This is a genomic window from Mycobacterium heidelbergense (assembly GCF_050205645.1).
Classification (GTDB): Bacteria; Actinomycetota; Actinomycetes; order Mycobacteriales; family Mycobacteriaceae; genus Mycobacterium; species Mycobacterium heidelbergense_A.
Genome location: NZ_JBNMQT010000028.1, coordinates 1 through 57,671, shown reverse-complemented (window position 1 = coordinate 57,671; position 57,671 = coordinate 1). Strand labels below are relative to the sequence as shown.

General features: G+C 67.8%; 49 protein-coding genes and 3 riboswitches (1 of these 52 running past the window's edge). Of the genes, 34 read left to right on the top strand and 15 right to left on the bottom strand.

The window, feature by feature from the left end; translation table 11 throughout:
• From ACQI5H_RS22565 to ACQI5H_RS22505, 13 genes are all read left to right on the top strand, one after another.
• Nucleotides 1–144: part of a WXG100 family type VII secretion target coding region (locus ACQI5H_RS22565; protein ID WP_427081515.1), annotated on the top strand (this coding region is incomplete at its 5' end). Its footprint begins 16 nt before the window's first position; the window shows 144 of its 160 annotated nt.
• An 88-nt stretch (nt 145–232) separates the two neighbouring features.
• The gene (locus tag ACQI5H_RS22560) at nt 233–1,141 is read left to right on the top strand and encodes an ESX secretion-associated protein EspG (RefSeq protein ID WP_427081512.1); all 909 of its coding nucleotides are present in this window, start codon (nt 233–235) and stop codon (nt 1,139–1,141) included.
• Nucleotides 1,142–1,410: 269 nt separating this feature from the next.
• Nucleotides 1,411–2,931 (top strand): type VII secretion integral membrane protein EccD, encoded by a 1,521-nt coding sequence (gene eccD / locus ACQI5H_RS22555; protein ID WP_427081511.1) that lies wholly within the window; start codon nt 1,411–1,413, stop codon nt 2,929–2,931.
• Entirely contained in the window at nt 2,909–4,762 is a 1,854-nt protein-coding gene (locus ACQI5H_RS22550) for a type VII secretion-associated serine protease mycosin (protein WP_427081510.1), read from the top strand. Before eccD ends, ACQI5H_RS22550 begins: the two co-directional genes overlap by 23 nt.
• Nucleotides 4,763–4,781: 19 nt before the next feature.
• Nucleotides 4,782–5,987 carry a type VII secretion protein EccE gene (gene eccE / locus ACQI5H_RS22545; protein ID WP_427081509.1) on the top strand — a complete coding sequence of 402 codons (1,206 nt, stop codon included), beginning with the start codon at nt 4,782–4,784 and terminating at the stop codon, nt 5,985–5,987.
• Complete coding sequence (gene eccA / locus ACQI5H_RS22540) at nt 5,984–7,816, top strand: type VII secretion AAA-ATPase EccA (protein ID WP_427081508.1); 1,833 nt, start codon at nt 5,984–5,986, stop codon at nt 7,814–7,816. The genes eccE and eccA overlap by 4 nt, the downstream gene beginning before the upstream one ends.
• Nucleotides 7,817–7,893: 77 nt before the next feature.
• A riboswitch (M-box (ykoK) riboswitch) is annotated at nt 7,894–8,065 on the top strand.
• Nucleotides 8,066–8,663: 598 nt separating this feature from the next.
• Nucleotides 8,664–9,842 carry a PPE family protein, SVP subgroup gene (locus tag ACQI5H_RS22535; RefSeq protein WP_427081507.1) on the top strand — a complete coding sequence of 393 codons (1,179 nt, stop codon included), beginning with the start codon at nt 8,664–8,666 and terminating at the stop codon, nt 9,840–9,842.
• A gap of 87 nt (nt 9,843–9,929) precedes the next feature.
• On the top strand, nt 9,930–11,120 hold the full coding sequence (locus ACQI5H_RS22530) for a PPE family protein (protein WP_427081506.1): 1,191 nt from the start codon (nt 9,930–9,932) through the stop codon (nt 11,118–11,120).
• Between the two features lie 1,005 nt (nt 11,121–12,125).
• The gene (locus ACQI5H_RS22525) at nt 12,126–13,400 is read left to right on the top strand and encodes a PPE family protein (protein ID WP_427081505.1); all 1,275 of its coding nucleotides are present in this window, start codon (nt 12,126–12,128) and stop codon (nt 13,398–13,400) included.
• A 70-nt stretch (nt 13,401–13,470) separates the two neighbouring features.
• Entirely contained in the window at nt 13,471–14,859 is a 1,389-nt protein-coding gene (locus ACQI5H_RS22520) for a PPE family protein (RefSeq protein ID WP_427081504.1), read from the top strand.
• A 30-nt stretch (nt 14,860–14,889) separates the two neighbouring features.
• Complete coding sequence (locus ACQI5H_RS22515) at nt 14,890–15,213, top strand: DUF732 domain-containing protein (protein ID WP_427081503.1); 324 nt, start codon at nt 14,890–14,892, stop codon at nt 15,211–15,213.
• A gap of 16 nt (nt 15,214–15,229) precedes the next feature.
• Entirely contained in the window at nt 15,230–15,556 is a 327-nt protein-coding gene (locus ACQI5H_RS22510) for a DUF732 domain-containing protein (RefSeq protein ID WP_427081502.1), read from the top strand.
• Nucleotides 15,557–15,635: 79 nt separating this feature from the next.
• On the top strand, nt 15,636–16,346 hold the full coding sequence (locus tag ACQI5H_RS22505) for an MgtC/SapB family protein (RefSeq protein ID WP_427081501.1): 711 nt from the start codon (nt 15,636–15,638) through the stop codon (nt 16,344–16,346).
• A gap of 10 nt (nt 16,347–16,356) precedes the next feature.
• Here the strand turns inward: ACQI5H_RS22505 and ACQI5H_RS22500 are convergent, their stop codons facing one another.
• The gene (locus tag ACQI5H_RS22500; protein WP_427081500.1) at nt 16,357–17,553 is read right to left on the bottom strand and encodes an NAD(P)/FAD-dependent oxidoreductase; all 1,197 of its coding nucleotides are present in this window, start codon (nt 17,551–17,553) and stop codon (nt 16,357–16,359) included.
• Nucleotides 17,554–17,615: 62 nt separating this feature from the next.
• Between ACQI5H_RS22500 and ACQI5H_RS22495 the strand changes: the two genes are divergently transcribed.
• The gene (locus ACQI5H_RS22495) at nt 17,616–18,560 is read left to right on the top strand and encodes a sterol desaturase family protein (protein WP_427081499.1); all 945 of its coding nucleotides are present in this window, start codon (nt 17,616–17,618) and stop codon (nt 18,558–18,560) included.
• Nucleotides 18,561–18,661: 101 nt separating this feature from the next.
• Nucleotides 18,662–19,336 (top strand): hypothetical protein, encoded by a 675-nt coding sequence (locus ACQI5H_RS22490; RefSeq protein ID WP_427081514.1) that lies wholly within the window; start codon nt 18,662–18,664, stop codon nt 19,334–19,336.
• On the opposite strand, the gene ACQI5H_RS22485 is transcribed toward ACQI5H_RS22490, so the two are convergent.
• The gene (locus ACQI5H_RS22485) at nt 19,333–19,779 is read right to left on the bottom strand and encodes a nitroreductase/quinone reductase family protein (protein WP_427081498.1); all 447 of its coding nucleotides are present in this window, start codon (nt 19,777–19,779) and stop codon (nt 19,333–19,335) included. The two genes, ACQI5H_RS22490 and ACQI5H_RS22485, sit on opposite strands and share 4 nt — an antisense overlap.
• Nucleotides 19,780–19,903: 124 nt before the next feature.
• On the opposite strand from ACQI5H_RS22485, the gene ACQI5H_RS22480 reads away from it, so the two are divergent.
• The 3 genes from ACQI5H_RS22480 (at nt 19,904) to ACQI5H_RS22470 (ending at nt 22,653) form a co-directional block, all read left to right on the top strand.
• On the top strand, nt 19,904–20,587 hold the full coding sequence (locus ACQI5H_RS22480) for a TetR/AcrR family transcriptional regulator (protein ID WP_427081497.1): 684 nt from the start codon (nt 19,904–19,906) through the stop codon (nt 20,585–20,587).
• Nucleotides 20,588–20,704: 117 nt separating this feature from the next.
• Nucleotides 20,705–21,205, top strand: coding sequence for a VOC family protein (locus tag ACQI5H_RS22475; protein ID WP_427081496.1), 501 nt, complete (start codon nt 20,705–20,707; stop codon nt 21,203–21,205).
• The gene (locus ACQI5H_RS22470) at nt 21,202–22,653 is read left to right on the top strand and encodes an FAD-binding protein (RefSeq protein WP_427081495.1); all 1,452 of its coding nucleotides are present in this window, start codon (nt 21,202–21,204) and stop codon (nt 22,651–22,653) included. The genes ACQI5H_RS22475 and ACQI5H_RS22470 overlap by 4 nt, the downstream gene beginning before the upstream one ends.
• A gap of 75 nt (nt 22,654–22,728) precedes the next feature.
• Here the strand turns inward: ACQI5H_RS22470 and ACQI5H_RS22465 are convergent, their stop codons facing one another.
• Nucleotides 22,729–24,648 (bottom strand): ABC transporter ATP-binding protein/permease, encoded by a 1,920-nt coding sequence (locus tag ACQI5H_RS22465; protein WP_427081494.1) that lies wholly within the window; start codon nt 24,646–24,648, stop codon nt 22,729–22,731.
• 95 nt (nt 24,649–24,743) lie between these two features.
• Between ACQI5H_RS22465 and ACQI5H_RS22460 the strand changes: the two genes are divergently transcribed.
• The 12 genes from ACQI5H_RS22460 to gcvP all read left to right on the top strand — a co-directional run bounded on the left by ACQI5H_RS22460 (nt 24,744) and on the right by gcvP (nt 38,120).
• A complete protein-coding gene (locus tag ACQI5H_RS22460; RefSeq protein ID WP_427081493.1) occupies nt 24,744–26,381 on the top strand; it encodes an acetolactate synthase in 1,638 nt (545 codons plus the stop codon).
• 25 nt (nt 26,382–26,406) lie between these two features.
• Nucleotides 26,407–28,752, top strand: a complete 2,346-nt coding sequence (secA2, locus tag ACQI5H_RS22455) for an accessory Sec system translocase SecA2 (protein WP_427081492.1) — start codon at nt 26,407–26,409, stop codon at nt 28,750–28,752.
• Between the two features lie 127 nt (nt 28,753–28,879).
• Nucleotides 28,880–29,479: a CDP-alcohol phosphatidyltransferase family protein gene (locus tag ACQI5H_RS22450; protein ID WP_076123161.1), complete on the top strand. Its 600-nt coding sequence runs from the start codon at nt 28,880–28,882 to the stop codon at nt 29,477–29,479.
• Nucleotides 29,472–30,395 carry a DUF881 domain-containing protein gene (locus tag ACQI5H_RS22445; protein ID WP_427081491.1) on the top strand — a complete coding sequence of 308 codons (924 nt, stop codon included), beginning with the start codon at nt 29,472–29,474 and terminating at the stop codon, nt 30,393–30,395. The genes ACQI5H_RS22450 and ACQI5H_RS22445 overlap by 8 nt, the downstream gene beginning before the upstream one ends.
• A 16-nt stretch (nt 30,396–30,411) precedes the next feature.
• On the top strand, nt 30,412–30,744 hold the full coding sequence (locus tag ACQI5H_RS22440) for a small basic family protein (protein WP_076058102.1): 333 nt from the start codon (nt 30,412–30,414) through the stop codon (nt 30,742–30,744).
• Nucleotides 30,745–30,874: 130 nt separating this feature from the next.
• Nucleotides 30,875–31,639, top strand: a complete 765-nt coding sequence (locus tag ACQI5H_RS22435; RefSeq protein WP_427081513.1) for a DUF881 domain-containing protein — start codon at nt 30,875–30,877, stop codon at nt 31,637–31,639.
• A 25-nt stretch (nt 31,640–31,664) separates the two neighbouring features.
• Nucleotides 31,665–32,063: a glycine cleavage system protein GcvH gene (gene gcvH / locus ACQI5H_RS22430; protein ID WP_427081490.1), complete on the top strand. Its 399-nt coding sequence runs from the start codon at nt 31,665–31,667 to the stop codon at nt 32,061–32,063.
• Nucleotides 32,064–32,258: 195 nt separating this feature from the next.
• Complete coding sequence (gene garA / locus ACQI5H_RS22425; RefSeq protein WP_369805035.1) at nt 32,259–32,735, top strand: glycogen accumulation regulator GarA; 477 nt, start codon at nt 32,259–32,261, stop codon at nt 32,733–32,735.
• Entirely contained in the window at nt 32,735–33,490 is a 756-nt protein-coding gene (locus ACQI5H_RS22420; protein WP_427081489.1) for a MerR family transcriptional regulator, read from the top strand. The genes garA and ACQI5H_RS22420 overlap by 1 nt, the downstream gene beginning before the upstream one ends.
• A 59-nt stretch (nt 33,491–33,549) precedes the next feature.
• Entirely contained in the window at nt 33,550–34,044 is a 495-nt protein-coding gene (locus ACQI5H_RS22415; protein ID WP_036469133.1) for a bifunctional nuclease family protein, read from the top strand.
• A gap of 312 nt (nt 34,045–34,356) precedes the next feature.
• The gene (locus ACQI5H_RS22410; RefSeq protein ID WP_427081488.1) at nt 34,357–34,983 is read left to right on the top strand and encodes a MerR family transcriptional regulator; all 627 of its coding nucleotides are present in this window, start codon (nt 34,357–34,359) and stop codon (nt 34,981–34,983) included.
• 52 nt (nt 34,984–35,035) lie between these two features.
• A riboswitch (glycine riboswitch) is annotated at nt 35,036–35,133 on the top strand.
• A riboswitch (glycine riboswitch) is annotated at nt 35,134–35,251 on the top strand. It begins immediately after the preceding riboswitch.
• A 34-nt stretch (nt 35,252–35,285) separates the two neighbouring features.
• Complete coding sequence (gene gcvP / locus ACQI5H_RS22405) at nt 35,286–38,120, top strand: aminomethyl-transferring glycine dehydrogenase (RefSeq protein WP_427081487.1); 2,835 nt, start codon at nt 35,286–35,288, stop codon at nt 38,118–38,120.
• On the opposite strand, the gene ACQI5H_RS22400 is transcribed toward gcvP, so the two are convergent.
• The 9 genes from ACQI5H_RS22400 to ACQI5H_RS22360 all read right to left on the bottom strand — a co-directional run bounded on the left by ACQI5H_RS22400 (nt 38,117) and on the right by ACQI5H_RS22360 (nt 50,773).
• Nucleotides 38,117–38,977 (bottom strand): haloalkane dehalogenase, encoded by an 861-nt coding sequence (locus ACQI5H_RS22400; protein WP_427081486.1) that lies wholly within the window; start codon nt 38,975–38,977, stop codon nt 38,117–38,119. The genes gcvP and ACQI5H_RS22400 overlap by 4 nt on opposite strands.
• Nucleotides 38,978–39,051: 74 nt before the next feature.
• Nucleotides 39,052–41,184, bottom strand: a complete 2,133-nt coding sequence (locus ACQI5H_RS22395) for a substrate-binding domain-containing protein (protein ID WP_427081485.1) — start codon at nt 41,182–41,184, stop codon at nt 39,052–39,054.
• Nucleotides 41,185–41,234: 50 nt separating this feature from the next.
• Complete coding sequence (locus ACQI5H_RS22390; protein ID WP_427081484.1) at nt 41,235–43,436, bottom strand: malate synthase G; 2,202 nt, start codon at nt 43,434–43,436, stop codon at nt 41,235–41,237.
• Nucleotides 43,437–43,725: 289 nt separating this feature from the next.
• Nucleotides 43,726–44,769 (bottom strand): hemolysin family protein, encoded by a 1,044-nt coding sequence (locus ACQI5H_RS22385; protein ID WP_427081483.1) that lies wholly within the window; start codon nt 44,767–44,769, stop codon nt 43,726–43,728.
• A complete protein-coding gene (locus ACQI5H_RS22380) occupies nt 44,769–46,136 on the bottom strand; it encodes a hemolysin family protein (RefSeq protein ID WP_427081482.1) in 1,368 nt (455 codons plus the stop codon). Before ACQI5H_RS22380 ends, ACQI5H_RS22385 begins: the two co-directional genes overlap by 1 nt.
• 211 nt (nt 46,137–46,347) lie before the next feature.
• The gene (locus ACQI5H_RS22375) at nt 46,348–47,784 is read right to left on the bottom strand and encodes a GuaB1 family IMP dehydrogenase-related protein (RefSeq protein WP_427081481.1); all 1,437 of its coding nucleotides are present in this window, start codon (nt 47,782–47,784) and stop codon (nt 46,348–46,350) included.
• A gap of 53 nt (nt 47,785–47,837) precedes the next feature.
• The gene (gene gndA, locus ACQI5H_RS22370) at nt 47,838–49,307 is read right to left on the bottom strand and encodes an NADP-dependent phosphogluconate dehydrogenase (protein WP_427081480.1); all 1,470 of its coding nucleotides are present in this window, start codon (nt 49,305–49,307) and stop codon (nt 47,838–47,840) included.
• A gap of 84 nt (nt 49,308–49,391) precedes the next feature.
• A complete protein-coding gene (locus ACQI5H_RS22365) occupies nt 49,392–50,342 on the bottom strand; it encodes a M48 family metalloprotease (protein WP_427081479.1) in 951 nt (316 codons plus the stop codon).
• Between the two features lie 14 nt (nt 50,343–50,356).
• Nucleotides 50,357–50,773: a BlaI/MecI/CopY family transcriptional regulator gene (locus ACQI5H_RS22360; protein WP_427081478.1), complete on the bottom strand. Its 417-nt coding sequence runs from the start codon at nt 50,771–50,773 to the stop codon at nt 50,357–50,359.
• A 330-nt stretch (nt 50,774–51,103) separates the two neighbouring features.
• Between ACQI5H_RS22360 and ACQI5H_RS22355 the strand changes: the two genes are divergently transcribed.
• Entirely contained in the window at nt 51,104–51,526 is a 423-nt protein-coding gene (locus ACQI5H_RS22355; RefSeq protein WP_427081477.1) for a PaaI family thioesterase, read from the top strand.
• Nucleotides 51,527–51,565: 39 nt separating this feature from the next.
• On the opposite strand, the gene ACQI5H_RS22350 is transcribed toward ACQI5H_RS22355, so the two are convergent.
• From ACQI5H_RS22350 to ACQI5H_RS22340, 3 genes are all read right to left on the bottom strand, one after another.
• Nucleotides 51,566–52,957 carry an NAD(P)/FAD-dependent oxidoreductase gene (locus tag ACQI5H_RS22350; protein ID WP_427081476.1) on the bottom strand — a complete coding sequence of 464 codons (1,392 nt, stop codon included), beginning with the start codon at nt 52,955–52,957 and terminating at the stop codon, nt 51,566–51,568.
• A gap of 176 nt (nt 52,958–53,133) precedes the next feature.
• Nucleotides 53,134–54,051, bottom strand: coding sequence for an LLM class F420-dependent oxidoreductase (locus ACQI5H_RS22345; protein WP_427081475.1), 918 nt, complete (start codon nt 54,049–54,051; stop codon nt 53,134–53,136).
• A 53-nt stretch (nt 54,052–54,104) separates the two neighbouring features.
• The gene (locus ACQI5H_RS22340; RefSeq protein ID WP_427081474.1) at nt 54,105–54,782 is read right to left on the bottom strand and encodes an SDR family oxidoreductase; all 678 of its coding nucleotides are present in this window, start codon (nt 54,780–54,782) and stop codon (nt 54,105–54,107) included.
• A gap of 192 nt (nt 54,783–54,974) precedes the next feature.
• Between ACQI5H_RS22340 and modA the strand changes: the two genes are divergently transcribed.
• The 3 genes from modA to ACQI5H_RS22325 form a co-directional block, all read left to right on the top strand.
• Nucleotides 54,975–55,754, top strand: coding sequence for a molybdate ABC transporter substrate-binding protein (gene modA, locus ACQI5H_RS22335; protein WP_427081473.1), 780 nt, complete (start codon nt 54,975–54,977; stop codon nt 55,752–55,754).
• 9 nt (nt 55,755–55,763) lie between these two features.
• Nucleotides 55,764–56,570, top strand: coding sequence for an ABC transporter permease (locus ACQI5H_RS22330; RefSeq protein WP_427081472.1), 807 nt, complete (start codon nt 55,764–55,766; stop codon nt 56,568–56,570).
• Nucleotides 56,571–56,576: 6 nt separating this feature from the next.
• Nucleotides 56,577–57,671, top strand: a 1,095-nt coding sequence (locus ACQI5H_RS22325; protein WP_427081471.1) for a sulfate/molybdate ABC transporter ATP-binding protein, incomplete at its 3' end; no start/stop codon positions are given.

The following is a 57,671-nucleotide window of genomic DNA, read 5'->3' as shown; positions in this document are numbered from 1 at the left end:
GTGGCCTGCCAGGAGTTCATCACCCAGTTGGGTCGGAACTTCCAGGTGATTTACGAGCAGGCCAACGCCCACGGCCAAAAGGTGCAGACCGCCGGCAACAACATGGCCAGCACCGACAGCGCCGTTGGGTCCAGCTGGGCCTAACACCCAACTTCAGGCGCGGCAGCACACCACATATCGGTGTGCTGCCGCGTCCTGCGGTTATCCGAGCAGGTCGACTTTCGAGGTATTGATGGACTCACAGAGCACGCGCACCGACATCACCGTCAACGTCGACGGCTTCTGGATGCTCCAGGCGCTGCTGGACATTCGGCATGTCGCGCCGGAACTGCGGTGCCGGCCGTACGTCTCCACCGACTCGAGCGACTGGCTCAACGAACACCCCGGCATGGCGGTGATGCGCGAGCAGGGCATCGTCGTCGGCGAACTGAACGAGGTACAGGAGCAGGTGGCCGCTCGGATGCGGGTGCTCGCCGCGCCCGACCTCGAGATCATCGCCCTGCTCTCGCGGGGCAAGCTGCTCTACGGCGTCGTCGACGACGAGAACCAGGCGCCCGGGTCCCGCGACATCCCCGACAATGAGTTCCGCGTGGTGCTCGCCCGGCGCGGTCAGCACTGGGTATCGGCGGTTCGGGTGGGCAACGACATCACGGTCGACGACGTCGCCGTCGCGGACAGCGCCTCGATCGCGTCACTCGTCCTGGACGGCCTCGAGTCGATTCATCATGCGGAGCCCGCGGCGATCAACGCGGTCAACGTGCCGCTGGAGGAGATGCTGGAAGTCACGAAGTCGTGGCAGGAGTCCGGCTTCAACGTGTTCTCCGGCGGAGATCTCCGGCGAATGGGCATCAGCGCCGCCACCGTGGCCGCGTTAGGGCAGGCGCTGTCGGACCCGGCGGCCGAGGTCGCCGTCTATGCGCGCCAGTACCGGGACGACGCCAAGGGCCCGAGCGCCTCGGTGCTGTCGCTCAAAGACGGTTCGGGCGGCCGGATCGCGCTTTATCAACAGGCCCGAACCGCGGGTTCGGGGGAGGCGTGGTTGGCCATCTGCCCAGCGACCCCGCAATTGGTGCAGGTCGGTATAAAAACCGTCCTGGATACGTTGCCTTACGGCGAGTGGAAAACCCACCGCAGGGTGTGAACCCGCTTGCGAAACATAGTGTTTACCAACGGCTTTGCCCAGAACGTGCGGCCGAGAGGCAAACACGGCATACTTCTCTAGAATCATTAACGATGATTCGCCAGCAAACCCACAACAACTAATATCGCGAGGGCGAGACAGATGAAATCCGAATTGTTCGGGCTGCACATCCTCCGACGCCACGGCGCCATGGTGAGCAGGTCGGCAGCTGCCCCCGCGCGGCTAGATGCACGGGTCAACTCATTCACCACGCAAGGGGGTGCGCAGCGATGACTGCGGTAACTGCGGTAGTTGAAGCACCACAGCCCGACATCGAGGGAATCTCGCAGCCTCGGGCCGTCGTGGTCGGCATCATGGCCGGCGAGGGCGTCCAGATCGGCGTCCTGCTCGATGCCAATGCCCCCGTCTCGGTGATGACCGACCCGCTGCTGAAGGTAGTCAACAGCCGGTTGCGCGAGCTCGGCGAGACACCGTTAGAAGCCAAGGGCCGCGGCAAATGGGCGCTGTGCCTGGTCGACGGCACACCGCTGCGGGCCACGCAATCGCTCACCGAGCAAGACATCTATGACGGCGACCGGCTCTGGATCCGGTTCATCGTTGACACCGAGAAGCGATCGCAAGTCGTCGAACACATCTCCACCGCCGTTTCGCAGAACCTCAGCAAGAGGTTCGCCGCGATCGACCCCGTCATCGCCGTTCAGGTCGGCGCCTCGATGGTGGCCACCGGCGTGATCGCCGCGACGGCGCTGCTGGGCTGGTGGCGCTTCCACCACAACTCGTGGCTGACCACCATCTACTCCGCAGTGATCGCCCTGGTCGTGCTGGGCGTGTCGATGATGCTGCTGGCACGGGCCCAAACCGACGCGGATCGGCGCGTCGGCGACATCATGCTGTTGAGTGGCCTGGCGCCGCTGGCAGTCGCCGCGGCAGCAGCACCGCCCGGCGGGGTGGGTTCCCCGCATGCGGTACTGGGCTTCGGAGTGCTGACCATCGAGACCATGTTGGCCCTGCGTTTCACCGGCCGGCGGCTCGGCACCTACACCGCGATCATCACCATCAGCGCGGTGGCGGCGATTGCCGCCCTGGCGCGGATGGTCGCGAATAGCAGTGCGGTGACGCTGCTCAGCTGCGTGGTGCTGGTCTGCGTGCTGGCCTACCATGCCGCCCCGGCGATGTCCCGCCGGCTGGCCGGCATTCGGCTGCCGGTATTCCCGTCGGCCACCAGCCGCTGGGTGTTCGAGGCTCGACCCGACCTGCCCACCACCGTGGTGCGTTCCGACGGTGGCCCCCCGGTGTTGGAAGGGCCCGCGTCGGTGCGCGACGTGCTGCTGCAGGCGGAACGGGCCCGGTCGTTCCTGACCGGGCTGCTGATCGGGCTGGGCGTGCTGATGGTGGTTTCGCTGGCCGCGCTGGCCGATCCGCACACCGGTCAACGGTGGCTCCCGCTGCTGCTCGCCGGCTTCAGCGCCGGGTTCCTGATGCTGCGCGGGCGTTCCTACGTCGACCGCTGGCAGGCGATCACCTTGGCCGTGACGTCCGTGCTGATCGTCGGCACGGTGGTAGTGCGCTACGCGCTGGTGCTGCACTCGCCGCTTTCGGTGGCGATCTGCACCGGGATCCTGGTTCTGCTGCCGGCGGCGGGCCTGACGGCCGCGGCGGTTGTGCCCAACACGATCTACAGCCCGCTGTTCCGCAAGTTCGTGGAATGGATCGAATACCTCTGCCTGATGCCGATCTTCCCGTTGGCATTGTGGCTGATGAATGTCTATGCGGCGATTCGGTACCGCTAGCACCAGGGTGTGGCGTGGTCGCGCGTCGCGCGCGACCGTCGCCGCCCTCCTGCTCACGTCGGGCGCGTTAGCCGGCTTGCCGCCGGCGTACGCGATCTCGCCGCCGACGGTCGATCCCGCCGCGGTTCCGCCCGACGGTCCGCCCGGACCGCCCGCGCCGATGAAGCAGAATTCGTACTGCACCGAGGTCGGGGTGCTGCCGGGCACCGATTTTCGGTTGCAGCCGAAGTACATGGACATGCTGAACTTGCAGGAGGCCTGGCAGTTCGGCCGCGGGGCGGGGATCAAAGTCGCCGTCATCGACACGGGCGTGACCCCACACCCCCGGTTCCAGCATCTGATCCCCGGCGGCGACTACGTCATGGGCGGCGACGGATTGTCGGACTGCGACGCCCACGGGACGATCGTGGCGTCGATGATCGGCGCGGCCCCCGCCAGCGGCGCAACACCGCCGCCCGCGGGACCGCGTAAGCCAGTCACCATTCCGACCACCGAACCGCCCCCGAAAGCGCCGCCGCCGCAGACGGTCACGTTGTCGCCGCTGCCGCAGACGGTGACGATGGTTCCCCCGCCGCCGCAATCGGAGGCTCCGCCCGCGGCGCCGGGGCCCTTCGGGATACCGGGATTCCCAGGAGCGCCACAGCCGGCGGCACCGCCGGCACCGGCTCAGGGGGGCCCGGCGCCGGGAGCCGGTCAGGCCCCGTCCGGCAATCGTGGCGGTTCGGGCACGGTGACCATCCCCAGCTACTCCGGCGGCAAGCACATCGTCGGCGTCGACAACCCCGTCGACCCGCGTCCACTCGACCCGCCGAAGCCGCCACCGCCGCCCCCGCCACCCGCGGGAGGGGCGCCCGACGCCTTCAGCGGAGTCGCCCCCGAAGTCGACATCATTGCGATCCGCCAGTCCAGCCAGGCGTTCGGTCTCAAGGATGCCTACACCGGTGACGAGGATCCGCAGACCCGCGCGAAGGTGGACAACGTCGAGACGATGGCACGGGCGATCGTGCATGCCGCCAACTTGGGCGCCCAGATCATCAACATCTCCGATGTGACCTGCATGAGCGCGCGCAACATCATCGACCAGCGCTCGCTGGGTGCGGCGGTCCGGTACGCGGCGGTCGACAAGAACGCCGTCATCGTCGCCGCGGCCGGGGACAGCAGCAAGAAAGACTGCAAGCAAAACCCGATCTTCGATCCGTTGCAGCCCAAGGATCCCCGCAACTGGAACGCGGTCACCACCGTCGTCACGCCGTCGTGGTTCAGCGACTACGTGCTGACCGTAGGAGCGGTGGACCCGGACGGTCGGCCGCTGACCCAAGGCGGTCAGGGCCAGGGCGCGTCGAGCATCGCCGGACCGTGGGTGGGCATCGCCGCACCCGGTACCGACGTCATCGGGCTCTCGCCCCGCGACGACGGCCTGATCAACGCGATCGACGGCCCGGACAACACACTGCTGGTTCCGGCCGGCACCAGCTTCTCGGCGGCGATCGTGTCCGGGGTGGCCGCGCTCGTGCGCGCCAAGTTCCCGCAGCTCTCGGCGTACCAGGTCATCAACCGGTTGACCCGCACCGCCAGGGCGCCCGCACGCGGCGTGGATAACCAGATCGGCTACGGCGTGGTCGACCCGGTGGCGGCGCTGACCTGGGATGTGCCCGAAGGCCCGGCAAAGCCGCCGCAGCAATTGTCGGCGCCGCTGACGGTGCCTAAGCCGGCCCCGCGCCGCGATATGGTGCCAGTGTGGGTGGCCGCCGGCGGACTGACCGGGGCATTACTCATCGGCGGCGCGGTATTCGGTGTCGCGACGATGATGAAGCGACGGAAGCAGCAATGAGGGCGGAGCGACGATAGTAATGAATCCTCAACGCAGATTCGGGTTGTCGTTGTCGTGGCTGCGCGTCACCGCGGTGTTCTTGGTCGACGTCGTGATCTTGCTGGTGGCCAGCCACTGCCCAGACTCCTGGCAGGGCGAGCACCGCATCGCCTTTTGGGTCGGGGTCGGCCTGGCGGTGATCGTCACGTTGCTCTCGCTGGTCACCCACCACGGCCTCACACTCACCTCCGGGTTGGCCACGTGGTTGTGGGATTGGTCCGCCGATCCGGGCACCGCGCTGGCCGCCGGCTGCACGCCCGCCGTCGATTACCAACGTAAATACGGGCGCGACACGGTCGGGGTACGCGAGTACGCGGGCCGTCTGGTTTCGGTGATCGCGGTCGACGGCGGTGAGGACGACGCTCCCGGGCGCCACCGCCACCATCGCACGACGGCGTCGGCCCCCACCCTGCTGGTGCAGGCGGTCGCTGAGGGGCTGCACCAGTTCGACATCCACCTCGACGGCATCGACGTCGTGTCGGTGAAGATACGCCGCGGCGGCAACGCCGCCGAGCTGTCGAAGCTCGACGACTGGGGGCCCGAAGAGTGGGAGGTGGTGGGCGACCAGCCCGCCTCGTACGTGCGCCGCACCTGGCTGGTTCTGCGGATGAACCCCCAGCGCAACGTCGCCGCCGTCGCGGCCCGCGATTCGTTGGCGTCGACGTTGGTCGCGGCCACCGAACGCCTCGCCCAAGACCTCGATGGCCACGGCTGCGCGGCCCGGCCGCTGACGGCCGACGAGCTCGCCGAGGTCGACAAGGCCGTACTGGCCGATCTCGAACCGACCTGGAGCCGCCCCGGCTGGCGCTACCTCAAGCATTTCAACGGGTTTGCGACGAGTTTTTGGTTGACGCCGTCGGACATCACCACGGACACGGTCGACGACCTGTGGCAGCCCGACACCGAGGCGACCGTGGTGACCATCCGGCTCACCACGTCGGGCGGCCGGCCGCTGGTCTCCGCCTGGGTGCGCTACCACAGCGACAAGCGGACCCCCAAGGGGTTGCCGCACGGACTCAACCGGCTCACCGGCCGCCAACTGGCCGCGGTGCGCGCCAGCCTGCCTGCCCCGACCACTCGGCCCTTACTGGTGGTGCCCACCCGGGACCTGCTGGAAGGCGATGAGTTGGTGCTGCCGGTGGCTCAGGTGCGGGACAACGCTGCGGCCTTGCCTGCAGCGCAATGAGTCGTCCGCAGTCAACCCCCGAGGACGCCCGTAACGCGATGGTCGCCGGCCTGTTGGCGTCCGGCATCTCGGTCAATGGGCTGCAGCCCAGCCACAACCCGCAGGTGGCATCGCAGATGTTCGCCATGGCGTCCACCATCGATCCCGACATGTGCGACGCATGGCTGGCCCGGGTGCTCGCCGGTGACCAGAGCCTCGAGGTGCTCCGCGGCGCGTGGGCATCGATCAGGACGTTCGGGTGGGAGATCCGGCGCCTCGGGGTGACCGAATTGCAGTTCCGGCCCGAGGTATCCGACGGGTTGTTCCTGCGGCTGGCGGTCACCAGCGGGGAGTCGCTCGCCTGCGCGTACGCCGCGGCGCTCGCCGAGGCGAAACACTACGAAGAAGCCGCGAAACTGCTCGACGGCGTCGAGCCGAGGCATCCATTCGACGAAGAGCTGATCAACTACGTGCGCGGCGTGCTGTATTTCCGCACCGGACGATGGCCGGACGTCCTCCTGCAGTTCCCGGAGGGGAAGGTCTGGCGCAACCCCGAGCTCAAAGCCGCGGGTGCGGCGATGGCCACCACGGCCCTGGCGTCGCTCGGGGTGTTCGAGGAGGCCGTCCGTCGCGCCCAGGCGGCCATCGAGGCGGACCGGGTGCCGGGCGCGGCCAACGTCGCGCTCTACACCCAAGGCATGTGCCTGCGCCACCTCGGTCGCGAGGAGGAGGCCGCCGAGCTGTTACGCCGGGTGTATTCGCGCGATCCCAAATTCACCCCGGCCCGGGAAGCGTTGGACAACAACGATTATCGGCTGATATTGACCGACCCGCAGACGATCGAGGCCCGCACGGACCCGTGGGACCCGGACAGCGCACCGACCCGCGCGCAGACGGAGGCCGCCCGCCACGCCGAGGAAGCCGCCAAATATCTGGCCGAAGGCGACGCCGAGCTCAACGCGATGCTCGGCATGGAAAAAGCCAAACGCGAAATCAAGCTCATCAAGTCGACGACCAAGGTGAACCTGGCCCGAGCCAAGATGGGGCTGCCCGTGCCGGTGACATCGCGCCACACCTTGTTGCTCGGGCCGCCGGGAACCGGCAAGACATCGGTGGCGCGGGCGTTCACCAAGCAACTGTGCGGCCTCACCGTGCTGCGCAAGCCGCTCGTGGTGGAGACCAGCCGCACCAAGCTGTTGGGCCGCTACATGGCCGACGCGGAGAAGAACACCGAGGAGATGCTCGAGGGCGCATTGGGCGGGGCGGTCTTCTTCGACGAGATGCACACCCTGCACGAGCGCGGCTATCACCAGGGCGACCCCTACGGCAATGCGATCATCAATACGCTGCTGCTGTACATGGAGAATCATCGCGACGAGCTCGTCGTCTTCGGTGCGGGCTACGCCAAGGCGATGGACAAGATGCTCGAGGTGAATCAGGGTCTGCGGCGGCGCTTTTCGACGGTGATCGAGTTCTTCAGCTACACCCCGGACGAACTTGTCGCGCTGACCCAACTGATGGGGCGGGAAAACGAGGACGTCATCACCGACGAATCGGCCCAGGCGTTGCTGCCGTCGTACACGAAGTTCTATCTCGACGAGAGCTACTCGGAGGACGGGGATCTGATCCGCGGTATCGATACGCTCGGCAACGCCGGTTTCGTGCGCAATGTGGTGGAAAAGGCCCGCGACCACCGGAGCTTCCGCCTGGACGACGAGGACCTCGACGCCGTACTGTCCAGCGACACAACCGAATTCAGCGAGCGCGACCTGCTGCGGTTCAAGGAGCTCACCAGCGACGACCTGGCCGAGGGTCTGAGCGCGGCGGTGGCCGAGAAGAAGTCGACCTAGCGCGCCTCGTCGCGGCAGCGCAAATCGGCCGGCAGCTAAGTTGACTCACCCCGGTCCGAATGCCACCATGGCTTTCGTATGCACCTCGCTAGGTGAGGCGTCTACATGGATATAGGCCACTGACCTCGAACGTCGAGAGACGCCCAGGGTCAGGACAGCTCTTCCCGGCTTAAGGGTTGAGCCCAAGTGGCTTCCGGTTCGGTCCGGATACGCCGTGTGGTGCCAAAGCTCTGACGAGAGGGGTGCGGTGCCCGGGTGGTTTTCTCGGGCGCTCCTCCCCAACGTGCGATGCAGGTGGCACCCCCGTGTGTCCTGGCCGTGAGGAGGTGGGCGCGAAATGAGTCCCGACGATATTCCGTATTCCAGAACGACGACCGTTTCGTTACGACCGACCCCGGCCTCGTTTCCTCGGTCCTGATCATGCCTGGCCCGGCAAATCCGGGCCGGTCGTCGGACCCGTAATGAAAACGGTTATCATTTCGGTGTGAGTGTCTTGCTTGGGCCGCCGCGGCGGTGCGCAACGGCGCCAGCAATCCACCAGCAACCAACGGGTCGCGTGACGCGAGGAGGGGCCGATGTCGTTTGCAATTAGGGGTCCGGGAGCGGTGACGACAGCTGCCGGTCACCTGAATGGTGTTGGATTCGCCTTGACCGCAACACAATTCACGCCAGACGCCGGCCCATTTCGCAGCAGTGAGCGTCCAAGTGACGGCAGTGCCCGGCATGACGTGCCGGATGCGGGACCTGGTGGTGCGCTTAGATCTCCGTTAACTTAGGCTTGCCTTATCCGGGGGGCAGGCTTCCCAACCCCAACGCGATCGCAACAAGTCAGAGAGGGGCGCGAACGATGACGCTTGATTTTGCGATGCTTTCTCCGGAGGTCAACTCGGCTCGGATGTATTCGGGGACGGGTTCGGCCTCGATGCTGGCGGCTGCGTCGGCGTGGAAGGGCCTGGCCGCGGAGCTACGATCCACGGCGCTGTCGTATGGTGCGGTGCTTTCGGCGCTGACCGACGAGGAATGGCATGGCCCGGCATCGGCGATGATGGCGTCCGCGGCCGCACCCTACGTGGAGTGGATGAACACCACCGCGGTGCAGGCCGAGGAGACCGCCACCCAGGCTGAGGCCGCCGCGGCGGCCTACGAGACCGCTTTCGCGGCCACGGTTCCCCCAGCAGAGATCGCGGCCAACCGCGCCCAGCTGGCGTCGCTGGTCTCGACCAACTTCTTGGGCCTCAACACCCCCGCGATCGCGGCCACCGAGGCCCAATACGGGGAGATGTGGGGCCAAGACGCCGCAGCGATGTACGGCTATGCCGGATCATCAGCCGCGGCGAGCAGGCTAACCGAGTTCGACGCGCCCCAACCGATCGTCAACCCCGCCGCAACGACGTCTCAGTCGGCGGCGGTGACCCAGGCCGCGGCCACCTCGGCGGGCACGGGGCAAAGCACGCTGTCAAAGCTGATGACGTCGGTCCCGGGCACGCTGCAGAGCATGGCCTCCCCGGCGGCCTCGACGGCGGCCGACCCAGCCAGCCTGGACGATCTCCTGAATTCGTCGATCTGGAACAACTTTGGACCGAACGCGAATATCTGGAACACCATCTTCTCGTCCGGGTTCTATATGCCGGGCAACTACCTCGGCACCGCCTCCAACTTCATGACCCAAGGCGCGGGCGACGCGGCCGCCGGCGCGGCCGGCGCCGCGGCGGACGGAGCGGCAGCCGCCGGCCTGGCGCAGGCGGTCGCCCCGGCGGGCGGCCTCGGGGCCGTCGGCAACACAGTGTCGGCGGGGCTGGGGGCGGCACCCCAGGTCGGAGGGCTGACGGTACCGGCGAGCTGGACGGGGGCCGCGCCCCAGCTGTCTTCCGCAATCAATGCCACACCGATGGTGGCGCCACCCCCAGCGGTGGCAGCAGGCATGCCCGGCATGCCGCTGGGCGGCGGCCGGGGCTTCGGCCGCCACATGCCCCCGCAGTACGGCTTCAAACCTTCGTTCGTCACACGCCCGCCCTCTGCGGGATAACGCCTGCGCTTCACCTCGCCCTCTGTGCGCACCAGCGCCCACGGGGCCACCTGACACCGGCTAGCAAAAAGGGGAGGAGGCTGACGAATGACCGCGCCAATGGATTTCGCCATGCTTCCTCCCGAAATCAACTCGGGTCGCATGTATTCGGGGGTCGGCGCAGGCCCGCTGTTGGCCGCGGCTTCGGCCTGGTATGGACTGGCCGCGGAGTTGCGGGCCACCGCGCAAGGCTACGACTCGGTGCTTTCGGAGTTGACCGGCCAGGCGTGGTACGGCCCGGCGTCGGCGTCGATGGCGGCCGCGGCCGCGCCGTATGTGGCATGGATGAGCACCACCGCGGCGCAGGCGGAGGAAACCGCCACCCAGGCCGAGGCAGCCGTCGCGGCCTACGAGGCCGCGTTTGCCGCCACGGTGCCGCCGCCTGTCATCGCCGCCAACCGCAGCCTGCTCGCGGCGCTGATCGCCACCAACTTTTTCGGCCAGAACACCCCCGCGATCGCGGCCACCGAGGCTCAGTACCTCGAAATGTGGGCCCAGGACGCCGCGGCCATGTACGGCTATGCGGGCGCCTCGGCCGTCGCCAGCCAGCTGACCCCGTTCGACCCGCCCACGGAGACCACCGATTCCGCCGCGTTGCCGGCGCAGTCGGCGGCGGTGGGCCAGGCCGCGGCCACCTCGGCGGGCACCGGGCAAAGCACGGTTTCACAGCTGATGTCCGCGGTGCCCGGCAGTTTGCAAAGTCTGGCCGCGCCGGCCGCTCCGACGGCGTCGGCCCCTGCCAGCCTGGACGATCTCCTGAATTCCGCGATCTGGAACAACTTTGGACCCAACGCCAATATCTGGAACACCATCTTCGCGTCCGGCTTCTACATGCCGGCCAGATATCTCGGCGTTGCCTCCGACTTCATGTCGATGGATCAAGCCGCCGGAAGTGCTGCCGACGCAGCGGAAGGCGCGGCCAGCGCAACAACTGCCGGCGCGCTGGGGAGCCCGCCGGGCGGCGTGTCGCTGGTCAACTCGGTCACCGCCTCCATGGGCAGGGGAGGTCTCGTCGGCCCACTGTCAGTGCCACAAGGCTGGGCCACGCCCGCGCCGGTGCAAAGTCCGCTTGCCTCGACGCTCGTCAGCGCCCCGGGGGATGCGCCCGCCCCACCCGTCTCGGCCAGCACGCCCTCAGTACCGGTGGGGGGACATATGGGTGCCCGGGGCGAGGGCCGCGCAATGCCTCAATACGGCTTCCGCGTCGCCTTCGTGGCGCGCCCGCCGGCCGCGGGATAGTAGATCGCCCCGCACCATCTCACAAGCGCCACGTCATTCACGTGAGCGTTCGGCAACGGTATAGGCGGGCTGCCGGGCAAGGCCGTCGAGTTGAATCACCCCATTTAGCACTGCGAACGGCGGCTTTCGACCTCACAGGCAACCGGCAGCAGCTAATCAGCGCTGTGGCAGCGAGCCAGGTTTACCCTTAGTGAAATTCAGGGGAGGGTGGCATGACGATTAACCATCAATTCGGCGCTGCCGATGCGCGGCGCCGCCACGGGGCCGACGCCGCAGCGCTGCAAGCTGGGCATCACCGGGCCAGGCCGCGGCTTCCAGGTGGTACATAAGCCGGAGAATCTGTACGTAGAATTTGCGCACATCCGGCAGACATACATTCATCATCGATGCTCATGTTTCAGTCAACACATGTGCGATCGATGTGCAATTGCAATGCGCTTTGCATTCCATCGCGATAAGGCGCTTCCACCGATATCATCGCTGCCCGTGATGCAATAGGGCAATGTAAAGTTTGCGAACAAAGAAGTAATTATTGACGTTAACCGCAGTTAACGCGATCACCGACGACACTGAAATGTGATCGGCGACACCAAATAGCAGACCCCTTGCGCGTGCACCGGGCCGGCTGGCTGACGCGCAAATAGTGGTGTTGACTAGGGGTTTCGGCGCCGAACCGCGTTAACTGTGAAACAGAGTTCTCACATCCGCACCAGGGAAACGTGACATTAATGTTTTACATTCTGATTACTCGTCGGGAACGCATTGTGAATACGTTTCGATCAGCATGATTCCTAGCCCAGGCGGGCACGGGCAGAGCGGCCCGATGCATCCTGTGAAATTCACAACTAAGAGAGGATGGGAGTCCGGCTGTCTCCGACGAGCGCAAATCAAACTCATGCACTCTGCGGCGAAATCAATGGATTCCATTAGAGCCACAGCGCGTTTGCTGGCTCGACGCTTAATGGCGCCTACCATGGCGGCCGAATAGGGGACCGGAGGTAATAGATGTTGGATTTCGGGGCGCTGCCGCCGGAGGTCAACTCCGGCCGGATGTACGTCGGGGCGGGGGCGGGGCCGTTGCTGGCCGCCGCCGCGGCGTGGGATGAGCTGGCCGCCGAGCTGCAGTCCACCGCGGCGTCGTACGGGTCGACCATCGAAGGCCTGACCGTCGGGCCGTGGACGGGCCCCTCCTCGATTGCGATGGCGGCGGCCGCGGCGCCCTACGTGGCGTGGATGAATGCCACCGGTGTGCAGGCCGAGCAGGCGGCCACGCAGGCCAAGCTGGCCGCGGGCGCCTACGAGACTGCGTTCGCGGCCACGGTGCCGCCGCCGGTGATCGCGGCCAACCGCGCCCTGCTCGCCGCGCTGATCGCCACGAACTTCTTGGGCCAAAACACCCCCGCCATCGCCGCGACCGAGGCGCACTACATGGAGATGTGGGCGCAGGATGCCGCCGCCATGTATGCCTATGCGGGTGCGTCGGCAACGGCATCGCAGCTGACCCCGTTCATCCAGCCGCCGAAAACCACCAATGACGCGGGCGGAGCAACGCAAGCGGCCGCGGTTGCGCAGTCCAGCACCGTGTCCGGCTCGAACACGGCGTCGCAGCTGTCCCAATTGGTCACCGCGACACCGAGTGCGCTGCAGAGCCTGGCAACGGGCAACGCGACGACCAACGCGACGTCGACCGCGGCCGCGACGGGAGTCGGTTTGCCGGCGGTGCCGCAGAGCCTGACGGACTGGAACACCATCTGGTCGACCCTGACCGGGCCGTACTCGCTGCAGGGGTTGACCGCCATACCCGGCGGTCCGTTCCTCTCGTTCGGGCAGGCGTACGCGTGGGGCCAAAACGGGCAGGGAGCCGCCGCCTACTTGTCGGGCCCGAAAGCCATCAACGGGGCGTTGGCGCCGCTGACCGGTGGCGCCAACGCCGTCAAGCCCATGCTGAGCTCCGCCGTCGGCCAGGTCTCGGGGTCGATGGGTAAAGCGCCCCTGGTGGGAAGCATGTCGGTGCCGCAGGGCTGGACCGAAGCCGCCCCGGCGATCCGGACGCTCGCCTCGGTGTTGCCGGCAAACCTCGCGGCCGCTCCGGAGGCCGCACTCGCCGGCGAAGGTGGAGCCTTCAGCCAGATGGCCCTGTCGAGCCTGGCGGGACGAGCCCTGGCCGCCAGCGCCACGTACTCCGGCGGTGGGGCGGCGGCCAAGGCGCTGGGCGGCGTCGTCGCCGAGGCCGACCCCGCCGCGGCCACCATCATCGTGATCCCGGCGCTCGAGGACTGACCGCGATGACGACGTCGAGCCGCCCAGCACGGTCCACCCGCGTGCGCGTCACCGGAGAAGGGGTTTAGCCATGTTTTACGGAGCCTTTCCGCCGGAGTTCAACTCGGGCCGGATGTATGCCGGCCCGGGAGCCGAGTCGCTGCTGGCCGCCGCGGTGGCCTGGGATGACCTGGCCACCGAACTGCAGTCCACCGCGGCCTCCTACTCGTCGGTGGTCTCCAGCCTGACCGGCGGGCCCTGGATAGGGCCGTCGTCGCTGTCCATGGCGGCCGCGGCCGCTCCCTATATCGCCTGGATGCAAGGCACCGCGGCCCAGGCCCACGAAGCCGCCTCCCAGGCGACCGCGGCCGCCAGCGCCTACGAGACGGCGTTCGCCGCACACGTGCCCCCGCCGGTGATCGCGGAAAACCGTGCCCTGCTCGCACAGCTGGTGGCGACCAACGTCTTCGGTCAGAACACCGCGTCGATCGCGGCCACCGAGACCGAGTACTCCGAGATGTGGGCTCAGGACGCCCTGGCGATGGACAGCTACTTCAGCTCGTCGGCCGCAGCATCCCGGTTGACACCGTTTACCGAGCCGCCACAGACCACCAGCACGTCGGGTACGGCGATGCAGGCGGCTGCGGTGACCGCGGCCGCCGCATCCCCGGCGGGCAATGCGGCGTCAACCGCCAGCTCGGCCAGCTCGTTCATTACGAACAACCCCATACTGTCGTTTCTCGCGGGGCTCGCCACCAACTACAACTCCACGGTGGCAGGCCTGCTCAACACCGTCCCAAACGGCAGTGCCTGGTACACAGCCCTATACAACGCCATCAAGGTTCCGCTCGGCTTCACCACGGGGTTCAACGACATCGGGCTGCTGATCAACTTTCCGCTGTCGCAGTGGTTGAAGTTCGCCCCACCCGCGGCCTATGGCGCGCTGCCGAAGGACGCGCTGGGCGCCGGGCTCGGAGCGTTGGGCTTCGGCCGGGGCACGCTCTACAGTGCGGTGTCGGCGAGCATGGGAAATGCCGGCACGTTGGTCGGAAAGCTGTCGATTCCGCCGAGCTGGGCCACGGCCACCCCGGCGATCAGGACGGTCGCCGCCGCCCTGTCGGCCGCCGGGCCGGATGCCGTGCCTGCGGCCTCCCTGGGCGAGGGTCTGCTCAGCTCGATGTCGATGGCGGGAATGCTCGGCAGTGCCATGGGCGCCGGGGGTCCCACCGTAGTGAACGCCGGCGTCCGCGGTCGTCTCGCCAAGATCAAAGACCTCAAGGACAAGCAATCGCCCGAGCAGCTCAAGCGTCTGGTCGCGCAGATATCGGAAAAGCCCGAAAGCGTGCAGCACCACAACGTCGATCAAGAAGGCCTGGACGCCCTGCTCGAGCAGCTCTCGAAGAAACCCGGCATCCACGCGGTGCACCTATCCAAGGGCGGCAAAGCCAAGGTCGTGCCGTCGGAAGCCCAATTGGGCTAGCGCGCAACATAATTGGAAAGTTGGTGAGTCATGAGAACCCTACTGACATTGCTCGGCGTTTCCGCGATGATCGGCTTCGCCGCGCCGGCCCATGCCAATCCTCCTCCGGTTCCCGACGGGGACGACGCGGGCTTCATCTCCGCGCTGCACCAGGCCGGCTTCAGCTTTTCCAGCCCGGACGCGGCCGTTGGCGCCGGCCGAGCGGTGTGTTCGTGCTTGAACAACGGCGAGTCGGGCCTGGAGCTGGTGCACGACGTGAAGATGCACAACCCGGGGATGGACATGGAGATGGCATCCAATTTCGCCTTGCTCTCCGCCAAGTACTACTGCCCCCATCAGCTATCCAAGGCCTGACCACCGGCGCGAAGTCATGAGACTGCTCCTCGCACTGCTGGGCGTCCCGACCGCGATCGCGCTTGCGGCCCCTGCCTTCGGCGATCCGGGCGGGGTCGACGACGTCTCCTTCTTGGCGACGGTGCGTGGCGCGGGCATCAACTACACCAGCCCGGATCAAGCGATCGCATCCGCCAAAGCGGCCTGCGGGTGGATCGGTACCGGCAAATCCGGCCCGGAGCTGGTCGGCGACCTGCAGCGAAGCAATCCCGCATTGACCACCACCCACGCGTCGGTGTTCCTGGCGATCGCGGCGAAGTATTACTGCCCCCAACAATTGAGTGCCGGGGACGTGGCGCGGTAGTCGGGCCACACGGGCACTAGTTGCCACCTGCCGTTCACCTGGATGTGGCTAGATGTGGTGAGGCAGGAAGGAGTGCGGCATGCAGACGCTGAGCGTCGCCGATTTCGCGCTCCGGCTGGCGGTCGGGGTGGGCTGCGGCGCCCTCATCGGACTGGAACGGCAATGGCGGGCACGCTTGGCCGGCCTGCGCACCAACGCGCTTGTCGCCGGCGGCGCAACGTTGTTCGTGCTGTACGCGGTCGCCACCGAAGACAGCAGCCCCACCCGGGTCGCGTCATATGTGGTGTCGGGCATCGGCTTTCTCGGCGGAGGGGTGATCCTGCGCGAGGGTTTCAACGTCAGGGGCCTCAACACCGCCGCCACCCTGTGGTGCTCCGCGGCGGTCGGTGTACTGGCCGCCTCCGGTCATCTGGCCTTCACGGCGATCGGCACCGCGACCGTCGTCGGCATCCACCTGTTTGGGCGCCCGCTCGGCCGGCTGATCGACCACGACAACAGCGTCGAGGAGGACGAAAGCCTGCAGCCCTATCTGGTGCAGGTGGTCTGCCGACCCAAATCAGAGAAGTACGCGCGCGCCCAGATCGTGCAACACGCCAGCAGCCACGACATCACGCTGCGTGGCATCCACACCGGGCACGCCGACGACGACGAAATCACCTTGAGCGCACACCTACTCATGGACGGCCATACGCCGACCAGGCTCGAGCGGCTGGTGGCCGAACTGTCGCTGCAACCCGGGGTTCGCGCGGTGCAGTGGTACGCCGGCGACAAAGCCCAGCAATCGGAATAGCGCCGCGCGACTACGGTCGCGCCTGCAACTCCGGCGCGGCCGCGGCCAGCAGGTCGGCACGGGTTCGGGTCAGCGGGGGATAGATTCGCCGGGTATTGATGGTCCGCTTGGTGGCCTTGGCCTGCGCGCCATTGGAGACCACCATGCGATTCCATCCCTCGGTGTAGACCGCGCCGGCCGGTCCGAGATCGAGAACCGTTACGTACCACGGGATCCGAAGGGGAAGCATGGGCTCACCGAATAGGTCGCTGATCACGTTGAAGCCGGCGTAGCGTCCCATCGGCCGGCCGTGCTGACACGACATCACCGACAAGTGCTCGTCGTCCATCCGGGCCGCCGCCACATCACCCGCCGCGAACACGGACGGCACCCCGATCACGCGCAGATAGTCGTCGACGGGCACCCGGCCCAGGCGATCCCGGGCCACGCCGAGCTGCTCGGTCAGCGGGCTCGCCCGCATGCCCGCGCACCACACCACCGTGGCCGCGTCGAGCCGCTCACCCGTCGACAGCGAAACGCCATCCTTGTCCACCGTCGCGACCCTGACCCCGGTCCTGGTCTCGATGCCGTTGTCCGACAAGGCCTTTTCGATCACCGGCAGTGCCGACGAACCCATATCGGAGCCGACGGCATTGTGGTCGATCAGCATTACCCGAGGCGTGACCGAACCCTCGGAGAACAACGCGCGCAGCCGCTTTGGCAGCTCGCAGGCCGTCTCGATGCCGGTCAGCCCGGCCCCGACCACGACGACGGTCGCGGCCGCGGCAGTGTGCGGATCGTCGGCAAGGCCGCGCAGGTGGCGCTGCAGCGCGAGGGCGTCGTCATGGGTGTCGACGTCGAAACCGAACTCCCGCAGCCCGGGTATGGCGGGTTTGACCAGCTGACTGCCCGACGCCAACACCAGCCGGTCGTAGCCGTACCTCATGCCACGGGATGTGGTGACGACGCGGGCTGCCGTGTCGATCGCCGTTACCTCGGCGGTGACGTGCGTGACTCCCGCGGGGTCGAGCAGGTCGGCGAGCGGGATGCGGCAGGCGCTCAGATCGGCCTCGTAGTTGCGGACCCGGATGTCGTGAAACGGTTTGGCGCTCAGCACGGTGATGTCGACGGTGCCCGCTGGGACGGCGAGCTCGTCGAGTCGCCGGGCCGCGCCGAGCCCCGCCCATAGCCCCGCGAACCCCGAGCCGATGACGATCACTGCGGTCACGCGCTCACCGTCTCCTCCATCCGGCCCGGTCGCGTCCGCGCCGATGGTCGTAATCTATCGGTGTGCACGCCTTGACCGGGTTCTGGTTCGCGCTGCCCTCGCAGATGCGGGATCCGGTGCTGTTCGCCATCCCCTTCTTTTTGTTGCTGTTGATTCTCGAGTGGACGGCGGCCCGCAAGCTGGAGGCCCTCGAGGCGGCCGGCGCCGAGACACCACGACCGGCGTCCGGCGCGTACCTGACGCGCGACTCGATGGCGAGCATCTCGATGGGGCTGGTGTCGATAGCGACCACCGCAGCCTGGAAGACCCTGGCCCTGTTCGGCTATGCGGCGATCTACGCCTATGTCGCACCGTGGCACCTGTCGGTGAGCGAGTGGTACACGTGGGTGATCGCGATCCTCGGCGTGGACCTGCTGTACTACGCGTATCACCGCATCGCGCACCGGGTCCGGCTGATCTGGGCCACCCATCAGGCCCACCACTCCAGCGAGTACTTCAACTTCGCCACCGCGCTGCGCCAGAAGTGGAACAACAGTGGGGAGGTCCTGATGTGGATTCCGTTGCCGCTGTTGGGACTTCCCCCATGGATGGTGTTCTTCAGTTGGTCGCTGAACCTGATCTACCAGTTCTGGGTGCACACCGAGCGGATCGACAAACTTCCGCGGCCGTTCGAATTCGTCTTCAACACGCCGTCGCACCACCGGGTGCACCACGGCATGGACAAGGTGTATCTCGACAAGAACTACGGCGGCATCTTCATCATCTGGGACCGGTTGTTCGGTAGCTTCCAGGCGGAGACGTTTCGCCCGCACTACGGCCTGACCAAGCAGGTGGACACGTTCAACATCTGGAACCTGCAGATCCGCGAATACGTCGCAATAGCCCGCGATTGGCGATCGGCGAGCCGCCTGCGCGATCGCCTGGGCTACGTCTTCGGCCCGCCGGGCTGGGCACCCCGCGCCGCAGGTCAAACCGACGGCGCGGCGCCGCTCGCCACGTCACGGTAACGTCAAGACCAGGTCACGCGAAAGACTCAACGTCGGCGAGATGTGCGCCGTAATCTCAACCCGTGGCCGGCGCGTGCGCCGGCCCCGACGGAACGGAGTCCATGGTGCGCTGCCTGGCAATTCGCGCTTTTGTCGCCTCCGTCACCGTCGCGGCGCTGGTGCCCGGGCTGCGGGCCGCGACCGCCGCCGCGGACCCCATCGTGGTCTTCCCCGGCATGGAGATCCACCAGGACAGCCACCTCTGCACCCTGGGTTACGTCGACCCGGGCCTGAAGATCGCGTTCACCGCGGGGCACTGCCGCGGCGGGGGAGTCGTCACCGACAAGGACCGCCACGTCATCGGGCACCTGGCGACGTTCCGGGACAACACACCCAGCGGCTCGACGGTGGCCACCGACCAGGTGATCAACGACTACGAGGCGATCGTCCTCGACAACGTGCCGGCGAACAACATCCTGCCGGGCGGGCGCGCGCTGGTCTCGACCCCGGGTCTGACCGTCCAGCCGGGGCAGGCGGTCTGCCATTTCGGTGTCGCCACCGGCGAGACCTGCGGGACGGTGGAAGCCGTCAACAACGGGTGGTTCACCATGTCCCACGGCGTCCAGAGCCACCAGGGCGATTCGGGTGGTCCGGTCTACCTCGCCCCCGACGGGGGGCCCGGGCAGATCGTCGGGATCTTCAACAGCATGTGGGGGGACTTCCCGGCGGCGGTGTCGTGGCGGTCCACCTCCGAACAGGTCCGCGAGGACCTCGGGATGCGCACTAGCGCGAGTTAGCCGCCCGCGGCGAGCACGAAGACCGGGATAGACGGCGCGGCGGCACGCAGCTCCTCATCGCTGGATTCCGGCGTCAGCCCGGCGACATACCCCTTGACCTGCCAGTACCACCGGGCCAAATAGCGTTGCACCACTTCGGGTTTGGCCGTGTCGCTCAGCTCGGTGGCGATTAGTCGTTTCCTGCGCCAGCGCGGTCCGACCTCGACGACGCCCGCGGCGCGCACGTTGCGTGCCCACTGGGTGTTGCCGCGTGGCGAGACGAGATAGTCCACGCCGTCGACGGTCAGCAGATTGATCACCACTGCGCGCTGTTTTCCGCTCTTGCGGCCACGCACACGCAGGGCCCGGGTCCCCGCGATGCTGATCCCCAGCTCGGCGAGCCAGCGGATGGCCGCGTTTGCGGCCCGCGCGGCCCGGTTCGGTTCTTCGTATCGGGTGGGCATCGTGCGTCCTCTCGGGTGTCCCATCGGCTGAGCGAATGAGAGCGGTGCTCTCGGTAGTAGACACGGTGACACAGCACGTAGCGAAAAGCAAGAGCGGTGATCTCGTTTGTGTCAGACTGGCTACGTGGGCAAACGCCAGGAATCGCGGGAACAGATCGAGGCGCGCATCGTCGAGCTGGGCCGGGTCCACCTGGTCGACCGCGGCGCGGCCGGCTTGTCACTGCGTGCGATCGCCCGCGACCTGGGCATGGTGTCCTCGGCCGTGTACCGCTACGTGTCCAGCCGTGACGAGTTGCTGACCTTGCTGCTGATCGACGCCTACTCCGACCTGGCCGACGCGGTGGACCGGGCCCGCGACACCGCGGACGAGGTGTGGAGTGACGACGTCATCGCGATCGCGCGGGCGGCGCGGCGCTGGGCCGTGGCGCATCCCGCTCAGTGGGCCCTGCTCTACGGCAGCCCGGTGCCCGGATACCACGCGCCCCCGGAGCGCACCGTCGGGGTCGGCACCCGCGTAGTGGGAGCCATCTTCGACGCCATCGCCGCGGGGATCGCGACCGGAGACATCAGGTTGACCGATACCGTTGCGCCGCAACCGATGTCGTCGGATTTCGACCGGATCCGCCACGAATTCGGCTTTCCCGGCGACGATTCCGTCATCGCCAAGTGCTTTTTGTTCTGGGCCGGCGTGCTGGGCGCGATCAGCCTCGAGGTGTTCGGGCAGTACGGCGCGGACACCCTCACCGATCCCGAGGCGATCTTCGACACCCAGCTTCGCCTGCTGGTGGACCTGCTGGCCCAGCATTGACGCCGGGCCTGAATTAGAACGTGTTCACCCGGCGTCTCCGGGCGACGGACGCCCGATTACGGCAAAGTCTTTCCGGCCCTTTCTGCCAGCCGGCAGACTGGGCTATCCTGCCAATCGATGACCCCTCCCACTCAATCGCCGACGCAGATCGCATGGGTTACCCCGGACCTGGACGCCACCGAAAAGGCCCTCACCGGCCTTTTAGGCGTTCGGAAGTGGGTGCGGATTCCCGACGTGCACTTTGCTCCGGATGCGTGCAGCTATCGTGGCGAGCCCGCCGACTTCGTCGCCAGCATCTCGCTGAGCTATCTCGGTGACATGCAGTTGGAGCTGATCTGCCCGGTCCGTGGGCAGAGTATCTATAGTGAGTTTTTGCGCGACTCGGGCCCGGGTTTGCATCACATCTGCATCGAGGCCGAGAGCCCCGAGAAATTCGACACGGCGCTGACCGAGGCGGCCGATCACGGCGCGCCCGTGGTGCAGCAGGGCGTCATGCCGGGCGGAATTCAGTTCGCCTACGTCTCGGCTCCGCAGGCGGGCGTGCCGTTCGTGGAGATCGCTTACGTCTCGCCCGAAATGCGGGCGTTTTACGACTACATCAAACAGGAGCAGCGGTGAGCACCGATATACCAGCAACCGTCGACGCAGGCACGGTCACGTCGTGGTCGGATGACGTCGACGTGGTCGTGATCGGTTTCGGTATCGGCGGTGGATGCGCCGCGGTGAGCGCGGCCGCCGCGGGCGCGCGGGTGCTGGTGCTCGAACGGGCGGCCGTGGCGGGCGGCACCACTTCGCTTGCGGGGGGCCACTTTTACCTCGGCGGCGGCACCGCGGTCCAGGAGGCGACGGGCAATCCCGACTCGCCCGAAGAGATGTACAAATACCTCGTTGCGGTCTCCCGGGAACCAGACCACGCCAAGATTCGCGCGTACTGCGAAGGCAGCGTCGAGCATTTCAATTGGCTGGAAGACCTGGGTTTCCAGTTCGAGCGCAGCTACTTTCCGGGGAAGGCGGTGATCCAGCCCAACACCGAGGGGTTGATGTTCACCGGCAACGAGAAGGTGTGGCCGTTCCTCGAGCAGGCGGTGCCGGCGCCGCGCGGCCACAAGGTGCCCGTGCCCGGCGACACCGGCGGCGCCAGCATGGTGATCGACCTACTGCTCAAACGGGCCGCGAGCCTGGGCGTGCAAGTCCGGTACGAGACCGGGGCCACCGAGCTCATCGTGGACGGCTCGGGTGCGGTGACCGGTGTGACGTGGAAGCGGTTCACCGAAACCGGTGCGATCAAGGCAAAGTCGGTCATCATCGCTGCCGGCGGATTCGTGATGAACCCCGACATGGTAGCCACGTACACGCCGAAACTGGCCGAGAAACCGTTCGTGCTCGGCAACACCTACGACGACGGCCTGGGCATCCGGATGGGCGTATCCGCCGGCGGCGCCACCCAGCACATGGACCAGATCTTCATCACCGCGCCGCCCTACCCGCCGTCGATCCTGCTGACCGGGATCGTCGTCAACAAGCTGGGGCAGCGGTTCGTCGCCGAGGATTCCTACCATTCCAGGACTTCGGGTTTCATCATGGATCAGCCCGACAGCGCGGCGTACCTGATCGTCGACGAGGCGCACCTGGAACATCCCAAGATGCCGCTGGTTCCGCTCATCGACGGGTGGGAGAGCGTCGCGGAGATGGAATCCGCGCTGGGGATCCCCGAAGGCAACTTGGCCGCGACGCTGGACCGGTACAACACCTATGCCGCGCGTGGCGAGGATCCCGACTTTCACAAGCAGCCGGAATTCCTTGCGCCGCAAGACAAAGGGCCGTGGGGGGCGTTCGACATGTCGCTGGGCAAGGCCATGTATGCCGGGTTCACCGTCGGCGGGCTGGCCGTGTCCGTGGACGGGCAGGTTCTGCGCGAAGACGGCACGGTGGTGGCGGGCTTATACGCGGTCGGGGCGTGCGCGTCGAACATCGCCCAGGACGGCAAGGGCTACGCCAGCGGCACACAACTGGGCGAAGGCTCGTTTTTCGGCCGCCGGGCCGGAGCCCACGCGGCGACGCGCTAGGGACGCATCGAGACTGTAATTTCGCAGGAAAAGTGCGAGTAAACCCCTGCAAAATTACAGCCTCGGCGCGACGCGCTAGACCGGCGCCGGCTCCTTTTCCACCGGGCCGAGCCGCCACTGCCCGTCGCCGAGCAGTTGGAGCTGTTTTCCGTGATGCTGCTCCACGGTGTGCCGGTGGCTGACGCTGACCACGACGCAGTCCGGTAGCTCGGTTCGCAGCAATTGGTAGAGCGCGAATTCCAGTCCCTCGTCCAGCGCCGAGGTGGCCTCGTCGAGGAATACCGCCCGCGGCCTGGTGAGCAAGATGCGCGCGAACGCGACGCGCTGCTGCTCGCCGGGGGAGAGCACCTTCGCCCAATCCTGCTCCTCGTCGATCCGGTCATAGAGCGGGGCCAACGCGACCTTGTTCAGCACGTCGCGCAGGACGCCGTCCGGGATGTCGTCGGGAGAATTCGGATAGCACACCACGGTGCGCAGCGTGCCCAATGGCACATACGGCAATTGCGACAGGAACATCGTCGCGTTGTCACCCTCCGGGCGGCACAGCGTCCCGGAGGCGTACGGCCACAGCTCGGCCAGGCTGCGCAGCAGCGTGGTCTTGCCGGCGCCGGAACGGCCGGTGATCACCAGCGCCTCGCCGCTATCCAGTTGCACGTCAAGCGAATCGATCAATTGGTCGCCGGCCGGTGTGCGCACTTCGACGCCGGCGAGCTCGACGGCCACCTCTTGACTCGGCTTGACCAGCACCGCCGGCAGTTCGCGCCCTTGCGCGTTGGCGTCGACGAGCCCGTGCAACCGGATGATCGCCGCCCGGAACGCCGCGAACGCGTCGTAGTTGTTGCGGAAGAACGACAGCGAGTCGTGGATTTCGCCGAATGAGGTCGCCGTCTGGCCGACGTCGCCGAAGGCGATCTGGCCGGCGAACAGTCGCGGCGCCTGAATCACCCACGGCAGCGGGACGATTGCCTGCGACATCGACCAGTTCCATCCGTTGAAAATGATGGTCCGGCGGACAAACCTGCGGTAGTTGGTGATGACCGGGGTGAAGCGCCCCATCAGTTGCGTTCGCTCCACTCGTTCGCCGCGATAGAAGCCGACCGCCTCGGCGGCATCGCGCAACCGCACCAGCGCGTACCGGAATGCGGCGTTGAGCTTCTCGTTGTTGAAGCTGAGCCAGATCAGCGGACGCCCCAGCCAGAACGCGACGACGGTCGCGATGAAGACGTAGACCACGACGACCCAGAACATCGCGCGCGGCAGCGTGAAGCCGAAAATGTTCAGGCCGCCGGAGAGGTTCCAGAGGATCGCCGCGAACGAAATCACCGAAGCCACCGCACGCACGGCGCCGAACAACAAGGTGTTCTGCGTCTCGTTGGACGGGATGTTGGGGGTCGGACCGACCCCCGCCGTGAAGATGTCGACATCTTGTTGGATCCGCTGATCCGGGTTGTCGATGGTGTTGTCGATGAACAGATCCCGGTAGTAGGCCCTGCCGTCGAGCCAGTCATCGGTGAGGTGGGCGGTCAGCCAGACACGCCACGCGATGATGAAGCGCTGCGTCAGATAGATGTCGACCAGGATGCGGGCGATGAAGATGGTTGCCAACACACTGAAATGCCACAGCGACATCCAAAAGCCGTGAATGCCAGAGTTTTTCACCCTGGCGTCGCCCGCCGCAATGCCTTCGAACGCGGTCTGCAGGGATGTGAACAGGTCGTTGCTCTGGTAACTCAGCAGCACGGCGAGGCGCACGGACAGCAGGACCAACAGCAGCAGCACGCCTAGCATCAGCCAGACCTTGACGGCCTGTGGACCGACGAAGTAGCCCCTGGTGATCCGCCAATACTGGCGCCCCCAGACCGTCACATACCTGATCACGACCAGCACCACGATCAGGCACACGGCACTGATCGCCCAGGCTTCGCCCAGCCAGCGCAGGGAGTCATGGAGCGCAGCCGACCAGTTGATGGATTCCTTGAACGGCTTGGGGTCCAACTTCGACGTCTCCTTGCTACCGAGGCATCCGGCGGAGCCTCATGGTGGACACTTCCCCGCGAAGTTACCCGAGGCAGGGTGGATAGGCTGCCTGGATGAGCATCGACGCTCCGTCCAGCCAGACCGTGCATGCCGGCCGGCTCATCGCACGCCGGCTCAAAGCCAGCGGAATCGACACCATCTTCACGTTGTCCGGCGGCCACCTGTTTTCCATCTACGACGGCTGCCGTGACGAGGGTATCCGGCTGATCGATACCCGGCACGAGCAGACGGCGACCTTTGCCGCCGAGGGCTGGTCGAAGGTGACCAGGGTCCCCGGCGTCGCCGCGCTGACCGCCGGTCCGGGCGTCACCAACGGCATGAGCGCGATGGCCGCCGCGCAGCAGAACCAGTCGCCGCTGGTGGTGCTCGGTGGCCGCGCCCCCGCTGGGCGCTGGGGCATGGGTTCGCTGCAGGAGATCGACCACGTGCCGTTCGTGGCGCCGCTGGCTCGCTTCGCGGCCACCGCACAATCCGCCGAGGCGGCGGGGCTGATGGTTGACGAGGCGTTGCGCGCGGCGGTCGGCGCCCCCTCGGGGGTGGGATTCGTCGACTTCCCGATGGACCACGTGTTCGCCGTATCCGAGGACCCCGGCCGCCCCGGCGCTCTCGCCGACGTGCCGCCGGGCCCGGCCCCCGACGGCGCGGCGCTCGAGCGTGCCGCGGACCTGCTCGCCGCGGCACACCGGCCGGTGATCATGGCGGGCACCAACGTGTGGTGGGGGCACGCGGAGGCGGCGCTGCTGCGTCTCGCCGAGGAGCGGCAGATCCCGGTGCTGATGAACGGGATGGCCCGCGGTGTGGTGCCCGCCGACCACCCGTTGGCGTTCTCGCGGGCCCGGGCCAAAGCGCTGGGCGAGGCGGACGTGGCGCTGGTCGTCGGCGTGCCCATGGATTTTCGGCTGGGATTCGGCAAGGTGTTCGGGCCCCAGACCCAGCTCGTCGTGGCGGATCGTGCCGAACCGGGGCGCGAGCATCCGCGGCCCGTCGCGGCCGGTCTTTACGGCGACCTCACGTCGATCCTCTCGGCGCTGGCCGGGCCGGGGGAGCATCGGGACTGGATCGCCGAGCTGCGCACGGCCGAAAGCGCGGCGCGAAGCTCCGAAGCAGCCGAGCGGGGCGACGATCGCACGCCGCTGCACCCGATGCGGGTGTACGCCGAGCTGGCCCCCCTGCTGGACCGCGACGCCATCGTGGTCGTCGACGCCGGCGATTTCGGGTCCTACGCGGGCCGGGTGATCGACAGCTATTTGCCGGGCTGTTGGCTGGACAGCGGCCCCTTCGGCTGCCTGGGTTCCGGCCCCGGCTACGCGCTGGCCGCCAAGCTGGCCCACCCCGACCGCCAGGTCGTCCTGCTGCAGGGTGACGGCGCCTTCGGGTTCAGCGGCATGGAGTGGGACACCCTGGTGCGGCACAACGTGCCGGTCGTTTCGGTGATCGGCAACAACGGGATCTGGGCCCTCGAAAAGCACCCGATGGAGGCGATTTACGGCTATTCGGTGGTGGCGGAGTTGCGTCCGGGCACGCGCTACGACGAGGTCGTCCGCGCGCTGGGCGGCCACGGTGAGCTGGTGTCCGCGCCCGCCGAGCTGCGCCCCGCCCTGGAGCGTGCCTTCGGCAGCGGCCTGCCGGCCGTCGTCAACGTGCTCACCGATCCGAGCGTCGCCTATCCACGCCGGTCCAACCTGGCATAGCTCGCCCACCGCGTACCGTTGACCTGTGCCAAAGACCACCCGCGCTGAACCTGGCAGGCTGAGCAGCCGATTTTGGCGGCTGCTGGGAGCCAGCACCGAAAAGGACCGAAGCCGCTCGCTCGCTCAGGTGACCGCCTCGTCGGAGTACGACGAGGAAGCCGCCGGCCTCACCGACGAGCAACTGCGCAAGGCGGCGGGGCTGCTCAACCTCGACGACCTCGCCGAATCCGACGACATCGCGCAGTTCCTCGCGATCGCCCGGGAAGCCGCCGAACGGTCAACGGCGTTGCGCCCGTTCGATGTTCAGCTGCTCGGCGCGCTGCGCATGCTTGACGGCGACGTGATCGAGATGGCCACCGGCGAGGGCAAGACGCTCGCCGGGGCCATCGCGGCCGCCGGGTATGCCATCGCCGGCCGGCACGTGCACGTGGTGACCATCAACGACTACCTGGCCCGCCGCGACGCCGAGTGGATGGGGCCGCTGCTGGAGGCCATGGGCCTGACCGTCGGCTGGATCACCGCGGAGTCGACGAGCGAGGAACGCAGGGCCGCCTACGACTGTGACGTCACCTACGCCTCGGTCAATGAGATCGGCTTCGACGTGCTGCGGGACCAGCTCGTGACCGACGTCGCCGACCTGGTGTCGCCGAATCCCGATGTGGCCCTTATCGATGAGGCCGACTCCGTTCTGGTCGACGAGGCGCTGGTGCCGCTGGTGCTGGCCGGCACGACGCACCGGGAGACCCCGCGGCTGGAGATCATCAAACTCGTCGGCGAACTCGCCGCCGAGACCGATTACGACACCGACTCCGACAGCCGCAACGTCCACCTGACCGAGGTCGGCGCGCGCAAAGTGGAGAAGGCGCTCGGCGGCATCGACCTCTACTCCGAGGAACACGTCGGCACCACGCTCACCGAGGTCAACGTGGCGCTGCACGCGCATGTGCTGCTCCAGCGCGACGTGCACTACATCGTTCGGGACGACGCCGTGCACCTGATCAATGCCGCGCGCGGCCGCATCGCGCAGCTGCAGCGCTGGCCCGACGGCCTGCAGGCCGCCGTCGAGGCGAAAGAGGGCATCGAGACCACCGAGACCGGCGAGGTCCTCGACACCATCACGGTGCAGGCGCTGATCAACCGCTACACCACCGTGTGCGGCATGACCGGCACCGCGCTGGCCGCCGGTGAGCAGCTGCGCCAGTTCTACAAGCTCGGAGTGTCACCGATTCCGCCGAATGAGCCCAACATTCGCGAGGACGAGTCCGACCGCGTGTACATCACCGCCGCCGCCAAGAACGACGCGATCGTGGCGCACATCGCCGAGGTGCACGAAACCGGACAGCCGATGCTGGTCGGCACCCGCGATGTCGCCGAGTCCGAGGACCTGCACGAGCGGCTGCTGCGCCGCGGCGTGCCCGCGGTGGTGCTCAACGCCAAGAACGACGCCGAGGAAGCGCAGGTTATCGCCGAGGCCGGCAAATTCGAGTCGGTCACGGTGTCCACCCAGATGGCGGGGCGCGGTACCGATATCCGGCTGGGCGGATCCGACGAAGCCGACCACGACAGGGTCGCCGACCTGGGCGGGCTGCACGTCGTCGGCACCGGCCGGCATCACACCGAGCGGCTGGACAACCAGCTGCGCGGGCGGGCCGGACGGCAGGGCGACCCCGGCTCGTCGGTGTTCTTCTCCAGTTGGGAAGACGACGTCGTGGTGGCCAACCTCGACCAGAACAAGCTGCCCATGGAAACCGACCCGGAAAACGGGGACGGCCGGATCGTCAGCCCCAAGGCGGCCGGGCTGCTCGATCACGCCCAGCGTGTCGCCGAGGGCCGGATGCTCGACGTGCACGCGAACACCTGGCGCTACAACCAGCTGATCGCCCAGCAGCGCGCCATCATCGTCGACCGGCGAAACACGTTGCTGCGCACCACAACCGCGCGCGACGAGCTCGCCGAGCTCGCGCCCAAACGCTATGAAGAGCTGGCTGAGGCGATGCCCGAGGACGAGGCCGACGAACGCCTCGAGACGATCTGCCGGCTGATCATGCTGTATCACCTCGACCGCGGATGGGCCGACCATCTGGCGTACCTGGCCGACATCCGCGAGAGCATTCACCTGCGCGCGCTGGGCCGGCAAAATCCGCTGGACGAGTTCCATCGGCTGGCCGTCGACGCGTTCGCCTCGCTGGCCGCGGATGCGATCGAAGCGGCGCAGCAGACGTTCGAAACCGCGAACGTGCTCGAAGAGGAGCCGGGGCTGGATCTGTCGAAGCTGGCCCGGCCGACGTCGACGTGGACCTACATGGTCAACGACAACCCGCTCTCGGACGACACGCTCGCGACCCTGAGCCTTCCCGGGGTATTCCGCTAGGCCGACGGTCCGGGCGCCCAACGTGCGTCCAGCCGCACGCTGGTGGCCGAGTGTGCGGCCACCCGCACGCTCGCCGGGCGTGGTCCGTCGTGCGGACCACATCTTCTCCCGGCTAAGGTCACGGCTCATGGAGCACGTGCCTCCGCCCGACCGGGTACTGACCGTGCCCAACTTGCTCAGCGCCATCCGCCTGGCGCTGATCCCGGTGTTCGTCTACGCGCTGGTGTTCGCGCACGCCGACGGTTGGGCGGTGGCCATCCTGATGTTCAGCGGCGCCTCCGACTGGGCCGACGGCAAGATCGCGCGGGCGCTGAACCAGTCGTCGCGTCTTGGTGTTCTGCTGGACCCGGCGGTCGATCGTCTCTACATGGTCACCGTGCCCGTCGTCATGGCGATCGGCGGCGTCCTGCCGTGGTGGTTCGTCGTCACGCTGCTGGTGCGCGACGGGCTGCTGGCCGCGAGCCTGCCCCTGCTGCGAAGCCGCGGGCTGTCGGCGCTGCCGGTGACGTACGTCGGCAAGGCCGCCACCTTCGCCCTGATGTCCGGTTTCCCGCTCGTCCTGCTGGGCACCTGGGACGCGTTGTGGAGCCGCGTGATCGGCGCCATCGGCTGGGCATTCTTGATCTGGGGCATCTACACCTACCTGTGGGCGTTCGTGCTGTACGTGGTGCAGCTGACGTTGGTCGTGCGCCGGATGCCCACGCTCAAAGCGGGTGCGCATGGCTGAACCCGACCGCCTGCTCGGCGGCTACGACCCCAACGCCGGCCGCAGCGCCCACGAGGCGGCGCGTCCGACGCTGATCCCGGTGCCGTCGCTGCTGCGCGCCCTGCTGTCGGAGCATCTGGATCCCGGGTACGCCGCCGCGGCCGAAAAACGTAGCCGCACTGCCACACCCAAGGCCGCGCGGGCGCGCGTTTTCGGTTGGCTCTGGCAGGCCCTGGCGGCGATGCTGGTCGCCACCGTGTTCGCCGCCGCGGTCGCGCAGGCCCGCTCGGTCGAACCCGGTGTGCGCTCCGCCCAACAGCTGCTGGCGCGCAGCGTCCGCTCGACCGAAGACACCGCCGCCCGGCTGTCCAAGCGGCGCACCACGCTCTCGACCCAGGTCGACGATGTGCAGCGACACGCGCTGGCCGACAACGCCGAGGGGCAGCGGCTGCTGACCCGTCTGGACGCGCTCAGCCTGGCCGCGGCCAGCACGCCGATCATCGGCCCCGGTCTGACCGTGACCGTGACCGAGCCCGGTGCCAGCCCCAACCTTTCCGACGTGTCCAAGCAGCGAGTCACCGGCAGCCGGCAGATCATCCTCGACCGCGACCTACAGCTCGTCGTCAACTCGTTGTGGGCCAGCGGCGCCGAAGCCATTTCGGTCGGCGGGGTTCGGATCGGGCCGAATGTAACGATCCGGCAGGCCGGGGGAGCGATCCTCGTCGACAACAACCCCACCGGCAGCCCGTACACGATCCTCGCGGTCGGGCCGCCGCGCTCGATGCGCGACGTCTTCGACGGCAGCCCGGGACGACAGCGTCTTAGGCTGCTGGAGGTCTCCTACGGCGTCGGCGTCACCGTGAACGTCTCCGACGGTCTGTCGCTGCCGGCCGGGTCGGTCCGGGAAGTCAAGTTCGCCAAACAGATTGGGCCCTAGTGAGAAAAGTCCTCGCATGATCGGTATCGCGGCGCTGGCGCTCGGCATCGTGCTGGGGTTGGTCTTCCATCCCGCCGTGCCCGAGGTTGTCCAACCGTATCTGCCCATCGCGGTGGTCGCCGCGCTCGACGCGGTGTTCGGCGGGCTGCGCGCCTACCTCGAGCGGATCTTCGATCCCAAGGTTTTCGTGGTGTCGTTCGTCTTCAACGTCTTCGTGGCGGCGCTGATCGTCTACGTCGGCGATCAACTGGGTGTCGGCACGCAGTTGTCCACGGCCATCATCGTCGTGTTGGGTATACGCATTTTCGGCAACGCGGCCGCGCTGCGGCGACGGCTGTTCGGGGCGTGACGACTGTGGAGTCAGCGTGAGCGACGAGCCGCCACAGGACGCGCGCGACGAAAGTCGTGACGCGCCAACCCGGCACGGCCACTCCGAAGGTGAGCACAAGGCCGACGACGCCCAGCGCGGCCGCCACGAATTGCCGTCGGACAGCCCACGGCCCGAGATCGGGTCGGTGCAGCGGACCGGATGGTCCGGACTGCTGCGGGCCGGGCGCTCGCGGCTCTTGTTCGGGATACTGGCGGCCCTGCTGTGCCTGGTTCTGGGGCTCGCGATCATCACCCAGGTCCGCCAGACGAAATCGGGTGACTCGCTGGACACGGCGCGCCCCGCGGACCTGTTGGTGCTGCTGGATTCGTTGCGGCAGCGCGAGGCCACGCTGAACACCGAAGTCGCCGAACTGCAGAACACGCTGAATCAACTGCAGGCGTCGGGCAACACCGATCAGGCCGCGATCCAAAGCGCTCAGGCCCGGCTGGCCGCGCTGTCGATTCTGGTCGGCTCCGTCGGCGCCACCGGGCCCGGCGTCACGGTCACGATCGACGACCCCGGCCCCGGGGTGTCACCCGAGGCCATGCTCGACGTGATCAATGAGTTGCGCGCCGCCGGCGCCGAGGCGGTCGAGACCAACGATGCCCACCAGTCGGTACGGGTGGGCGTCGACACCTGGGTGGTGGGCACGCCCGGCTCGTTGACCATCGACGGCAAGACGCTGTCGCCGCCGTATTCGATTCTGGCGATTGGCGATCCGCCGACGCTGGCCGCCGCGATGAACATTCCTGGCGGCGCGGAGGACAGCATCAAGCGCGTCGGTGCGCGGATGTCGGTGCAGCAGGCCGACCGGGTGGACGTGACGACCTTGCGACAACCAAAACCGCACCAATACGCTCAGCCCGTCAAGTGAGCACACCGACCAGAACAGGAACACCGTGAGCGATATCCCGGCCGAGCTGCACTACACCGCCGAACACGAGTGGGTTCGCCGCAGCGGGGAAGACGCCGCGCGGATCGGGATCACCGACTTCGCCCAGGCGGCACTCGGCGACGTCGTCTTCGTTCAGCTTCCCGACGTCGGCACCGAGCTGGTCGCCGGCGAATCCTTCGGCGAGGTGGAATCGACGAAATCCGTGTCGGACCTCTACGCGCCCGTATCGGGCAGGGTCACCGCCGTCAATTCCGATCTGGACGGCAGTCCGCAGCTGGTCAACTCCGACCCGTATGGCGCCGGCTGGCTGGTGGATGTGCAGGTTTCCGACGCCGCCGGGCTCGAGTCGGCCCTCGGCACATTGCTTGACGCCGAGGCCTACCGCGGCACACTAACCGAATGACGATTGCTAATGTCCCTGCAGCCTGTCGATCGCGCAGTGGTGGGGACATCGCCGACTGGTGCGCGGTACGGTCAAACGGATCACAATGAGAACGCAGTTATCGGCAGTACGAGGCAAAGCGCCTAGTGGGGAGCCGGCCGAGCGGCCCGGTCAGATAACGCCACAGCGGCCAGTGAGGAGCAGCGCGTGACGGACATGGACTCAGGGAAAGAGCAGGACCAGAACGCTGACGAAGTCACCGTGGAGACGACTTCCGTTTTCCGTGCCGACTTCCTCAACGAACTGGACGCTCCCGCGCAAGCGGGAACCGAGAGCGCGGTATCCGGCGTCGAAGGTCTGCCCGCGGGCTCGGCTCTGCTGGTCGTCAAACGGGGACCGAACGCCGGCTCACGCTTCCTGCTCGACCAGGCCATCACGTCAGCCGGCCGGCATCCTGACAGCGACATCTTCCTCGATGACGTCACCGTGAGCCGTCGCCACGCCGAATTCAGGTTGGAAGGCAACGACTTCCAGGTCGTCGATGTTGGTAGCCTCAACGGCACCTACGTCAATCGCGAGCCGGTGGATTCCGCGGTGCTGGCGAACGGTGACGAGGTCCAGATCGGAAAGTTCCGTCTGGTGTTTTTGACCGGACCCAAGCAGGGTGATGACGAGGGAGGATCTTCAGGCTAGTGAGCGCGCCCGATAGCCCGGCGCTGGCCGGGATGTCGATCGGGGCGGTCCTCGAACTGTTGAGGCCGGATTTCCCCGATGTCACGATCTCCAAGATTCGCTTCTTGGAGGCCGAGGGACTGGTGACGCCGCAGCGTGCTGCCTCCGGATACCGCAGGTTCACCGCGTACGACTGCGCCCGGCTGCGCTTCATCCTTACCGCTCAGCGGGATCATTACCTGCCGCTGAAGGTGATCAGGTCACAGCTGGACGCGCAGCCCGACGGCGAGCTGCCGTCGTTCGGATCGCCTTACGGCGTACCGCGATTGGTGTCCGTCGCGGGCAGCGATCCCGGTTCCGCCGGCGGTGAGGCCGGGTCCGATCAGGCCGCGGTGGCGCCCACCCGCATCCGGTTGAGCCGCGAAGAGCTCCTGGAGCGCTCCGGTGTGGACGATGGGCTGCTGACCGCGCTGCTCAAGGCCGGGGTGATCACCACCGGTCCGGGCGGGCTGTTCGACGAACACGCTGTGGTGATCCTGCAGTGCGCACGGGCGCTGGCCGACTACGGCGTCGAGCCGCGGCATCTGCGGGCCTTCCGGTCGGCGGCCGACCGGCAGTCCGATCTGATCGCCCAAATCGCCGGGCCGGTAGTCAAAGCCGGCAAGGCCGGCGCTCTCGACCGCGCCGACGACCTGGCGCGTGAGGTCGCGGCACTCGCTATCACTTTGCATACCTCGCTGATCAAGTCTGCCGTTCGCGACGTTCTGCATCGCTGAGGACTAGACTTTCGTTCGATAGCTTGGCGTTCGGGTGCATGTGCGGAGGGCAGACACAGATGGGCGAAGTTCGTGTTGTCGGCATTCGCGTGGAGCAGCCGCAGAACCAGCCGGTGCTCTTGCTGCGCGAGGCCAACGGTGACCGCTATCTGCCGATCTGGATCGGCCAGTCCGAGGCGGCCGCCATTGCGCTCGAGCAACAAGGCGTGGAACCACCCCGGCCGCTGACGCACGATCTCATCAGGGATCTCATTGCAGCGCTTGGGCATTCGCTGAAAGAGGTGCGGATCGTCGATCTGCAGGAGGGCACTTTCTACGCTGACCTGGTCTTCGACCGCAACATCACGGTGTCGGCGCGCCCCTCGGATTCGGTGGCGATCGCGCTGCGGGTCGGCGTCCCGATCTACGTCGAGGAGGCGGTGCTCGCCCAGGCCGGTCTGCTGATCCCCGACGAGAGCGACGAGGAATCCAACACCGCCGTCCGCGAAGACGAGGTGGAGAAATTCAAGGAGTTCCTCGACAGCGTGTCGCCCGACGATTTCAAGGCCACTTGAGCTGGCTATCCCATCGGGTTTGGGAAGCCGCAGGTAGCGGCGTCCCGCCGGCGGCCCGGGCAATCCGCGCGGGCAGCCACTAGGGTGGAGAGCGACATCACGGATGCATCTCATCTGGGCCCGCGATGTCGACACGCCTGGCGGATAGCGCGCCGACTCACCCCTGCGGCGGCCATACTTTGATTACGACTAAGGCGCGGCGGCTGTCGGAAAGCGTAAGCTCTCTAGCACTCGGGCCTGAGCAAACATGGCTGCCGAGGCAGCCTGCGAACGCAGCTAGTAAACGAGCGCGATCGGCGAGAGGAACGAACCGTGAGCGAGACGCCACGTCAAGAGCAGTTAGACCTAGCTGACCACGCGGACGCCACGACCGACCACAGCGCCACCGCGCCGAGCGTGGCCGTGCAGCCCGGACTGTTCCCCGACGATTCCGTGCCCGACGAGCTTGTCGGCTACCGCGGGCCGAGTGCCTGCCAGATCGCCGGCATCACCTACCGCCAGCTGGACTACTGGGCGCGCACCTCGCTGGTCGTTCCGTCGATCCGCAGCGCGGCGGGGTCCGGCAGCCAGCGGCTCTACTCCTTCAAGGACATCCTGGTTCTCAAGATCGTCAAGCGCTTGCTCGACACCGGGATCTCGCTGCACAACATCCGCGTCGCGGTCGACCATCTGCGCCAGCGCGGCGTCCAGGATCTGGCCAACATCACCCTGTTCTCCGACGGCACCACGGTTTACGAGTGCACCTCGGCCGAAGAGGTCGTCGACCTGCTGCAGGGCGGCCAGGGCGTGTTCGGCATCGCGGTGTCCGGCGCGATGCGCGAGCTGACCGGCGTCATCGCGGACTTCCCCGGCGAGCGCGCCGACGGCGGCGAATCGATCGACGCCCCGGAAGACGAGCTGGCGTCCCGGCGCAAGCACCGCGACCGCAAGATCGGCTAACACCGCGCCCTCGAGGGCAACTGAGCGCGGCCGAGTAAGCTGGGGGCCGCATCGCCCTCGCGCGGGAGAGTTCCGTGATCGCCAGTCACGGACGCCGAAGGAGCAACACCTCTCCGTCAACCTCTCAGGCACCCGGACCGCGCAAGACAACGATGCCTCTGGAAAGCGGTGCGACCGGCAGCGGTCACACCCGCCGATGGGGAAAGGCGCTTCACCGGCGCCGAATCTCTCAGGCACCCGGCGACCGGGTGAAGACAGAGGGAGAGGGCCGCTCGTCCCTCTGCCCTGTCAGGAGTTCGCCAGTGTCCGACCAGCCAACTTTCGCCGCCCGGCACATCGGTCCCGACGGCCCGGCCGTCGCGGCCATGCTCGCCGTCATCGGTGTCGACTCGCTCGACGAGCTGGCGGCCAAGGCGGTCCCCACCGGCATTCTCGACGAGCTCGCCGACGGTGCCGCGCCGGGTCTGGACGCGTTGCCGCCGGCCGCGAGCGAGGCCGAGGCGCTGAGCGAGCTGCGGGCGCTGGCCGACGCCAACACCGTCGCGGTGTCGATGATCGGGCAGGGCTACTACGACACGCTCACGCCGCCGGTGCTGTTGCGCAACATCATGGAGAACCCGGCCTGGTACACGGCCTACACGCCGTATCAGCCCGAGATCAGCCAGGGTCGGCTGGAAGCGCTCCTGAACTTCCAGACCATGGTCGCCGACCTCACCGGCCTCGAGGTTGCCAACGCATCGATGCTCGACGAAGGCACCGCCGCCGCCGAGGCGATGACGTTGATGCACCGGGCCGCTCGTGGCGCGGCCAACCGGCTGGCCGTCGACGTCGACGTCTTCGCCCAGACCGCCGCGGTGCTGACCACCCGAGCCAAGCCGCTGGGCATCGAGATCGTGACCGCCGACCTGCGCGATGGCCTGCCCGACGGCGAATTCTTCGGTGTGATCGCCCAGCTGCCGGGTGCCAGCGGCCGGGTAACGGACTGGTCGGCTTTGATCCAGGCGGCGCACGACCGCGGCGCGCTGGTCGCCATCGGCGCCGACCTGTTGGCCCTCACGTTGATCACGCCGCCCGGCGAGATCGGCGCCGACGTCGCGTTCGGCACCACCCAAAGATTCGGTGTCCCAATGGGATTCGGCGGCCCGCACGCCGGATACCTGGCCGTGCACGCCAAGCACGCCCGTCAGCTGCCGGGCCGGCTGGTCGGGGTGTCGGTAGACGCCGACGGATCCCCGGCCTACCGGCTCGCCTTGCAGACCCGCGAGCAGCACATCCGCCGCGACAAGGCGACCAGCAACATCTGCACCGCGCAGGTGCTGCTGGCGGTGATGGCCGCGATGTACGCCAGCTACCACGGGGCGGACGGCCTGACCGAGATCGCGCGGCGGGTGCATGGCCACGCCGAGGCGATCGCCTCCGGGTTGGGCGCGGCAGCCAACACAGCGCTGGTGCACGACAAGTACTTCGACACCGTGCTGGCGCGCGTTCCGGGGCGCGCCGACGCGGTGATCGCCGCGGCCAAAGCCAAGGGCATCAACCTGTGGCGCGTCGACGCCGACCACGTGTCGGTGGCCTGCGACGAGGTCACGACCGCCGAGCACGTCGCGATCGTGCTGGACGCGTTCGGGGCAACGGCGAAGCAACCTGCCCGCGCCGACATCGCTACCCGCGCCTCGGAGTTCCTGACGCATCCCGCGTTCACGCAATACCGCACCGAGACGGCGATGATGCGCTATTTGCGCACGCTGGCCGACAAGGATATTGCCTTGGACCGCAGCATGATTCCGCTCGGATCCTGCACGATGAAACTCAACGCCGCCGCCGAGATGGAGCCGGTCACCTGGCCGGAATTCGCCCGCCTGCATCCGTTCGCTCCGGCATCTGACAGCGCGGGCTTGCGGCGGCTCATCTCCGACCTGGAGACCTGGCTGGTGCAGATCACCGGCTACGACGCGGTCTCGTTGCAGCCCAATGCCGGCTCGCAGGGCGAGTACGCCGGCCTGTTGGCGATTCACGACTACCACGCCGACCGCGGCGAGCCGCACCGCGACATCTGCCTGATCCCGTCCAGCGCCCACGGCACCAATGCCGCGTCGGCGGCGTTGGCCGGGCTGCGGGTGGCGGTGGTGGCCTGCCGCGACAACGGCGACGTCGATCTCGACGACCTGCGCGCGAAGGTGGCCGAGCACGCGGACCGGCTGGCGGCGCTGATGATCACCTACCCGTCGACGCACGGCGTGTACGAGCACGACATCGCGGACATCTGCGCGGCCGTGCACGACGCCGGCGGCCAGGTGTACATCGACGGCGCCAACCTCAACGCGCTGGTCGGCCTGGCGCGGCCGGGCAAATTCGGCGGCGACATCAGCCACCTGAACCTGCACAAGACGTTCTGCATCCCGCACGGCGGCGGCGGGCCCGGCGTCGGGCCGGTGGCGGCGCGCTCGCACCTGGCCAAATACCTGCCCGGTCACCCCTACGCGCCCGAGCTGCCCGGCGGCCGGCCGGTGTCGTCGGCACCGTACGGGTCGGCCTCGATCCTGCCGATCACGTGGGCCTACATCCGCATGATGGGCGCCGACGGATTGCGGGCGGCGTCGCTGACCGCGATCGCGTCGGCCAACTACATCGCCCGGCGCCTCGACGAATACTTCCCGGTGCTCTACACCGGCGAGAATGGCATGGTCGCCCACGAGTGCATCCTGGACCTGCGCGGCATCACCAAGTCGACCGGCGTCACCGTCGACGATGTCGCAAAACGGTTGGCGGACTACGGTTTCCACGCGCCAACCATGAGCTTCCCGGTGGCCGGCACGCTGATGGTGGAGCCCACCGAAAGCGAGAGCCTGACCGAGGTCGACGCCTTCTGCGAGGCCATGATCGCGATCCGCCGCGAGATCGACCGGGTCGGCGCGGGGGAGTGGCCCGTCGACGACAACCCGTTGCGGGGCGCGCCCCACACCGCCGAGTGTCTGGTGGTCTCCGAGTGGGATCACCCTTACACCCGCGAACAGGCCGCCTACCCGCTCGGCAAGGCATTCCGGCCCAAAGTCTGGCCGCCGGTGCGCCGCATCGACGGCGCCTACGGCGACCGCAACCTGGTCTGCTCCTGCCCGCCGGTGGAGGCTTTCGTCTAGCCGAAGCGGTCGACGATCGCCGCGGCGATCTGCTCGGGGGCGTCCTCCTGGATGAAATGCTTGGCCTCGGGTAGCTCTATTAGGACGTGGTCGGGAAAGGTCTCGCGCATCCGCGGAATCGTCGGGCCGGGCCGGAACGCGACGTCCTTCATCCCCCACACCAGCAGCGCGGGCTTGGCGCCCAGCTTGGCCGGCACCTCCGCGGCGAGCCGTCCCAGCAGGGGATGGGCCGCGAGGATTTGTTTGGGCATCTCGGCCACGCCTTTTCGTGCCTCAGCGTTGGGCTGCACCGCCCGGTAGTGCTCCATCACCGCGGCGCTCGGCCGTCGCGCCGTCCCCGACGGAATCAGGCGTTCGACGAAGAAGTTGTGCCGCAGGACCGCGTACTGCATCGGCGGACTGCCCATGACCCTGCTGAAGGCCTTCGTCGCGAAGGTATCCGCCGGCCAGAACCAGGTGTTCCCCAGCACAACCCCGCGCACCCGATCGGCGCGCTCGACCGCGACGGCCATGCCGATCGGCCCACCCCAGTCCTGGCCCATCGTCACGTACCCGTCCAGGCCGAGGTGGTCGACGAACTCGCCGACGACCCGTGCGTGCTCGTCGATTTTGTAGCCGAATCCCTCCGGCCGATCCGAGAGCCCGAAACCGAGGTAATCCGGTGCGATGCACCGGAAGCGGTCGCGCAGCGCGACGATGATGTCGCGGTACAGGAAGCTCCAGGTCGGGTTGCCGTGGCAGAACAGGATCGGTGGCCCCGTCCCCTCGTCCACGTAGTGCATGCGGCCGCGCGAGGTATCGAACCAGCGCGACTCGAACGGGTACAGCTGTGGGTCGGGAGTGAAATCGATGCGCATTACCCCTCCTCGGATGGCGCTCCCGATGGTATGCCCGCCCTGTGACATCTCCGAGCGTGAGAGATTGCGCAGCGCTAGCCCAGGTATTGAGTGATCGCCGTGGCGAGGTCCGGGGAGGTCGACGTCGAAAGGTTCTGGTAGCTGCCGCCGCTGAGCTGGGCGACGGCTTCCCAGGTCGCCCGGTCGGGGTCCGCGCCGAAGTCGATGACGTTGACCGCGATCGGTTTGGCCGGGTCGGCGCCGGTGCGGATGAAATTCTGCAGCCCCGCGCCGTCCAGGGTTTGGTCGGTGTGCGGACCCGCCGTGATCACTAATATCGAATTGGGTTGTCCGGCAACATATTTGGCTTGCATCTCCTGGTAGAGCATGCGCAGCGTGGTGAACGACACCGCACCGCCGGCCGATGCGGATTGCTTGTCCAGCGCCGCCGTCAGCGCCGCCGAGCGGGGTTGGCCGTTGACGGGGTCGGACAGCGGCCCGGCCGCGACCTCCGATCGGCCCTCGCGGCCGTCGAACGTCCACAGCCCCACGACGGCGTTGGGCGGCAGCGCCTTGATCCGTTCGCTCAGCGCGCCAACCACGTTGGCCAGCCGCGACTTTCCGCCCTCGTCGGCGGGCATCGACTGGTCGAGCATGATCGTCGCGGCCAACCCGCTCGACGGCGCGGACATGGCGTCGGCGAGCGTGACGCGCATCGTGTCATCGCCGACCGACAACGTGGACGGCAGGGCGGGGAAACCGGTCACCGCGCTGGCCGGCGGCTTGACACCGTTGACCCGGAAGCCGGCCTTGGCCAGCTTCGCGAGTTGCTCGGGCCTGCGCATGAAGTGGGTGAATTCGCTGGCCGCCGAGCTCTGTTCGTGCGTCAGCCACGAGCCGTTGAGCAACACGGTGGGGTAGTCGGCGACGGGGGCGGGCCCGGGCGGTAGCCAGGAACCCAGCGCGTTCTTGGCGTCCGGCAGCGACTGGCCACGCTGGAACAGCTGCTGCTCGGTGGTGACGACGGCGTGCACCGGCGCGGACGCCGCGTCACCGGGCTTCAGCAGCGTGTTCATCGCCTCCGTGAGCGAATTGTCCGCCAATTTCGGTTGGGCGCTGGTCAAGCTGCGCAGGGCGGCGGTGCCCTGGGTCGCCGGTGCACCGGCGGGCGCCGACGCGACCGCCACCGCCTCGCCGGCGAGGTAGGCGGCGTCGCTGTTGCCGTTCGTCGGCAGCGCCAGCCGCAGCGATCCCCACCCGGGCAGGTTCAAGCCGGCCAACGCGTTCGGGTTGGTTTGCAGGCCGGGCAGCGTCGCCCAGCTCTGATTGGCGAGGGCCGGCTGGAGCTCGGGGCGCACGGCGAGCATCACCGGCGAGCTGACCAGCGACCGGCTGTCGCTGATCGTTTTCTGACCCGCGGCCGCGGAGAGCCGCGCCGCCGACACGGAGCTGGCCGGAATCCACAACGCCGGCTGGCCGCCCAGTTCGGCGGGCCACTTGCCGATGAAGCCGGCGACGACGGCGTCGGAGCCGGCGGGTTTGACGCTGACCTGCATGCAGTGGTCGCCGACCGGACCCGCCGTCGAGTTGTAGCTTTCCGCGAACTGCTGCACCGGATCGGTCAGCGACGGGTCCACGACGACGGCGACGGTCTCTTTGCCCCCGACGCAGCGCGCGGCGGCGGTGTGCGAGCGGTTGGACAGCACGTCGCCGAAGAAGCTCCACAGGATCACGGTGCCCACGACCACCACGACGGCAACGAGGGCGACGATGACGCCGATGCTGACCCCGCGCCGTCCGCCGGCGCTGCGGTGGCCGCCGCGCCAGTCGCCGAGTCCCCGGTGGCCGCCGGTCGGTGGGTCGGATCGCTCCGCGCTCCCCGCGGCCGTCGTTCGGGTCGGAAATTCCGGATATTCGCCGCCGGCATCGACCGCGAAGGCGTCGTCGGCGGGGTACGCATCCCCGTCGTCGGCGAATTCCTCGTCGGCGTAGTCGTCCTCGGCGGCGCCGAAGTACTCCTCGTCGGCGTAGTGACCCGCGTCCCGGTAGCGGCGATAGTCGCCGAAGCTGCCCGGCGTTTCGGTTTCCTGGCCGGCGTTCAGATATCGGCCGCTGTCGGTGTGCAGATCGTCGGCGTGCACATCGTCGGCGTACACATCGTCGGCAACGTCATCGTCAACGGGTTCGTCGCCGGAGTCTTCGGGGTCGGGCAAACTGTGCCTACCCATGCCGGTGCGCGCCGCCTTTCCGTCGAACCATCACATGACCTGTTGCGGACTCAGCCGCCTGCCGCGCGGGCTTTGAATTCCCGTCGACGCCGATGCAGGATCGGCTCCGTGTAGCCGTTGGGCTGCTGCCCTCCGGCCAGGATCAGCTCTTGCGCGGCCTGGAAGGCGATGTTGTCGTCGAAGTTCGGCGCCATCGGCTGATACGCCGCGTCCCCGGCGTTCTGCTGATCCACCATCGGGGCCATGCGTTCCAGGCCGGCCCGGACGTCCTCTTCGGTGATCACGCCGTGGCGCAGCCAGTTGGCCAGCAGCTGGCTGGAGATGCGCAGCGTGGCGCGGTCCTCCATGAGCGCCACGTTGTGAATGTCGGGAACCTTCGACGACCCGACGCCCTGGTCGATCCAGCGCACCACATAGCCCAGGATGGACTGGCAGTTGTTGTCGACTTCCTCGCGGATCTCCTCGGGCGCCCAGGCCAGTTCCTTGGCCAGCGGAATGGTCAGCAATTGGTCGATGTCGGTGCGCGTCTTGCCGGCCAGCTCCTTCTGCACCTCGATCACGTCGACCTTGTGGTAGTGCAGCGCGTGCAGTGTGGCCGCGGTGGGCGAGGGCACCCATGCTGTGCTGGCGCCGGCGCGGGGCTGGCCGATTTTCTGCTCGACCATGTCGGCCATCAGCTCGGTCATGGTCCACATGCCCTTGCCGATCTGGGCGTGGCCGGCGAACCCGGCGGCCAGGCCGGTGTCGACGTTGTTGTCCTCGTAGCCCAGGATCCACGGCTGGCTCTTCATGGTGCCCTTGCGCACCATGGGGCCGGCCTCCATCGAGGTGTGGATCTCGTCGCCGGTGCGGTCCAGGAAACCGGTGTTGATGAAAACAATCCGGTCGGTGACGGCCTTGATGCAGGCCTTCAGGTTGAGGGTGGTGCGCCGCTCCTCGTCCATGACGCCGACCTTCAGCGTGGTCTGCGGCAACCCCAGCACGTCTTCGACGCGGCTGAACAGCTCGGCGGTGAACGCGACCTCGTCGGGGCCGTGCATCTTCGGCTTGACGATGTAGATGGACCCGGTGCGGCTGTTCGTGAGCGGCCCATTGGCGTCGCTGGCCTTGAGACCGTGTATCGCGCTCACACCGGTGAACAGCGCGTCCATGATGCCCTCGTACACCTCGTTGCCGTCGGCCCCCTCGTTGTCGAAGACGATGGCGTCGTTGGTCATCAGGTGCCCGACGTTGCGGACGAATAGCAGTGCGCGCCCGGGCAATACGAGCTCGCCACCGTCCGGGGTGGTGTAGTGGCGGTCCTGGTTGAGGACCCGGGTGAACGCCTCGCCGTCCTTGTCGACCTGCGCGGACAGGTCGCCCTTGTTCAGGCCGAGCCAGTTGCGGTAGGCGCCGACCTTGTCGTCGGCGTCGACGGCGGAGACGGCGTCCTCGAAGTCGATGATCGTGGTCACCGCCGACTCGAGGACCACGTCCTTGATTCCGGCCGCGTCGGTCTTGCCGATCGGCGACTCGGGGTCGATCAGGATCTCGATGTGCAGCCCGTGGTTGACCAGCAACACCGACCAGTCGGGGGAGCCCAGTTCGCCGCTGTAGCCCACGAATTGCTCCGGCCGGGCCAACCCGGTGGAATCCGGGCCGCTGGTGATCTTCAGCTGGCCGTCGTCGATGCTCACGCCCGTCGCTTCCGCCCACGAACCCGACGACAGCGGCACCGCCTCGTCGAGGAACCTGCGCGCATAGGCGATCACCTTGTCGCCACGGATCCTGTTGTAGCTGGTGCCCTGCTCGGCGCCGTCGGTTTCGGGGATGACGTCGGTGCCGTAGAGGGCGTCGTAGAGCGAACCCCAGCGGGCGTTGGCCGCGTTGAGCGCAAACCGCGCATTGGTCACCGGCACGACCAGCTGCGGGCCCGCGGTCGTGGTGATCTCGTCGTCGACACCGGAGGTGGTGATGCTGAAATCGGCGGGTTCGGGCTGCAGGTAACCGATTTCGGCGAGGAACTCGCGGTACGCCTCGACGTCGATCGGCTCGATGACGCGGTGACGGTGCCACTTGTCGATCTGGGCCTGCAGTTCGTCGCGCCGCCGCAGCAAATCCTGATTCTGCGGGGTGAGGTCGGTGACGACCTTGTCCACGCCGGCCCAGAAGCTGTCGGGATCGATATCGGTGCCGGGCAGGGCCTCGTTGTTCACGAAGTCGTAGAGCACTCGGGCGACGCGCAAGTTCCCCACCGACACGCGATCAGTCATGTTTCTCCTCCAAAATGGCCTCATTGGACGCCAGTGGCTACTTCGTCAGCCTACCGGCCGGCAGCCCGAGCGAGCGTATCCGCCTTACCCGCAATCGCAGGTCAGGCGCGCGAACAGCACCGCCCATGGCGCCGGGGCGGACCTTGAGAACCGCTTTCTGGCAACGCATGTACTGCCGGCCAAGACCGTGAGCCCGCCAGCACGTTAGTGTGCCGGCGGCCGTTCAATCATACGGGCCATGGGCGGCGCACTTCGCCAGGCGGCCGCGAGCGGTGTCGCTACGTGTCTTTCACGACGCGTCGCGCATGCTGCCGACCAGGTCCTCGACCAGATCCTCCATCGCCACCATCGCGATCACGTCACCGCTGCCGTTGGTCACCAGCGCCAGATGGCTGTTGCTGCGCCGCATCCGCGACAGCGCGTCGGCGAGCGGCAACGACGTGGGTACCCGCGGCAGCGGGCGCACCAATGCCAGATCGATCACGGTCTCCGGATCGTCGTTGAGCGTCAGCACATCCTTGATGTGCAGGTAGCCGACGAATTTTCCGTCGCGTGCCGTGACCGGAAAGCGGGAGTACCCGGTCTGCGCCAGGGCTCGCTCGACGGCGCCGACCTTCGGCCCCGAGCCCGCGGCGTCCACCGACAATGCCCGCACGTCCGCCAGCGGTACGGCCACGTCGCCGACCACCCGGCTGCCGATCTGCAGCGCGCGGGTCAGCCTGCTGTGCTCCTCGGGATCCAGCAGGCCCTCGGACACCGATTCGGCGATCATCTCGCTGAGGACGACGGGGGAGACCGCGATGTGCAGCTCGTCCTTGGGCTCCACGCCCAGCGCGCGCAGTATCGCGTTGGCGCATTTGTTGTAGAACACAATGAACGGCCGGGCGGCGCGCACGTACGCCAAGTACGGCGGGACCAGCAGCATCGCCGTGCGTTCCGGACCGGCCAGCGCGATGTTCTTGGGCACCATCTCGCCCAGCAGCACGTGCAGCGTCACCACCATCGCCAGCGCGATCGCGAACGACAGCGTGTGGAGCAGCGTCGGGTTCATGTCGGCGAGCCCGAGCCCTCGCCGCAGCAGGTTGGCCACCGCCGCCTCACCGATCCGCCCCAGCAGCAGCGACGCCACCGTGACACCCAACTGGGCACCGGCGAGCATCGACGACAGCTGCTCACCGGCCCGGATCACGGTCACCGCCCGCGCCTTGCCCTGCTCGGCCAACGCTTCGAGGCGGTCGCGCCGCGCCGAGATCAGCGAGAATTCCGCGCCGACGAAGAACGCGTTCGCCCCGATCAGCAGGATCGCGAGCACCACTCCCAGCGTGTCGTTCATCAGTGGCCAAGTCCCATCGCCGGTTCGGCGCGGCCGCGCAGCTCGGCCAACTCGAGCAGATCGATGCGGCGGCCGTCCATCCGCACCACGGTCGCGCGCCAGGGCATCGAGGCATCCAGCAGCCCGTCCGGGTCCAGCGCGGTCAGTTCGACCGTTTCGCCGACCACCGGGATATGACCGATTTCGCGAAGCACCAGACCGCCGATGGTCTCGTATGGCCCCTCGGGTGCGCGATACCCGATGGCGGAGGCCACCTCGTCGATGCGCAGCAAGCCCGACACCCGCCAGCCCCCGCCGGCGGCCACCACGTCGGGCGTGGCGTCGTCGTGTTCGTCGCGGACGTCGCCCACGATCTCCTCGATCAGGTCCTCGACGGTCACCATGCCCGCGGTGCCGCCGTATTCGTCGACGACCATCGCGGTCTGCAGGGGGTTGGCGCGGATCTCGGCCATCACCGCGTCGCCATCCAGCGTCGAGGGGACCACGGGGACCGGCTGGGCGACCGTCGCCAGCGGCGTACTCGGCCGCTCGGCCCGCGGAACCTTGAACACCTGCTTGACGTGCACGATCCCGACGGTCTCGTCGAGATCGCCGGCGACGATCGGGAAGCGGGAGAACCCCGACTCGGCGGCCGCGGCCACCAGGTCGCTGAGCGTGTCGTCGGTCTGCAGCGCGACGATCTTGGACCTCGGCGTCATCAGCTCCTCGGCGGTGAGCGCACCGAACTGCAGCGATCGGCGCACCAGCGCGGCGGTGGCGGGGTCCAGCGAGCCGCTGCGCGCCGAGGTGCGCACCAGCGACACCAGTTCCTGCGGGGAGCGGGCCGAGCGCAGCTCCTCGGCCGGCTCGATGCCCAGCTCGCGCACGATCCAGTTCGCCGCGCCGTTCATCAATCGGATCGCCGGGGTGAGCAGCAGCGAGAACAGCAGCTGGACGGCCACGATGGCGCGTGCGGTCGTCAGCGGCCGCGCCACCGCGAGGTATTTGGGGACCAGCTCGCCGAACACCATCGACACCGACGTCACGATCACCATCACCAGAAACGCCATGATCGCGTCGCCCACCCGGTCGGGAATCCCCATCGCGTCGAACCACGGATGCGGCAGATCGGCCACCATCGGTTCGGTCAGGTAGCCCGTCACCAGCGTGGTGATGGAAATGCCGATCTGAGCACCCGAGAGCTGGAACGACAGCCTGTTCTGCGCGCGTTGGATCAGGCGGTCGCGACGGCCGCCGCGGCGCGCGTTGGCCTCAACGGTGGCGCGATCCAGCGCGGTCAGCGAGAATTCGGCCGCGACGAACACGCCGTTGCCGAAGATGAGCACCGCGATGGCCAGCACGCTGACGACGGTGACGGTGACGTTCATGGCGGGGCTCGGTTATCGGGACGGCGTCGCCGGTCTGACCGGGGCCGCGGGGGGCAGTCGCCGCTCCGCCCGAAAGGCCCCCGGCTGCAACGGGGCCTCGGCGGGTGCCTGCGGCACGTCATCCCTCTCGCTCTAGTACGGTTCCGGGCCGCGCACGCTTTGCTGCGGCCCGCAAAGTTCCAGGACTCACATGGTAGCGAAGGCGGCGGCGTCACCAGCCCAGCGGCAGCGGATGTCCCTCGGCGAATCCGGCGGCGGATTGCACGCCGACGACGGCCCGTTCGTGCAGCTCCGCCAGGTTCGAGGCGCCGACGTACGTGCAGGTGCTGCGCACGCCCGAGGTGATGTGGTCGATCAGGTCCTCGACGCCGCCGCGGTCGGGGTCCAGGCCCATTCGCGACGTCGAGATGCCTTCCTCGAACAACGCTTTGCGGGCGCGATCGAACTCGGTGTCGGCGGCGGCGCGGGCCACCACCGCCCGTTTGGACGCCATGCCGTAGCTCTCCTTGTACGGCTGCTCGTCGCGATCGCGCATCAGGTCGCCGGGCGACTCGTAGGTTCCGGCGAACCACGAGCCGATCATGACGTTCGACGCCCCGGCGGCCAGCGCCAGCGCCACGTCCCGCGGATGCCGGATCCCACCGTCCGCCCAGACGTGGCCACCGAGTTGCCTTGCCGCAGAAGCGCATTCGAGCACCGCGGAGAACTGCGGCCGGCCGACTCCGGTCATCATTCGGGTGGTGCACATGGCTCCCGGGCCGACACCGACCTTGACGATGTTCGCTCCGGCGCTCAGCAGATCCCGGGTGCCTTCCGCCGACACGACGTTGCCCGCGGCCAGCGGGACACCCAAGTCCAGCGATGCGACCAGTTTGATCGCCTCCAGCGTCTTGACCTGATGCCCGTGTGCGGTATCGATGACCAGCACGTCGACGCCGGCTTCGACGAGGGAGCGCGCCTTGGCGCCCACATCGCCGCTGATACCCACGGCCGCGCCGATGCGCAGCCGCCCGCCTGCGTCGGTGGCCGGCGTGTACAGACCGGTTCGCAGCGCGCCGGTACGGGTCAACACCCCCGCCAGCGTGTCGTCGGGGTTGGTCACCAACGCGACCTCGATCGGCGCGTGCTCGAGCAGATCGAAGATCTTGCGCGGATCGGTTCCGATCGGGGCGCTGACGAAGTCACGGGTGGCGACGTCGCGCACCCGGGTGAAGCGGTCGATGCCGTGGCATGACGATTCGGTCACCAGGCCGATGGGCCGCCCCTCGAAGACCACCACGGCCACACCGTGCGCCCGCTTGTGGATCAGCGCGACGGCGTCGGACACCGAATCGTCGGGCGCCAGCATCACCGGGGTGTCGAGGACGAGATCACGGCTCTTGACGAATTCCACTGTCTGCTGCACCGCGGTGATCGGAAGGTCTTGCGGCAGAATCACAATGCCGCCGCGCCGCGCCACCGTCTCGGCCATCCGCCGCCCGGCAACGGCGGTCATGTTGGAGACCACCACCGGGATGGTGGTGCCGGAGCCGTCGCCGGTGGACAGATCGACGTCGAACCGCGATGCGACGTCCGAACTGTTCGGCACGATGAAGACGTCGTTGTAGGTCAGGTCGTACCCAGGTCGGTGCCCGTCCAGAAATCTCATCGCTATCGCCCCACCGTCTGCAGCCCCCGCTAGGCCATGTTAGTTGGCCCGGGCTAGGCGGGTACTTCGCTGCGGTCTCCGCTCCACAGGGTGTGGAACTTCTTGCCCGGGTCCTCGTCGATGCGGCCGTAGGTGTGCGCTCCGAAGAAATCGCGCAGGCCCTGGGTCAGGGCGGCCGGCAACCGCTCGGTGCGCAGCGCGTCGTAATACGACAGCGCCGAGGAGAACCCCGGGATCGGGATGCCCAGCTGCGTGGCGGTAGCGACAACGCGCCGCCAGCTGTCGATCGCGGCCTCGATGGCGCTGCGGAAATACGGCGCCACGATCAGCGTGGGCAGCTCGGGATCGGAGTCGTACGCCTCCTTGATCCGGTTGAGGAACTTGGCCCGGATGATGCAGCCGCCGCGCCAGATGGTCGCGAGATCGCCGGGCGTGACGCCCCAGTCGTATTCGGCGCTGCCGGCCTGAATCTGGTTGAAGCCCTGGGCATAGGCGATGATCTTCGATGCGTACAAGGCCTGTCGCACATCTTCCACGAATTGCTTTGCATCGCTTGGTTTTTCGCCCAGCTGACCGGACGCCAGCCCGGTGGTGGCCTTGCGCTGGATCACCGAACCCGACAGCGCGCGGGCGAACACCGCCTCGGCGATCCCGGTGACCGGCACACCGAGATCCAGCGCTGACTTCACCGTCCAGCGCCCGGTGCCCTTCTGCTCGGCCTCGTCGAGGATCACGTCCACCAGCGGCTTACCGGTGCGTGCGTCGGTCTGACGCAGCACCTGCGCGGTGATCTCGACCAGGAAGCTGTCCAGATCGCCCTTGTTCCACTCGTCGAACACGCCGGCGATCTCCTCGGCGGTCTTGCCGAGCCCGTCGCGTAGCAGCTGGTAGGCCTCGCCGATCAATTGCATGTCGGAGTACTCGATGCCGTTGTGAACCATCTTCACGAAGTGCCCGGCGCCGTCGGGCCCGATGTGCGTGCAGCACGGCACGCCGTCGACGTGCGCGGAGATCTCCTCGAGCAGGGGCCCCAGTGATTTGTAGGACTCGGCCGGCCCGCCCGGCATGATCGACGGCCCGTTGAGCGCGCCCTCCTCGCCGCCGGAGATGCCGGCGCCGACGAAGTGCAGCCCGCGTTCGCGCATCGCCTTCTCTCGGCGGATGGTGTCCGTGTAGAGCGCGTTGCCGCCGTCGATGATGATGTCGCCCTTTTCCATGGCGTCGGCGAGCTGATCGATGACGGCGTCGGTGGGATCGCCGGCCTTGACCATGATCAGCACGCGCCGCGGCTTCTCGAGCGCGTCCAGGAATTCCTCGATGGTCTCCGATCGCACGAACGTGCCCTCGTCACCGTGCTCCTTCAGCAGCGCGTCGGTCTTGGCGACGGACCGGTTGTGCAGTGCCACCGTGTAGCCGTGCCGGGCGAAATTGCGGGCGATGTTCGAGCCCATGACGGCCAGGCCCGTGACGCCGATCTGCGCGGTGCCGGTCTTGGAATTCGGCTGGGAATCGGACGAACTCATGTCTTGCCTTTCAGTTAGGCCTCTCCGGTTGGAGAACACTGTGGCACAGCGGACTGGTGGTCCTCCAAGGGGTTTCGCGGTGCGCTAGAGGTTGAACAGCCGCTGCAGCTCGGTGAGCCACGGTACGGCCAGCGCGACGGTGGGCACCACGAACACCGCCGCCGCGGTCAGGTACGCGGCGGCCGACAGCATCACGCTGTTGCCGCTCCCGGACAGCCGGCGAACTCGCAACACGGTACTGGGCCCGCTCGCGGCCAGCGCGCCCGACGGCGCCAGGCCGGACGCGCAGGCGACCAGCGCGCGAGCCAGGGGAGTGCGACCGGTGGCGCGCACCGCGGCGTCGTCGGCCAGCAGCTCGACGAGCAGTTGCACCGCCCGCAGCGCGTTGGCGCTGCGGACCAGCCGCGGGAATGCGGCATGCACCGCGGTGAAGGCTTCCAGGACGAGGTCGTGCCGCGCCCGTAGATGGGCCCGTTCGTGGGTGAGGATGGCCGCGACTTCGGCCTCGGCGAGTGTGTTCAGCGTTCCTTCGCTGACCACCACGCGGCTGCGCACACCGGGCAGGCAGTAGGCGAGCGGCTGGGGCACGTCCAAGACGCGAAGGTCACGGGCCCACGCGCAAGTCTGCGCCAGCGCCGCATCGTGTCCCACGCCGACCAGGTCGACCACCATGCGGTGGTGCGCGCGCCGTCGCCGGTTGGCGATGGCCACCCGCGCCATCGAGATCATCAACCGCACACCGACCAGCACGGTCAGCGCGAATACGGCGATGTATGCCGCCCACAGCGGCCAGCCAAGCCGGTCCGCGGCACCGATGACGCTGGCCGTCGGCCGCCCGTCGGGCCCGGGCATGAGCACCCGCGTGGCGATCGCGATTCCGGCGCTGAACGCCGAGAGCACCGCGGCCAGCGCGATGGCCTGCCACAGCACCATCGCGGCCCGGGGAGCGCGCAGCGGCCACGTCGCGCGTGCCAACAACGCCGGCGCCGGGCCGACTAGCAGCACCGCGAGGAGGGTGAAGGCCGCCGCGGACACGCTGCTAGTCTCCCTTACTCCTCAGCGGTAGCGCCAGCCGATGGCGTCTTGCGTTGGCTTGCTTCCAATTCGGCGAGCGCCCGCCGCAGTGCGTCCGCCTCGTCGGCGCCGACGCGTTCGACGAAGTGCACCAGCGCGGCGTGTCGGTCGCCGGAGTCCTCAGCCTGAGCGAGGGCATCGACCATCAGCCCCGCGACCAGCTCGTCGCGACCGTGCACGGGCGCGTACCGGTGGGCCCGGTCGTCGCGGATCTGCGAGACCAGATTCTTCTTGGCCAGCCGCTGCAGCACGGTCATGATCGTCGTGTAAGCGAGGTCGCGTCGTGCCGACAACGCTTCGTGGACCTGGCGAACGGTCTGGGGTTCCGCCGTGGACCACAGATGGTCCATGACGGCGCGTTCCAGGTCCCCGAGCCGTGTCAGTTTGGCCATAGTTCGTCATCTCCTGAGCGTTGGACCAAGCGTACTCCTTGTTTACTACCGACTGTCGTATCGAATGCTGGGCAATGTCTGTGACCACCTCCGGGCCCCGCCGGCGCGGACCCGGAAGCTTCAACCCGCCCTTGCAATATTAGGGCAGCCTTGCCTATGCTGAGTTCGGTCGAGAGACAACGGACCGCGGCAGAGTCCTGAGGGCTGCAGTGACCCCCGGTCCGTCCAACTCGATCGGCGAGCCCCGTGCCATTAGCGCACGGGGCTCGCCTGTTTTCGGCGGTTGCCACCGCCGCCTCGCGTCGGCCGGGTTGCCCATGGTGTAGACACATGAGCGTGCCAACGCCGCCCGACGCGAGCCTCCCCCCGGATTTCACCGCCCCGTTCGACAGCGAAATAGGGCTGCAATTCACCGAACTCAGCCCCGACGGGGCCCGGGCGCAACTAGAGGTCACGCCGAAGCTGCTGCAACCGATGGGCCTGGTGCACGGCGGTGTGTACTGCTCGATGGTCGAGAGCATGGCCAGCGTCGCCGCCTACACCTGGCTCGCCACGCGCGGCGGCGGGAACGTCGTCGGGGTCAACAACAACACCGATTTCTTGCGGTCCATCGGCTCGGGGATGGTCTACGGCGCCGCAGACCCGATCCATCGCGGCCGGCGTCAGCAGCTGTGGCTGGTCACCATCACCGACGCGGACGACCGGGTGGTCGCCCGGGGTCAGGTGCGGCTGCAAAACCTCGTGGAGATGTAATCCCTTGCGCTACAACGGATTCCAAGTCGCGCAACCGGGCTAGCTAGCCACCCGCGCGGCTTCGGCCGGGCCGCGGGCCTCGGCGGCCAATTCGGCGAGCTGTTCGAGCCGCGTACGCGCGAACGCCTGCTGGTCGGTGATCGTCAGCTGGCCGCGCCGGGTGCTGAGGAAGGTCACCGTCCACGACAACAGCGTGGTGATCTTGGTCTTGAACCCGATCAGGTACACCAGGTGCAGCACCAACCAGATCAGCCACGCAATGAAACCGCTGAACTCCAGCGGACCGATCTTGGCCACCGCCGAGAACCGCGACACGGTCGCCATCGAGCCCTTGTCGAAGTACTGGAACGGCTCCCGCTCCGCCGGGTCGGCGCCGGCGAGCTCGGCCTTGATCGTGTTGGCGACGTACTTGGCGCCCTGGATGGCGCCCTGGGCCACCCCCGGCACGCCCTCGACGGCGGCCATATCGCCGACGACGAACACGTTCGGGTACCCGGGGATCGACAGGTCGGGCAGCACCTTCACCCGCCCGGCCCGGTCCAATTCGGCCGGCGACTGCTCGGCGAGATCCCTGCCCAGGCGGCTGGCCTGTACGCCCGCGGACCAGACCTTGCAGGCCGACTCGATACGTCGGACGGTGCCGTCGGAGTCCTTGACGGTGATGCCATTGCGGTCCACGTCGGTGACCATGGCGCCCAGCTGAATCTCGACGCCCATCTTCTCCAGTCGTGCGGCCGCACGCTCGCCCAGCTTTTCGCCCATCGGCGGCAACACCGCGGGCGCGGCGTCGAGCAGGATCACCCGCGCCCTGGTCGAATCGATGTGCCGGAACGAGCCTCGCATGGTGTGTTGCGCCAATTCGGCGATCTGCCCGGCCATTTCGACCCCGGTGGGCCCGGCCCCGACGACGGTGAACGTCAGCAGCTTCCTGCGGCGCTCGGGATCGCTCGACCGCTCCGCCTGCTCGAACGCGCTGAGGATGCGGCCGCGCAACTCCAGCGCGTCGTCGATCGATTTCATGCCGGGCGCGAACTCGGCGAAATGGTCGTTGCCGAAGTAGGACTGGCCGGCCCCGGCGGCCACGATCAGGCTGTCGTAGGGGGTTTCGTAGGTGTGGCCCAGCAACTCCGACACGACGCACTGGTTGGCCAGGTCGATGTGGGTGACGTTGCCGAGCAGGACCTGCACGTTGCGCTGGTTGCGCAACACCACCCGGGTCGGTGGGGCGATTTCCCCCTCGGAGATGATCCCGGTGGCCACCTGGTACAGCAACGGCTGAAACAGGTGGTGGGTGGTGCGGGCGATCAGTTTGATGTCGACATCGGCCCGCTTGAGCTTCTTTGCCGCGTTGAGTCCGCCGAATCCTGATCCGATGATGACGACTCGATGCCGACGCTTCGGTTCAGCTGTACCTTCTGGCTGCGGGCTCATGTATCCGTTGCTCCTGCCGGGGCTCCTTGACGCGCGAATTCAGTTAGCTACCACGCTAGTCAAGCCGCCACCCGGAAACCCAGATCGTAAGCCTGTGTAATGAACCACACCGGCGGTATTACCGCTGGTCGCCGAACGTGATCCGCGTCATGCCCGCGGCTCGCGACGGTCCCCGGTTACAGGCCGACCAAGGGCCGCAGCGCCTCGCCGGCCGCGGCGACGATGCCGGGTGTGTAGAAGGGCATGTTGATGATCACCCCGTCGATACCGGCGTCCAGGATCTTCGTCTTGATCTGGTCGGCGACCGATTCGGCGCTGCCGACGACCATGCGCTGGGTCATCTCCGCGGGGATCTGGTCGGCCTTGAAGTTCTCGTCGACGACCGCGGTGGTCAGGGTGCTGGTTTCCAGCGTGGCCGGATCGCGGCCGATCTCCTCGCAGCGCTCCCGCACCACCCGCACCTTGGCCGGCAGCTCGTCGAACCCGGCGATGATGTTGAGGTGGTCGAAGTGCCGAGCGGCGAGCGGGATCGTCTTCTTCTCGCCGCTGCCGCCGATCATCAGCGGAATGTGTTCGCGGAAGCGAGGATTGGCCATCGCCTGGTCGGTGTGATACCACTTGCCGGAAAAGGTCGGCCGTTCGCCCTTGATCATCGGCAGGATGATCTGCAGCGCCTCGTCGAGCCGGTTGAACCTGTCGGTGAAGCTGCCGAATTCGAAGCCCAGCTGATCGTGCTCGAGTTCGAACCAGCCGGTGCCGATGCCCAGGATCGCCCGGCCCTGGCTCACCACGTCGAGCGTGGTGATGATTTTGGCCAGCAGCGTCGGATTGCGATAGCTGTTACCGGTTACCAAGGTGCCCAGCTGCACGCGTTCGGTCGCGGTGGCCAGCGCACCCAGCGCGGTGTACGCCTCCAGCATCGGCTGGTCGGGATCGCCCAGCATGGGCAGTTGGTAGAAGTGGTCCATCACGAAAACCGAGTCGAACCCAGCCGATTCGGCCTCGCGGGCCTGAGCCAGAACAGTGGGGAAGAGTTTGTCCACCCCGGTGCCGTAAGAGAAGTTGGGAATTTGCAGACCGAGTCGAATAGCCACGCGCTCTACCGTAGTGCGGCGCCGGGCCGACGGGATACGGCTCTTATTCAGCCTCAGGCGAAACTGGCCAGCGCGCCGTGGCTGACATGCAACGTCTGGCCGGTGATGTGGCGAGCCGCTGAGGTGGTGAGGAACAGCGCCAAGCGGGCGACCTCCGTCGCGACCGACGGCGGGGTGCGCGAGAGGCCGTCGTAGCCCGCCTGGGCGCTGCGCCCGCTGGCCACCACATTGATGGTGATCCCGCGAGTGCCGAAGATCTCGGCCTGGCCGGCAGCCCAGTTCGAAAGGGCCGCTTTGATTCCGGCGTCGACGCTGCCGGCGGGCGGGTTTTCCGCCACCACGCCGATGATGGAGCCACCGGAACGCAGGTGATCGCCAACCGCCTGCACGGTCAGCACCGCCGATAGCACCGTCGCGTCAAGCGCGTTGCGCCACGCCCGGGCCGTGTCGGACATCGAATAGGTGCGCGGGTCGCCGCCGTCCCAGCCGGGAGCCGGCACGTGGACGATGGTGTCGAGGTGATGGGGGAACAGGCCCCGCGCCTCTTCGAGGCTGGCCGGGTCGGTGGTGTCGACGACGATCGCGTCCACGTCGAGTTCTTTGGCGGCGATTTCGAGGTCGCTGCGCCGCGCGCCCACGAGGGTCACCTTGTGACCGTCATCGCGAAAGCCCTCGGCCACTGTGCGCCCCAGCTCCGTGTCCCCGCCGGTGACCAGCACTTCCACAGCCATGACCTCCTCATGTTCAACGTTGAACCCCGACGTTGCGGCGTCGATCTCCGTCGATGTTACTGGACAGTAGCTATTCGGCGAAATTCCCGGCGGCGCGCCGCGCGAATCATTTGAATAACTATTCGGCGGCCACGTTTTTGCGACGATTTAGCCCCCAAGCGGACCGCATCCTCGGCGGGTTAGGGTTCATCCATGCGCCGGGTCCTGGCCTTCGGGCTATCCGCGATGCTGCTGACGGCGCTCGTGTCCTGCGGCACCAAACAGCCCTTGTCGTCGCCGTCCGCGCCGCCGCGGACCTCCGGCTCGCTCGTGGTCTTCGCGGCGGCCTCGCTGAAATCCGCGTTCACCCAGCTCGGCGAGCGGTTCAAGACCGAGAACCCCGGCGGCGGTGTCGAGTTCGAGTTCGGCGGCTCCTCGGAGCTCGCGACCCAGCTGACCCAGGGCGCGACCGGCGACGTCTTCGCGTCCGCCGACACCGCCCAGATGGACGTGGTCACCAGGGCCGGGCTGCTGGCCGCCACCCCGACGAACTTCGCCGCCAACACCTTGGCGATCGTCACCGCCCCGCGCAACCCGAAAAACATCGGCTCCTTCGCCGATCTCGCCAAACCCGGTCTCAGCGTGGTGATCTGCCAAAAGCCAGTGCCCTGCGGATCGGCGACCCAACGCGTCGAAGACAGCACCCGGGTGCGCCTCAACCCGGTCAGTGAGGAGCTCAGCGTGACCGACGTCCTCAACAAGGTCACCAGCGGGCAGGCCGACGCCGGGCTTGTATACGTCACCGACGCACACAGCGCCGGAAACAAGGTGACGACCGTGCAGTTCCCCGAAGCAGCGGGCGCCGTCAACGTCTATCCGATCGGGGTGCTGAAGAAGGCGCCGAAGCCGGCCCTGGCGCAGAAGTTCGTGACTTTCGTGACCTCCGACGCGGGTCAGCAGATCCTCGCCCAGTCGGGCTTCGCCAAACCCTGACCACCGATCGTGCACCGGCCGACGGATCTGCCCCGCTGGGTGTACATCCCCGCCGCCGCGGGGATCGTCTTCGTCGCATTGCCGCTGCTGTCGATCGCGATCGAGGTCGACTGGCCGAATTTCTGGACGCTGATCACCAGCCCTTCGTCGCGGACCGCGCTGCTGCTGAGCCTGAAGACCGCCTCCGCCAGCACCGCGTTGTGTGTGCTGCTCGGAGTGCCCATGGCGCTGGTATTGGCCCGCGGCACCGGGAGGCTGGTGCGATTGCTGCGACCGCTGATCCTGGTGCCGCTGGTGTTGCCGCCGGTGGTTGGTGGCATCGCGTTGCTGTATGCGTTCGGCCGACTCGGATTGGTCGGGCGGTACTTGGACGCCGCCGGTGTCAGCATCGCGTTCAGCACCACCGCCGTCGTGTTGGCGCAGACCTTCGTCTCGCTGCCGTTTCTGGTGATCTCCCTTGAGGGTGCTGCGCGTACCGCGGGAGCCGACTACGAGGTGGTCGCGGCGACGCTGGGGGCGCGGCCCAGCATCGTGTGGTGGCGGGTGACCCTGCCGCTGCTGCTGCCCGGCATGGTGTCGGGGGCGGTGCTGGCGTTCGCCCGGTCGCTGGGGGAGTTCGGCGCGACGCTGACCTTCGCCGGTTCGCGGCAGGGGGTGACTCGCACACTGCCGCTCGAGATTTACCTACAGCGGGTGAGCGACGCGAACGCGGCGGTGGCGTTGTCGATCCTGCTCGTCGTGGTGGCGTCGGTGGTGGTGCTCGGCCTAGGTGCCCGCAGGCTGACCGGGGACCCTATTGGGAACCGGGCGAGGTAGCCGGCGGTGAGCGAGCTGCAGCTTCGGGCGGTAGTGGCCAATCGGCTGCTGAGCGTGGAGTTTTCGGTGTCCGCGGGCGAGGTGCTCGCGGTGCTGGGGCCGAACGGCGCCGGGAAGTCGACCGTTCTGCACGTCATCGCCGGGCTGGTGGATCCCGACGAGGGCATGGTGCGCCTGGGGGATCGGGTGTTGACCGACACGACGGCCGGACTGAACGTGGCGACCCACGATCGCCGGGTCGGGCTGTTGCTGCAGGACCCGCTGCTGTTCCCGCATATGAGCGTCGCAGCCAACGTCGCCTTCGGACCGCACAGCCGTCGGAGGATGCTCATGTCGCGTTCCGGTCGCGCCGGGCGGCGCGAGACGGCGCTGCGCTGGCTGCGCGAGGTGGATGCCGAGGGGCTCGCCGACCGGAAATCGCGCGAGCTGTCCGGCGGCCAGGCCCAGCGGGTGGCGATCGCCCGGGCGTTGGCGGCCGAGCCCGACGTGCTGCTGCTCGACGAGCCGCTCACCGGGCTGGACGTCGGCGCGGCCGCGGCCATCCGCGCGGTGCTGCGCAACGTCGTCACCCGCGGCGGCTGCGCCGTGGTCCTCGTAACGCATGACCTGCTCGACGTGTTGACCCTGGCCGATCGGGTGCTGGTGCTGGAGTCCGGGAAGATCGCCGAGCTCGGCCCGGTGGCCGAGGTGCTGGCCGCGCCGCGCAGCCATTTCGGGGCCCGCATCGCGGGGATCAATCTGGTCAACGGGACGATCGGAGATGACGGCGCGCTACGGGCTCGCTCCGGCGGGAACTGGCACGGGATTCCCGCCCAGGAACTCGGCGTCGGGCGGGACGCCATCGCGGTGTTCCCGCCGACGGCGGTCGCCGTCTATCGCGACCGGCCGCACGGCAGCCCGCGCAACTGCATCGAGCTGACGGTGGCGGAGCTGGGAGTCCGGGGTTCCGCGGTGTTGGTCCGCGCCGGGGAGCAGGCCGATGGCGCGCCGGGCCTGGCGGCGGAAATTACCGTTGATGCCGCGTCGGAGTTGCGGTTGGCGCCCGGGCAGCGGGTGTGGTTCTCGGTCAAGGCGCATGAAGTGGCGCTGTATCCGGCGGCG

What these genes read in the sequence shown, in the direction of transcription:
- ACQI5H_RS22490 (WP_427081514.1), top strand. Translation starts at nt 18,662, where the DNA reads ATGGTGCGCTGCCTGGCAATTCGCGCTTTTGTCGCCTCCGTCACCGTC.
- ACQI5H_RS22530 (WP_427081506.1), top strand. Translation starts at nt 9,930, where the DNA reads ATGACCGCGCCAATGGATTTCGCCATGCTTCCTCCCGAAATCAACTCG.
- ACQI5H_RS22485 (WP_427081498.1), bottom strand. Translation starts at nt 19,779, where the DNA reads ATGCCCACCCGATACGAAGAACCGAACCGGGCCGCGCGGGCCGCAAAC.
- ACQI5H_RS22520 (WP_427081504.1), top strand. Translation starts at nt 13,471, where the DNA reads ATGTTTTACGGAGCCTTTCCGCCGGAGTTCAACTCGGGCCGGATGTAT.
- eccA (WP_427081508.1), top strand. Translation starts at nt 5,984, where the DNA reads ATGAGTCGTCCGCAGTCAACCCCCGAGGACGCCCGTAACGCGATGGTC.
- eccE (WP_427081509.1), top strand. Translation starts at nt 4,782, where the DNA reads ATGAATCCTCAACGCAGATTCGGGTTGTCGTTGTCGTGGCTGCGCGTC.
- ACQI5H_RS22390 (WP_427081484.1), bottom strand. Translation starts at nt 43,436, where the DNA reads ATGACTGATCGCGTGTCGGTGGGGAACTTGCGCGTCGCCCGAGTGCTC.
- ACQI5H_RS22445 (WP_427081491.1), top strand. Translation starts at nt 29,472, where the DNA reads ATGGCTGAACCCGACCGCCTGCTCGGCGGCTACGACCCCAACGCCGGC.
- eccD (WP_427081511.1), top strand. Translation starts at nt 1,411, where the DNA reads ATGACTGCGGTAACTGCGGTAGTTGAAGCACCACAGCCCGACATCGAG.
- modA (WP_427081473.1), top strand. Translation starts at nt 54,975, where the DNA reads ATGCGCCGGGTCCTGGCCTTCGGGCTATCCGCGATGCTGCTGACGGCG.
- ACQI5H_RS22385 (WP_427081483.1), bottom strand. Translation starts at nt 44,769, where the DNA reads ATGAACGACACGCTGGGAGTGGTGCTCGCGATCCTGCTGATCGGGGCG.
- ACQI5H_RS22380 (WP_427081482.1), bottom strand. Translation starts at nt 46,136, where the DNA reads ATGAACGTCACCGTCACCGTCGTCAGCGTGCTGGCCATCGCGGTGCTC.
- ACQI5H_RS22510 (WP_427081502.1), top strand. Translation starts at nt 15,230, where the DNA reads ATGAGACTGCTCCTCGCACTGCTGGGCGTCCCGACCGCGATCGCGCTT.
- ACQI5H_RS22560 (WP_427081512.1), top strand. Translation starts at nt 233, where the DNA reads ATGGACTCACAGAGCACGCGCACCGACATCACCGTCAACGTCGACGGC.
- ACQI5H_RS22360 (WP_427081478.1), bottom strand. Translation starts at nt 50,773, where the DNA reads ATGGCCAAACTGACACGGCTCGGGGACCTGGAACGCGCCGTCATGGAC.
- ACQI5H_RS22415 (WP_036469133.1), top strand. Translation starts at nt 33,550, where the DNA reads ATGGGCGAAGTTCGTGTTGTCGGCATTCGCGTGGAGCAGCCGCAGAAC.
- ACQI5H_RS22460 (WP_427081493.1), top strand. Translation starts at nt 24,744, where the DNA reads ATGAGCATCGACGCTCCGTCCAGCCAGACCGTGCATGCCGGCCGGCTC.
- ACQI5H_RS22440 (WP_076058102.1), top strand. Translation starts at nt 30,412, where the DNA reads ATGATCGGTATCGCGGCGCTGGCGCTCGGCATCGTGCTGGGGTTGGTC.
- ACQI5H_RS22395 (WP_427081485.1), bottom strand. Translation starts at nt 41,184, where the DNA reads ATGGGTAGGCACAGTTTGCCCGACCCCGAAGACTCCGGCGACGAACCC.
- ACQI5H_RS22535 (WP_427081507.1), top strand. Translation starts at nt 8,664, where the DNA reads ATGACGCTTGATTTTGCGATGCTTTCTCCGGAGGTCAACTCGGCTCGG.
- ACQI5H_RS22475 (WP_427081496.1), top strand. Translation starts at nt 20,705, where the DNA reads ATGACCCCTCCCACTCAATCGCCGACGCAGATCGCATGGGTTACCCCG.
- ACQI5H_RS22355 (WP_427081477.1), top strand. Translation starts at nt 51,104, where the DNA reads ATGAGCGTGCCAACGCCGCCCGACGCGAGCCTCCCCCCGGATTTCACC.
- ACQI5H_RS22515 (WP_427081503.1), top strand. Translation starts at nt 14,890, where the DNA reads ATGAGAACCCTACTGACATTGCTCGGCGTTTCCGCGATGATCGGCTTC.
- ACQI5H_RS22400 (WP_427081486.1), bottom strand. Translation starts at nt 38,977, where the DNA reads ATGCGCATCGATTTCACTCCCGACCCACAGCTGTACCCGTTCGAGTCG.
- ACQI5H_RS22525 (WP_427081505.1), top strand. Translation starts at nt 12,126, where the DNA reads ATGTTGGATTTCGGGGCGCTGCCGCCGGAGGTCAACTCCGGCCGGATG.
- ACQI5H_RS22505 (WP_427081501.1), top strand. Translation starts at nt 15,636, where the DNA reads ATGCAGACGCTGAGCGTCGCCGATTTCGCGCTCCGGCTGGCGGTCGGG.
- ACQI5H_RS22340 (WP_427081474.1), bottom strand. Translation starts at nt 54,782, where the DNA reads ATGGCTGTGGAAGTGCTGGTCACCGGCGGGGACACGGAGCTGGGGCGC.
- ACQI5H_RS22350 (WP_427081476.1), bottom strand. Translation starts at nt 52,957, where the DNA reads ATGAGCCCGCAGCCAGAAGGTACAGCTGAACCGAAGCGTCGGCATCGA.
- ACQI5H_RS22550 (WP_427081510.1), top strand. Translation starts at nt 2,909, where the DNA reads ATGCGGCGATTCGGTACCGCTAGCACCAGGGTGTGGCGTGGTCGCGCG.
- gndA (WP_427081480.1), bottom strand. Translation starts at nt 49,307, where the DNA reads ATGAGTTCGTCCGATTCCCAGCCGAATTCCAAGACCGGCACCGCGCAG.
- garA (WP_369805035.1), top strand. Translation starts at nt 32,259, where the DNA reads ATGGACTCAGGGAAAGAGCAGGACCAGAACGCTGACGAAGTCACCGTG.
- ACQI5H_RS22375 (WP_427081481.1), bottom strand. Translation starts at nt 47,784, where the DNA reads ATGAGATTTCTGGACGGGCACCGACCTGGGTACGACCTGACCTACAAC.
- ACQI5H_RS22450 (WP_076123161.1), top strand. Translation starts at nt 28,880, where the DNA reads ATGGAGCACGTGCCTCCGCCCGACCGGGTACTGACCGTGCCCAACTTG.